The following is a 52,637-nucleotide window of genomic DNA, read 5'->3' on the forward strand; positions in this document are numbered from 1 at the left end:
TTCGTCATGATCGCCTGGGGTGCCTGGCGCGGCCTGGTCATGGGCGACACCATGACCGCGCCCACCGCCCACCTGGAGATCAAGGCCGAGCACCAGGGGCTCGCCGGCTTCGCGCTGGTCTTCCTGCTGCTGCGCGCCTTCTCCTCCGGCTGTGCCGCCCTGACCGGCGTCGAGGCCATCAGCAACGGCGTGCCGGCCTTCCGCAAGCCCAAGAGCAAGAACGCCGCCACCACCCTCGCCCTGATGGGCGGCCTCGCCGTCACCATGTTCTGCGGGATCATCGGCCTGGCCATGGCCACCGACGTGCGCATGGCCGAGTCCCCGGCCACCAACCTGCTGGACAACGGCGTCCCCGTCGGCGCGGACTTCGTCCAGCACCCGGTGATCTCCCAGGTCGCCGAGGCCGTCTTCGGGGCCGGCAGCCTCCCGTTCGTCATCCTGGCGACGGCCACCGCCCTCGTCCTCTTCCTGGCCGCCAACACCGCGTACAACGGCTTCCCGCTGCTCGGCTCGATCCTCGCCCAGGACCGCTACCTGCCGCGCCAGCTGCACACCCGCGGCGACCGGCTCGCCTTCTCCAACGGCATCGTGCTGCTCGCGGGCGCCGCCATGCTGCTGGTGTGGATCTACGACGCCGACTCCACCAAGCTGATCCAGCTCTACATCGTCGGCGTGTTCGTCTCCTTCACGCTCAGCCAGATCGGCATGGTCCGGCACTGGAACCGCCACCTGGCGACCGAGCGCGACCAGGCCGCCCGCCGCCGGATGCACCGCTCCCGGGCCATCAACACCTTCGGCGGCATCTTCACCGGGCTCGTGCTGGTCGTCGTCCTGGCGACCAAGTTCACCCACGGCGCCTGGGTCGCCCTGCTGGGCATGCTGATCTTCTACGGCACCATGACCGCCATCCGCAAGCACTACGACCGGGTGGCCACCGAGATCGCCGCGGACGAGGGCCCCACCGACGACAGCGTGCGCCCCTCCCGGGTCCACTCCATCGTCCTGGTCTCCAAGGTCCACAAGCCCACCCTGCGCGCCCTGGCCTTCGCCAAGCTGACCCGCTCGGACACCCTGGAGGCGCTCAGCATCAGCGTCGACCCGGCCGAGACGAAGGCGCTCAAGGACGAGTGGGACCGGCGCGGGATCAACGTCCCGCTGAAGATCCTCGACTCGCCCTACCGCGAGATCACCCGCCCGGTGGTCGAGTACGTCAAGGGGCTGCGCAGCGAGAACCCGCGCGACGCGGTCAGCGTCTACATCCCCGAGTACGTCGTCGGCCGCTGGTACGAGCACCTGCTGCACAACCAGAGCGCCCTGCGGCTCAAGGGCCGGCTGCTCTTCACCCCCGGCGTGATGGTCACCTCGGTGCCCTACCAGCTGGAGTCCTCGGAGCTCGCCCGCCGGCGGGCCCGCAAGCGCCAGGAGTGGAACGCCCCGGGCGCGGTGCGCCGCGGCCCCGTCGACACCCCGCGCCAGCGTCCGAAGGACCCCGCGGCGAAGTAGGCGCCGACCGTGGCGAACGGCCGGACGCGATCCACGTAGACTGGTGGGTCGGCCGTCCGGCCGTTCTTTCTTTCTTTGATCCTTGATCCTTGGAGCCTCCCCACCATGACCGAGCAGAACGAGAAGCAGTCACTGGTCGGGGAGGAGTACGAGGTCGAGGTCGGCCCCGTCGCGCACGGCGGCCACTGCATCGCGCGGACCTCCGACGGCCGCGTCCTCTTCGTCCGCCACACCCTGCCGGGCGAGAAGGTCGTCGCCCGTGTGACGGAGGGCGAGACGGACTCCCGCTTCCTGCGCGCCGACGCCGTCACGATCCTGACGCCCTCCAAGGACCGGGTCGAGGCCCCCTGCCCGTTCGCCGGCCCCGGCAAGTGCGGCGGCTGCGACTGGCAGCACGCCAAGCCGGGCGCCCAGCGCCGGCTCAAGGGCGAGGTCGTCGCCGAGCAGCTGAAGCGGCTCGCCGGCCTCACCCCGGAGGAGGCCGGCTGGGACGGCACCGTGGCCCCCGCCGAGGGCGACAAGCTGCCGGCCGGCGAGGTCCCGCAGTGGCGCACCCGCGTCCAGTACGCCATCGACGAGGACGGCCGCGTCGGCCTGCGCAAGCACCGCTCGCACGACATCGAGCCCGTCGACCACTGCATGATCGCCGCGCAGGGCGTCACCGAGCTCGGCATCGAGAAGCGCACGTGGCCCGCCATGGCCTCGGTCGAGGCGATCGCCGCCTCCGGCTCGAACGACCGCCAGGTCGTCCTCACCCCCCGCCCCGGCGGCCGCCTCCCGCTGGTCGAGCTCGACAAGCCGGTCTCCGTCCTGCGCGTGGAGGAGAAGGACGGCGGGGTGCACCGCGTCCACGGCCGCCCCTTCGTCCGCGAGCGCGCCGACGGCCGCACCTACCGCGTCGGCATGGGCGGCTTCTGGCAGGTCCACCCGCAGGCCGCCGACACCCTGATCAAGGCCGTCATGCAGGGCCTGATGCCGCGCAAGGGCGAGATGGCCCTCGACCTCTACTGCGGCGTCGGCATCTTCGCGGGCGCCCTCGCCGAGCGCCTCGGCGAGACCGGGGCCGTCCTCGGCATCGAGTCGGGCAAGCGCGCGGTGGAGGACGCCCGCCACAACCTGGCCGACTTCCCCCGGGTCCGCATCGAACAGGGCAAGGTCGACACCGCCCTCCCGCGCACCGGCATCACCGAGTGCGACCTGATCGTCCTGGACCCCCCGCGCGCGGGCGCCGGCAAGCAGACGGTCCGCCACATCGCGAGCCTCTCGGCCCGCCGCATCGCCTACGTCGCCTGCGACCCGGCAGCCCTGGCCCGCGACCTCGGCTACTTCAAGGACGCCGGCTACCGCGTCCGCACCCTCCGCGTCTTCGACCTCTTCCCGATGACGCACCACGTGGAGTGCGTGGCGATCCTGGAGCCGATCCGCGACGACGCCTGATCCGCGGTCCGGACGAGGTGGACGAAGGGGCGTCACGCGCGGTGCGTGACGCCCCTTCGGCGCACGCGCGGCCCGCATCGCGGCGTGGGCCTCGGCGTGTTCCCCGCCCGTGCTCGTGGGGGGTGTCCCCGCTGGTCGGACCCGGCCAGGACCGATGGGAATCGGCCAAGTACCGGCGTCCTCGCCGATCACCGGCGGCATTCCGGGAGGATGGCGGGCAATGGACATGATTTCTCCGCAGGCGGAGGGCCCGCCCGACGGGTACGGGCCCTTCGCCCACCTCACCGCTCCGAACGTGCTGCTCTACCGGGCGGTGATGCGGGTCTTCCTCGTCGCCAAGGAGCGGTTCGCCGTGCACCTGCGGCCCGAGGACGTGCACACGGGGCTGGCACCCGGAGCCCGGCCGGCCGAGCTCGACGCCGTGGTCAAGGCGCTCGACAGCCTCGTGGTGTGGGGGAACCTGCGGGCGGATCCGGACACCGGACGGGTCACGGCCGTCGAGGACTTCTACCGCAAGCGGTTCATCTACCAGCTCACGCGGGAGGGCGAGGCGGCGGAGCAGGCCCTGTCCGCGTACGACGAGGCGCTCGGGCGGCGGGGCGCGCTGCAGGCGGTCGCGCTGCACGACATCGTGACGCAGCTGCGCGCCCTGCTCGTGCTGGCGGCCGAGGAGGAGCCCGATCCGGCCAAGACCCATCTGGCGCTGGACGGGCTCGCGAGCCGCTTCGGCGCGCTCGCCGACAACGCGCGGGCGTTCATGGGCTCCCTCCAGCGGACCATCGACCTCCACGACGTGGGGGAGGAGGTCTTCCTCGCCTACAAGGACCAGCTCATCCAGTACCTGGAGCGGTTCATCCAGGATCTGATCACCCTCGGCGGGCGCATCGCCCGGCTGATCCTCTCCCTGGAGGAGGGCGGGAGCATCGAGCTCCTGCTGCGTGCCGCGGCCGCCCGCGAGGCGGCGGACGCCACCCCGCAGGAGGCGGCGTACGCGGGGCGGGCCGCGTACGAGCGGTGGGCCGGCCGGTGGGCGGGGCTGGCGGCCTGGTTCCTCAGCCGGGACGGCCGGGAGTCGCAGGCCCGGCTGCTGCGCGGCCGCGCGCTGGGCGCGATCCCGCAGCTGCTGGCCGTCGTACGGTCGCTGAACGAGCGCAGGGCCGGGCGCTCGGACCGCTCCGCCGACTTCCGCACCCTCGCGCGCTGGTTCGCCGAAGCGCCCGACGACGAGGCCCGGCACCGGCTGTGGCGCACCGCGTTCGGACTGTACCCGGCCCGGCACCTCACCGTGGACCCCGAGACGCTGGCCGCCCGCCACGCCCGCCCCGAGCCGGCGGGCACGCCCTGGGCCGACGCCGCTCCGCTGCGGATCAGCCCGCAGCTGCGCCGCACGGGGAGCTACGAGCGACGCGGCAAACCGCGCAAGGTCGAAGACCGGCAGGAGGCACGCAGACTGCTCGCCGAGACGGCCGCCAAGCAGGCCGCGGAGACGGCCGCCGCCCGGGCCCGGCTCGTCACCCACGGCGTCACCCGACTGTCCGGACTCGGCGAGCTGGACCCCCTCAGCTTCCGGCTCTTCCTCCAGCTCCTCGGCGACGCCCTGGCCACCTGGCGGCCCGGCATGACGCACACGGCGGCCACCAGCGCCGACGGCTCCATGGAGATCCGGCTCACGGCACCGGACGACGGGTCGACGGCCGAGGTCCGCACACCGGACGGGACCTTCCGCGGCCCGGACCACATCATCGAGATCGTCGACCTCACCGAAGGCGAAGGCGAAGGAAGAGGAGGGAAGGGAGCGTGACGACCACGCCGCTCGCGGAAGTACTCGACGGGCAGCACGCCGCCGAGCGGCGCAAGGCCGCCCGCGCCCTGCTGAAGCAGCCCCTGCTGCTCGCGCACGGCCCGTACGCCGACGAGTTCCGCCTCGTCCGGCGGCACGCCTCCGAGCTGCGCGACTGGTTCGACCGCAACACCGGCTGGTCCCTCCAGGTCGACGCCGAGACCGCCCGGCTGGGCAAGATCCCCGCGGTGCCAGACGATGCCACGCATCCGGCGCGCGAGGTCACCCGGAGCGCCGCCCCCTTCAGCCGCCGCCGGTACGTCCTGCTCTGCCTCGCCCTCGCCGCCCTGGAACGCGGAGAGGCACAGATCGCGCTGGGCCGCCTCGCCGACCAGATCGTGCTCGACGCCAAGGACCCCCGGCTGGCCGCGACCGGCATCGAGTTCACCCTGGACCGCCGTGACGAGCGGCTCGACCTGGCCGCCGTCGTACGGCTCCTGCTCCACCTCGGCGTGCTGCGGCGCGTCGCCGGCGACGAGGACGCCTACGTCAGCGGAGCCGGCGACGTCCTGTACGACGTCGAACGGCGGGTGCTCGCAGGCCTTCTCGCCACCCGCCGGGGACCGTCCACCGTCCGGGCCGAAACGCTGGAGGCGCGGCTCGCCGAGCTCGCCGCGGAAACGGCCCTCGACAGCGACGAACTGCGCTTCCGCGCCATGCGCCGCTCGCTGACCCGGCGGCTGCTCGACGACCCCGTCCTCTACTACGACGAGCTGACCGACGCCGAACTCGGCTATCTGACGCGCCAGCGCGGCTTCCTCACGGCCCGCATCAACGAACTGACCGGCCTGGTCGCCGAAGTGCGCGCCGAAGGCATCGCCATGGTCGACCCGGAAGACGACCTCACCGATGTCCGCATGCCCGAATCGGGTACCCGCGGCCACGTCACCCTCCTGCTCGCCGAGTACCTCACGGCGGCCGCGGGACCGGTCGTCCCCCTGGCCGACCTCGAACGCCGCGTGGTCGAACTGGCCGCCGAGCACGGCGGTTTCTGGTCCAAGTCGGCCCGTGAACCGGGGGCCGAGAGCGACCTGGCCGAACAGGCCGTCGCCCGGCTGGCCGCCCTCGGCCTGGTCACCCGTACCGCCGGCGGAGTCGTGCCGCGCCCGGCGCTCGCCCGCTACGCGGTCGGCGAGACCGTCGTGCTCGAACCCCGTACCGCCGGCACCGTGCAGGTGCCCGCCCAGCGAAAGGCGCACCGGCCGTGACCCCCCGTCCCCCTCTCCCCGCCCCCGCGCGCCCCCGCTGGCAGCCCCTGCGGATCGGGCTCGTCGACCTCTTCCACTACGACGTGGAGGAGTTCCACTTCCGCGACGGCCGACTGCTGCTCCGGGGGAACAACGGCACCGGGAAGTCCAAGGTGCTGGCCCTGACCCTGCCCTTCCTGCTCGACGGGGACCTCAGCGCCCGCCGAGTGGAACCGGACGGGGACCCGGGCAAGCGGATGGAGTGGAACCTCCTGCTCGGCGGCGAGCACCCGCACTCCGAACGCCTCGGCTACACCTGGGTGGAGTTCGGCCGCCGTGACGCGGTGAGCGGCGAGGAGCAGTTCTGCACGCTCCTGTGCGGGCTCAAGGCCGTCAGCGGGCGCGGTATCGCCCGGCACTGGTGGGCGGTGACCGCGCAGCGGATCGACCACGGCCCGGCCGACGCGCGCGCGGCCGGGACCCTGAGCCTGCTCGACGCCACCGGTACCGTCCTGTCGCGGGAGCGCCTCATCGAGGCGGTCGCCGGGCACGGCCTGGTCCACGACCAGGCCAAGGCCTACCGCCGGGCCGTCGACGAGGCCCTGTTCGGCCTCGGAGAACAACGCTACGCGGCCCTCGTGGACCTGCTCATCCAGCTGCGCCAGCCCCAGCTGTCCAAGCGCCCCAACGAGGCCGCCCTCTCCCGCGCCCTCACCGAGGCCCTTCCGCCGATGGACCAGGCCGTCATCGCGGACTTGGCCGAAGCCTTCCGCTCCCTGGACGAGGAGAAGGAGGAGCTGCGGGCGGCCGGAGCCGCCCAACGGGCCGCCTCCGTGTTCCTCGACCACTACCGGCGCTACGCCCGCGCGGCCTCCCGCCGTCGCGCCCGCCTCCCGCGCAGCGAACACTCGAAGTACGAGCAGCTGCTGCGCGACCTCGCCGAGGCACAGGCCCAGAAGACCGCGGCGGAGGGGGACCGGACGGCCGCGGAGGAGCGCATCGCCGCCCTCACCGAGACCCGGGCGAGGCTGGAGGCGGCCGACGCGGCCCTGCGCGAGGGTCCCGAGATGCGCAGCGCCCACGAACTGGAGCGGGCCGCACGGGCGCTGGAGCGGGCGGAGACGGACTGCGCCCGCGCGCGCGACGACGGGCAGGAGGCCTCGGGCCGGCACACCAAGGCGCTCGCCCGCCTCGCCGCCGCGCAGAACCGGCTCGGGGCCGCCCGGAAGCTGGCGCAGGACACGCTGCTCCGGGCCCGGGAGACGGCTGCGACAGCCCGGCTGGACCTTCCCGGCGACGAAGGACGGACGGTCGCCGAACTGCGCGACGCGGCCGCCGGAGCGACCGACCGCAGGCACCGCACCCTCACGCACGTGGAGGCCCTCGCCGGCCGGGCCGAAGCGGTGAAGGCCGGGTGCCGGGCCGCCGTACTGCGGCTCGACGAGGCGGAGACCGAGCTGGCGCACGCCGCCGAGGCGCTGGACACGGCCGAGGACACGGCGCGGGCCGTCGGAGGGGCCCTGGTCGACGCCGTACGGGAGCATGCGGGCCGGTGCGGGGAGCTGGCCTACGCCGATCCCGCCGGCCTCCTGGACGAGCTCCAGGAGTGGACCCGGCACCAGGACGGCCCCTACCCCGCGCGCCGCCGTGCCTCGGAAGCCCACAGCGCCACCGCGGCGGTCCTCGCCGACCGGGCGGCGGAATCGGCGCAGCACCGGGCCGGCCTGGCCGCCCGTACCGGCGCGGCGGAGCGGGAACTCGCCGGGCTGGAGTCCGGCGGCCGACGCGGGCCGCAGGCGCCGTACACCCGCAGTCCCGGCGTCCGGGACCGGGCGCCCGGTGCCCCTCTGTGGCGGCTCATCGACTTCCGCGACGAGGTCGCGGACCGCGACCGCGCCGGCCTGGAGGCCGCCCTGGAGGCGTCCGGGCTGCTGGACGCGTGGGTGCGCCCCGACGGCGCGGCCCTCGCCGCGGACGGCCATGACGTGCTCCTCGCCCCGGACGCCGGACCGGTCGGGGGGCCGTCGCTCGCCGACGTCCTGCGCCCTGCCGTGGACCACGGCGACGCGCAGGCGGCACGGGTCGGCGTGGAGTCGGTGGCCCGGCTGCTGGAGGCGATCGGCCTCGGCGGGGCTCCCGGGGAGGCGGCACCGTCCGGCGGCGTACCGCACGCCGGCCCTGCCGGCACCGGGACCGCGGGCGGCACCTGGGTCGCACCGGACGGACGCCACCGCGTCGGCGCCCTCACGGGCCGGTGGGCCAAACCCGCCGCCGAGTACATCGGAGAGGGCGCCCGGGAGGCCGCGAGGCGGACCCGGATCGCAGCCCTGCGGGCCGAACTCTTCCTCCTGCGCCAGGAGTCGGCCGAAGCCGACGCGCAGCTGCAGGCGGTGGCGGGCCGCCGGAGCACGCTCGACGCCGAGCTGGGAGCCGTACCCGACGACGCCCCCCTGATCAGGGCGCACGCCGACGCCGCGGCTGCCGCGGACACCGTGCGCCGGGCCCGGGCACGGCGCGACGAGCGGGCCGCCGAGGCGACGGCCGCCGCCGAGCGGGCCGAGGCGGCGACCGCCGAACTGGAGGAGACCGCAGCCGACCTGGGACTGCCCCCGGACCGGCCCGCGCTGGCTGCCGTACGGCAGGCCCTCGCCGAACTCGACGTCGTCCTGGCCGGCCTGTGGCCCGTACTCCGTGAACGGAGCGAGGCGTCCCGGCAGGCGGACGAGGAACGCGAGGAGGCGGTCCGGGCGGGGGAGCGGACCGCCGAACTCGCCCTGCGTACGGAGGCGGCCGTCCGTGAGGCGGCCGCCGCGGACGAGCGGCTCGCCACCCTGCGTGCGACCGTCGGCGCCGCCGTCGCGGAGCTGGAGCGGCTGCTCGCCGAGGCCGCGCAAGCCCTGCGCGGCTGCGCCGCCGACGAGCAGCGCGCCCGGGAGCGGCACAAGGACGCGGACCGACGGGCCAGCCGGGCCGAGGGGCGCATCGAACAGCTGGAGAAGGACGTCGCCGAAGCCGCCGCGGCGCGCTCCGAGGCCATCGCCGCACTCCAGCGCTTCACGGCCACGGGGCTGATCACGGTCGCGCTCCCCGAACTCGCCGTACCTGCCGCGGACGACGGCCCGTGGGCGCCCACCCCGGCCATCGCCCTGGCCCGCGCCCTCGAATCGGAGCTGTCCGCGACGGACGACTCGGACGGTGCCTGGGAACGGGTGCAGCGCCGTCTCAGCGAGGAGTTCAAAATCCTCCAGGACGCACTGTCGCGGCACGGCAACACCGCCTCGGCGCGCATGGTCGAGGACGGCATGATCGTCGACATCGTCTACCAGGGCCGTGAGCGCACCGTCCCCGCACTCGCCGAGGCGCTCGCGGTCGAGGTCGGCGAACTCACCCGCATCCTCTCCGCACACGAGCGCGAGATCCTCGAGACCCACCTCATCACGGAGGTGGCCGGCACGCTCCAGGAGCTGATCGCGGCGGCCGAGCGGCAGGTACTGGCCATGAACGCCGAGCTGGAGGAACGGCCCACCTCCACCGGCATGAGGCTGCGCCTGGTGTGGCGGCCTTCCCGCAAGGCCCCGGCCGGCCTCGCCCAGGCCCGCGGCCGACTGCTGCAGACGGCCGATGCCTGGACGGCCGGGGACCGGGCCGCGGTCGGCGAGTTCCTGCAGACGCAGATCGCCCGCCAGCAGACCGAGGACGCGGCCGGCAGCTGGCTGGAGCACCTCACCGCGGCCCTCGACTACCGCTCCTGGCACGAGTTCGCCGTCGAGCGCCAGCAGCACGGCCGCTGGGTACCCGCCACGGGACCCGCCTCCGGAGGCGAACGCGTCCTGGCCGTCTCCGTCCCCCTGTTCGCCGCCGCCTCCTCGCACTACGCGAGCGCGGGCAGCCCGTACGCGCCGCGCCTGGTGACCCTGGACGAGGCGTTCGCGGGGGTGGACGACGACTCTCGCGCCAAGTGCCTCGGGCTCCTGTACGCCTTCGATCTGGACGTGGTCATGACCAGCGAGCGGGAGTGGGCCTGCTATCCGCAGGTGCCGGGCATCGCCATCGCCCAGCTCGCCCGCGTCGACGAGGTGGCCGCGGTCCTGGTCACCCGCTGGGAGTGGGACGGCACGGCCCGCACGCGCCGTGAGGACCCGGTGCGAACGGCCGAGCAGGAGACCCTGTGGGCATGAGCGGTCCTCCGGTGGACGAAGCCCGCCTGCGCCGCCTCCTCGGCGGCGAGGACCTGGCCTGGCTGGTGGAGCGGGTACGCCGACGCCTGGAACGCGGGCAGCCCCTCACCGGGTCGGTCTCGCTGGCGGCCCCGAACCCGGCCGAACGGGCGGCGGCCGAGAGGCTGCTGGGCCGGGCACCGGGCGCCGGCAGGGCGCTGACGGTCCGGCTCGACGCCGTCGAGGCCGTGCTGGTCAGATCGGGCATCAGCCCGGAGGGCCTGGAGACGGCCGTGACGGTGCTCACCGGGCGGGTCGTCCCGCTCCAGGAGGTCCGCCGCAGCGAGGACCGGGCCTGGGGGGAGGCGTACGCGCCGCTGACCCTGCTGGCCGAGGAGCTTCCGGCGTACGCCGCCTGGGCCGTCCGCGTGCGTGAGGACGGCGTCGTGCGCCGGCTCGCCCGCACTCCCGCCGCCGCCCGTCTGCTGGTGGAGCAGACCGTCCGCGTCCTGCGGGAGCTGCCCGTCGCACCGGCGCGGTCGTTGCCGGTGTTCGCCGCGGAGGTCCTGGGGAGCGCCCACGCGCTCGACGACGGGACGCCGGGAGCCGCCCTCGCGCTCTCCGGCGCCCGCGCTCTGACCGGCCATCCCGACGGTGCGGGAGCGGCCTGGCGGCGAGCCGCATGGGCTTCGGCCGGCCTGCTGCGGGACGACGTGTCCTCGACGGTACTCACCCTCAACCTCCGCGGGACCCGGGCCCTGGACTGGATGGCCGACGCGGGCGAGCCGTGCGTCCTCACGCTCCGTCAGCTCTCCCGCCGTCCGCCGCGGACGGCCCCGCCCGTGGTCCACGTCTGCGAGAACCCCGCGGTCCTCTCGGCCGCGGCGGACCACCACGGGCCGGGCGCCCGACCGCTGATATGCGTCCAGGGCCAGCCGTCGGCCGCCGCGCTGACCCTCCTCGCCTCCCTGCACGAGCTCGGTGCCGCCTTCCGCTACCACGGCGACTTCGACTGGGGAGGCCTGCGCATCGCCACGACGCTGTCGGGGCACGTGCCGTGGCGGCCCTGGCGCTACTCCGCCGACGACTACCGTGCAGCCGTGGCGGCCGCCGGACCGGACCTGCGCCCGCTGGACGGGAAACCGGCGCCGTCGCCGTGGGACCCCGGCCTGGCGCTCGCCCTCGCCGAGCACGCCCTGCGCGTCGAGGAGGAGGCCGTGGTGGACGTGCTGCTGACGGACCTCGCGGGGTGAAGCCCCCGCGGGCGGGCCTCAGACCGGCAGGCCCGTGGGTTCCTTGATGCGCTTCATGATGATCTGGGAGTTGACCTCCGTGACCCCCGAGAGGGCCGTCAGGCGCTCGATCCACAGGCGTTCGTACGCGCGGAGGTCGTTGACGGCGATGCGCAGCAGGCAGCCGGGGCTGCCGAAGAGCCGGTAGGCCTCGATCACGTCGGGGATGTCCTGGAGGGCCGCCTCGAAGGCCTCGACCGCCTCGCGGTCGCGGCGGACCTCCACCGACACCAGGACCTCGAAGCCGCGGCCGACCGCCTCGGGGTCGATCACGGCGCGGTAGCCCTGGATCACCCCGTCCTGCTCCAGCTGCCGCACCCGGCGCATGCAGGGGGAGGGGGTCAGGCCGACCCGCTGGGCCAGCTCCTGGTTGCTGAGCCGGCCGTCGCGCTGGAGCTCACGCAAGATTTCACGGTCAATGGCGTCCATCGCGCAATTATCCCCCAGGGTTTGTCACGGGATGCTGACAACGCGCAATCGCATTGCGCGTAGATCTCACTATCATTGCCCCTTCTAGGAACTTTGTGCGAACCCCGCCTCCGGGGTCCAGACGTCAGGGAAGGGTGGCCATGGGGCGCATCGTCGTCATCAGCACCGGCGGGACGATAGCCAGCCGGTGGACGGGCTCGGGCTTCGCCGCCGAGGCGGACGGCCGCGAGGTCATGGCCACCGCGCCACTGCCCGAGGGCATCGCCGTCGAGGTCGTCGACCTGTTCAGCGTGAACAGCCCCCGCCTCACCACCGCCCACCAGCTCACCCTGCTGCGCACCGTCCACGAGGTCCTCGCCGACCCCGCCGTCGACGGCATCGTCGTCACCCACGGCACGGACACCCTGGAGGAGTCCGCCTTCCTGGTGGACCTGCACCACCACGACGCCCGCAGCGTCGTCTTCACCGGCTCGCAGCTGCCCATGGGCTCCACCGAGGGCGACGGTCCCGGCAACCTCTACGACGCCCTGCTGACCGCCGCCACCACGCGCGGGCTCGGCGTCCTGATCGCCTTCGCCGGCCGTGTGCACGCCGCCCGCGGCACCATGAAGACCCAGGCCGTGGCCCTGGACGCGTTCGCGGACCCCTCCCGCGAGCTCCTCGGCAAGGTCGGCTTCGGCAAGGTCACCGTCCTGCGGCAGCCGCAGCGCCCGCAGGCCCTGGCCCTGCCCGCGATGCCGGAGCTCCCGCCGCGCGTGGACATGGTCATGCACCACGCCGACGGCGACCCGGTGCTCCTGAACGCCGCCGTCGCGGCAGGCGCCCGGGGCATCGTCCTCGTCGGCACCGGCGCGGGCAACGCCACCCCGGAGATCGTCGAGGCGGTCCGGGAGGCCGTGTCCCGCGGTGTCCTCGTCGCCCTGACCACCCGTGTCCCGGCCGGCCCGGTCACCGAGATCTACACGCACGGCGGCGCGGTCGACCTGGTCGCCGCCGGCGCCGTCCCCACCGGCACCCTGCGCGCCGGCCAGGCCCGCATCGCGGTCCTCTCCGCGCTGCTGTCCTCCGACAGCCCGGTCGAACAGGCCCGCGTCCTGCGCGCGTCCCTGTCCGAGGAGGACCCGGTCCTCGTCGACGCGTAGCCTTTCCGGCCCGCCCGCGTCCCGGGCGCCATAGGATTCCCCCGCAACGATCACGACGTCGCGGGGGGACGCGCAGATGGAGCCCGGGATCATCGGCAGCCGCCTGGCCTCTGCGGCCATCGGCCCGCTCGTCAGGAAGCTCTTCGTCACGGAGGGCCCCGGCGCGGGCCTCGTCGACAAGCCGGTCCGGATCTCCGGCTACGTCTCGTTCCGCGGGGAGAAGCGCTCCCTGACCGAGTCCGACCTGCGCTCCCTGGCCGGGAAGCTGGTCCGCCAGGCCCTGCGTACGGGCGAACGCCCCGTCGCCGCCGACGAGCAGCAGGCGGTGGCCGACGCCCTCGCCGCCACCCTGCACGCGCTGGGCGACCTGACGATGTCCGACGTCGACGCCGTCCGCCTCGGCGCCACGGCCTTCGCCCGTGCGCTGCGCGGTGCGGCCGACCGACCCGAACGCGAACTGACCGCGGACGGGACGTACTTCTACGAGCGGCTGCTCGAAGCCGCCTGCCTGCACATCCTCCATTTCTTCACCCAGCGCTCGACCTTCGTCGCCCACGCCCTGGTGGAGCAGACCCGGGGGATCGCGGAGCTGACGGCCAAGGTGGACGAACTGATCCGCCGCGACCCGCTCCCGGGCGCGCAGGACGCGGCGTTCGAGGCGGAGTACCTGCCGTACGTCGCCCGCAGGCACGCGAAGCTGACCATCTACGGCATCGACCTCGGCAGTTCGCCGACGCGGTGGCCGCTGGACGCGGCGTACCTGAGCCTGGAGGCGACCGGGCTGCCCGGCGTGACGGAGGTCCCGGCCAGGTGGCTCGACGCGGAGGCCCCGTACGACCACCCCTCGGGCGTGTTCCAGGTGGAAGGGGCCGTCGACGTCGACAGGGCCGAACAGGTCCTCCAAGCCCTCGCCCACGCTCCCAGGGCACAGCCCGCCGACCAGGCACTGGCCGGTTCCCATCGGGTCCTGCTGCGCGGAGAGGCCGGGTCCGGCAAGACCACCCTGGTGCAGTGGCTGGCCGTCTCCGCGGCCCGGCAGGACCTCCCGCCGCGGATGGCGTACCTGGAGGACCGCATCCCCTTCGTCCTGCCCCTGCGCACCCTGACCCGCCACGGCGAACGGCTCCCCGCGCCGCGGGACTTCCTCACCGCCGCCGGCTGCCCGCTCGGCGGGAGCCAGCCCGACGGATGGGCGCACCGGGTGCTCTCGGCGGGGCGGGGCCTGGTCCTCGTCGACGGCATCGACGAGGTGCCCGACGCCGAGCGCGCACGGACGCGCACCTGGCTGCGGGACCTGATGGACCTGTACGACGGCGACAACCGCTGGCTGGTCACCTCCCGGCCCTCCGCCGTGGGCGTGGACTGGCTCGCCGAGGACGGGTTCACCGAGCTGACCCTGTCCGCGATGGGGCCCGCCGAGGTCGCCGCCTTCATCAGGCGCTGGCACGCGGCGGCCCGCCAGGGCGCGGAGGAGGACGGGGAACTGGAGTCGTACGAGGCCCAGCTGCTCGCCTCCGTGCGTCTCAAGCCCGACCTCGGGCGGCTCGCCACCAACCCCCTGATGTGCGGACTGATCTGCGCCCTCCACCGGGACCGGCGCGGCTACCTCCCGCACGGTCGCAAGGACCTCTACGAGGCCGCCCTGTCCATGCTGCTCAGCCGCCGCGACCGCGAGCGCGACATGCGCCTCCCCGACCTCCGGGAGGAACCGCAGCTCGCCCTGCTCCAACGGCTCGCGTACTGGCTGATCAAGAACGGCCGGACGGAAATGGACCGCTCACGGGCCGAGGACATCATCTCCCGGGCCCTCCCCTCCGTCCCCGAGGCCGCCGCCCTGGGCGGGGCGCCCGTGGTCTTCGAGCACTTCCTCCAGCGCAGCGGCCTGCTCCGCGAACCGGCCCCCGGCACGGTGGACTTCGTCCACCGCACCTTCCAGGACTTCCTCGGCGCCCGCGCGGCCGTGGAGGACGGCGACTTCGGGCTGCTCACCGCCCACGCCGGCGACGACCAGTGGGAGGACGTCATCCGCATGGCGGTCGCCCTCGCCCGGCCGGCCGAACGAGTCGCGATCTTCCGCGACCTGCTGGCCCTGGGGGACGACTCGGCCGACCTGCGCACGCAGGCGCGCGTCTACCTGCTGGCGGCCGCCTGTCTGGAACAGGCGACGACCCTCGCACCCGAGATGCGCCACGAGGTGGAGACGCGTACCGCGTCGCTCATTCCGCCGGGGAGCGAGGACGGGGCTCGGGCCCTGGCCGACCTCGGCCCGTTGGTCCTGGGGCTCCTCCCCGGCCCGGAGGAGCTCTCCGACACGGGCGCCTACCACGTGGTCATCGCGGCCTCGCACGTGGCGTCGGAGGCTGCGGTCCCCTTCCTCGCCCAGTTCGCCAGGCATCCCTCCACCTCTGTTCGTTCCCAGCTCATGTGGTCCTGGGCACGCTTCGACTGCTCCGACTACGCGGACGAGGTGATCACCCGGCTGGACGCGACCGATCTGCTGTACACCATCCGGACAGACGAACAGCTGCAGCAGCTGGCACGCCTGACGGTCCGTCCGGAACACTTGGACATCCGGCACGGGGTCTCCGCCGCGGCCCTGGCGAGGTTCCTGGTCCCGTACCGCCCCGCCTACCTCGGGCTCCAGGGCGTCGCGATGTCCGATCTGGCCTTCCTCACACCGGCGTCCGCTCCGGTGACTCTCTGCCTCGCCGATTGCCTGGAGTTGACGGACATCTCGGCGCTCGACGGCATGCCGATCGAACGTCTCGCCGTCTTCGGTTCCAGGCCGGACCTCGATCTGCGGCCGATCTCGGGGATGCGGCAGCTGAAGAGCCTGGAGATCGAGAACACTTCCGGTGCGAGCTGGTCGGTGCGGGACCTGCCCGTGGAGGCACCGCTCCGCACGCTCCAGCTCTCGGGGCACGTGCGTCCGGTGGACGGGCTCAAGGGACTCTCGGCATCGTCCGGGCTCGTGGAGCTGGTGCTCGACGACGTCTCCAGCCCGGTCTCCTCCGAGGACTGGCAGGAGCTCGTGGCCCTGCCCCTGAAGTCCCTCAGGGTGTCCACCGCGGCACTGCGCTCCGTACCCGCGAACGCCGTTCTTCCCCGTGTCACCGACCTGGGGCTCTTCGGAGACGGGCAGGTGCCCCTCCAGGGCACCATCCACCGGCTGGCGAAGCTCTTTCCCGGGCTGCAGGGCTGCCGGATCGTCGATGACGCCGACGGGGACGAGGCCGTGGACCTCGCCCCGCTGGCGGTGCTGGCCGGGTTGAAGGAGCTGTACATCGCCGTGGACGGGGACCGGGTCCGTGGGGCCGACCTCCTGCGCGGTGTCTCGGTGAAGTGGCGTGGGCGGCAGGACGGATGACCCCGGCGCGGGCCCGGAACCCGGGCCGCGCCCTCCCCGTCACCCCCCGAACGCCGACAGGATCCGGTCCGCCGCCGATGTGGCCGTGACCGTGCCCGCGCGGACGGCCGCCTCCAGGGCCGGGGCCAGTTCCCGTACCGCGGGGTCCGCCTTCAGGCGTTCCAGCAGTGCGTCGCGGACCATCGACCAGGTCCACTCCACCTGCTGCGCCGCCCGCTTGGCGGCCAGCCGGCCGCCCGTCTCCAGGACCGTCCGGTGCTGTTCCAGGCGGTTCCAGAGCTCGTCCAAACCCGTCGACTCCCGCGCGCTGCACGTCAGGACCGGCGGGGTCCACGCCGCGTCCGCCGGGTGCATCAGGCGCAGCGCGCCCGAAAGCTCCCGGGCGGCGGCCTTCGCGTCGCGTTCGTGCGGGCCGTCCGCCTTGTTCACCGCGAGGACGTCCGCCAGTTCCAGGACGCCCTTCTTGATGCCCTGGAGCTGGTCGCCCGTACGGGCCAGGGAGAGGAGGAGGAAGGTGTCCACCATGCCCGCCACCGTGGTCTCCGACTGGCCCACGCCGACCGTTTCGACGAGGACCACGTCGTAGCCCGCCGCCTCCATCACGATCATCGACTCCCGGGTGGCCTTCGCGACCCCGCCCAGGGTCCCCGCCGAGGGCGAGGGGCGCACGAAGGCCGCCGGGTCCACCGACAGGCGCTCCATCCGGGTCTTGTCGCCCAGGATGGAGCCGCCCGTCCGCGTGGACGAGGGGTCGACCGCGAGGACGGCCACCCGGTGCCCGAGGCCCGTCAGCATCGTGCCGAACGCGTCGATGAAGGTGGACTTGCCCACCCCCGGCACCCCGCTGATGCCGATCCGGCGCGCCTTCCCCGAGTGGGGCAGGAGCTCGGTCAGCAGCCGCTGGGCCAGGGCCCGGTGGTCGGCCCGGGTGGACTCGACGAGGGTGATGGCGCGCGCGATGTGCGCGCGCTTCCCGTCGAGCACTCCCTTCACGTACACGTCGATGTCGATCTTCGGGGGCATCCCGCGTCCGCCTACAGCTCGTGGCCCAGGTCCGCGGCGAGCCGCGTCACCAGGTCGTGGGCCGCGTCCGGGATGACCGTGCCGGGCGGGAACACCGCCGCGGCGCCCATCTCCAGCAGCGTGGGGACGTCGGCCGGCGGGATGACACCGCCCACCACGATCATGATGTCCTCACGGCCCTCTTCCGCCAGCTGCTCGCGCAGCGCCGGTACGAGGGTCAGGTGGCCGGCCGCCAGCGACGAGACGCCCACCACGTGGACGTCCGCCTCGACGGCCTGGCGGGCCACCTCCGCCGGGGTCTGGAACAGCGGGCCCACGTCCACGTCGAAGCCCAGGTCGGCGAAGGCCGTCGCGATCACCTTCTGGCCGCGGTCGTGGCCGTCCTGGCCCATCTTCGCGACCAGGATGCGCGGACGGCGGCCCTCCGCCTCCTCGAACCGGTCGACGAGCGCACGGGTGCGCTCCAGGGACGGGGACTCGCCTGCTTCGGTGCGGTACACACCCGAGATCGTACGGATCTGGCTCGCGTGCCGCCCGTACACCTTCTCCAGGGCGTCCGAGATCTCACCGACCGTGGCCTTGGCCCGGGCCGCGTCCACCGCCAGGGCGAGCAGGTTGCCCTCCAGGCCCTGGCCGGCCCCGCGCTCGGCGGCGTTCGTCAGCGCCCGCAGCGCGTCCTGGGTGCGCGCCTCGTCGCGCTCCTCGCGCAGCCGCCGCAGCTTCGCGATCTGCTGCGCGCGCACCGAGGAGTTGTCGACCACGAGGACGTCGATCTGCTCGTCGTTCTCCACGCGGTACTTGTTGACGCCGATCACCGGCTGGCGGCCCGAGTCGATCCGCGCCTGGGTACGGGCCGCGGCCTCCTCCACGCGCAGCTTCGGGATGCCGGCGTCGATGGCCTGCGCCATGCCGCCGGCCGCCTCGACCTCCTGGATGTGCTGCCAGGCCCGGCGCGCCAGGTCGTACGTCAGCTTCTCCACGTACGCGCTGCCGCCCCACGGGTCGATCGACCGGCAGGTCCCCGACTCCTGCTGGAGCAGCAGCTGGGTGTTGCGGGCGATGCGCGCCGAGAAGTCCGTCGGCAGGGCCAGGGCCTCGTCGAGGGCGTTGGTGTGCAGCGACTGGGTGTGGCCCTGGGTCGCGGCCATCGCCTCGATACAGGTCCGCGTCACGTTGTTGAACACGTCCTGCGCGGTCAGCGACCAGCCCGAGGTCTGCGAATGCGTGCGCAGGGAGAGGGACTTGGCGTTCTTCGGGTCGAACTGCTTGACGAGCTTCGCCCACAGCAGGCGCGCCGCGCGCAGCTTGGCGACCTCCATGAAGAAGTTCATGCCGATCGCCCAGAAGAACGACAGGCGCGGCGCGAACGCGTCCACGTCCAGCCCGGCGCCCTGACCGGCCCGCAGGTACTCCACGCCGTCGGCGAGGGTGTAGGCCAGCTCCAGGTCGGCCGTGGCCCCCGCCTCCTGGATGTGGTAGCCGGAGATCGAGATGGAGTTGTACCGCGGCATCTTCTGCGAGGTGAAGGAGAAGATGTCCGAGATGATCCGCATCGAGGGCTTCGGCGGATAGATGTAGGTGTTGCGGACCATGAACTCCTTGAGGATGTCGTTCTGGATGGTCCCGGCGAGCTTGTCGGGGGAGACGCCCTGCTCCTCCGCCGCCACGATGTACAGGGCGAGGACCGGCAGCACCGCGCCGTTCATCGTCATCGACACCGACATCTTGTCCAGCGGGATGCCGTCGAACAGCTGCCGCATGTCGTAGATCGAGTCGATCGCCACGCCCGCCATGCCGACGTCGCCCGTCACGCGCGGGTGGTCGCTGTCGTAGCCGCGGTGCGTCGGCAGGTCGAAGGCCACCGACAGGCCCTTCTGGCCGGCCGCGAGGTTGCGCCGGTAGAAGGCGTTGGACTCCTCGGCCGTGGAGAACCCGGCGTACTGGCGGATCGTCCAGGGCTGGTTCACGTACATCGTCGGGTACGGGCCGCGCAGGTACGGGGCCACGCCCGGGTACGTGCCCAGGAAGTCCAGGCCCTCCAGGTCCCGCCCGGTGTACAGCGGCTGGACGCCGATGCCCTCGGGGGTCTCCCACACCAGGTCGCCCGTGGCGGCCCCGGTGGACTCCTTCACCGCCGCGCGCCACTGGTCCTCGGTGGCGGCCGGAACCGTCCCGCCGAGGGCGAGCCCGGAGAAATCGGGGATGCTGCTCATGCCGCTCACAGCGCGACTCCCATCCGGTCGAGTACGGAGGACAGCACGGCGACCGCGTCGCAGCCGGCGAAGACGTACGCGTCCACGGCGCCGGCCGAGGTGCCGGGCCTGCCCGCGAGGAACACCGTCGACGCGCCGGCCGCGCGCAGCGCCGCCGCCACCGCCCCGGCCTGCTCCTCGTACAGCGCGTCGCTGGAGCACAGGACCGCCACGCCGTCCGCGCCGCTCGCCGCGTACGCCTCGGCGGCGGTCGCCGCGTCCACCGACACCGGGTCGTGCACGGGCTCGATGCCGCCCGCCTGGAACAGGTTCGAGGCGAAGGTGGCCCGCGCGGTGTGCGCGGCGGCCGGGCCCAGGGCGGCGAGGAACACCCTCGGGCGGGAGCCCGTCGACTCCAGGTGCGCGTCGCTGCGGGCGCGCAGCGCCTCGTACGCCTCGTCCCGGCGCACCCGGGGCAGGCCCCCGCCCGGGGCCGCGGGCGCGGCCTCGCGCACGACCGGCTTCTCCGACAGCAGCGGGAACTCGCTGACACCGGTGATCGGTTCGCGGCGGGTGGCCAGCTTCTTCGAACGCGCGGCCCAGGTGGCGGCGAGGCGCTCCGCGACCAGCCCGGAGCGGAGCGCGGCGGGCAGGCCGCCGGCCCGCTCGACGGTCTGGAAGAACTCCCAGGCGGCGTGCGCCAGTTCGTCCGTGAGCTGCTCCACGTAGTAGGAGCCGCCGGCGGGGTCGATCACCCGGGCCAGGTGCGACTCCTCCAGGAGGATGGTGGAGGTGTTGCGGGCGATGCGCCGGGCGAAGGCGTCCGGCAGGCCCAGTTCGCTGTCGAACGGGAGCACGGTGACGGAGTCCGCGCCGCCCACGCCGGCCGCCATGGAGGCGACGGTGGTCCGCAGCATGTTCACCCACGGGTCGCGGCGGGTCATCATCACCGGCGAGGTGACGGCGTGCTGCCGCTGGGCGCCGGCCTCCGGGACCCCGCAGGCCTCGGCGACCCGGGCCCACAGGCGGCGGGCGGCGCGCAGCTTGGCGATGGTGAGGAACTGGTCGGCGGTCGCGGCGTAGCGGAATTCCAGCTGCCCGAAGGCGGCTTCGGCGGAGAGTCCGCCCTCGGTGAGGGCGCGCAGGTACGCGACGCCGGTGGCCAGGGAGAGCCCGAGCTCCTCGGCGGCCGAGCCGCCGGCCTCGTGGTACGGCAGGGCGTCCACGGCCAGGGCGCGCACGCCCGGCCAGGAGGCGGCCGCGTCGCGGGCCAGCTCGACCGCGGGGGCGGTGTCCAGGGCCTCGCCGGTACGGGCCTCGTGGCCCAGCGGGTCGATGCCGAGCGCGGCGACGGCGGCCTCCGGGGCCACCCCGCGCTCCGCGTACAGGGCGAGCAACGCGCGGGCGGCTTCGGCGGATTCGGCGCCGGCGTCGAGGGCGACGGGTGCCAGGTCGAGGTAGACCCCGTCCAGGGCGCGGGCGAGTCCGGCGACGGGGATGCCGGCGCGGCCGACGGTCAGCCAGAGGGAGGTGGTGCCGTTCTCCAGGTCGGCCAGTGCCGCCTCGTTGACGCGTACGGGGTCGCTGCCCGCGATCCGCTGGCGCACGTCCCAGCCGGAGGTGCCGGTGCCGTCCGGGGTGCCGCCGCGGACGAAGGGCGCGAAGCCGGGGAACCCGGTGCTGCGGGCCTTGGCGTCCGCGCCCGAGGGCGCCGTGTACAGCGGGCGGGTGGTGAGCCCGTCCTCGAGCGTCGTGGACAGTGCTGCTTCCGCTGCCTCGCCGGAGACTTCCTTGCCCGACTTGCGCAGTACGCCTTCGACGAGGCGTTGCCACTGCTCATGTGTCGCGTCAGGAAACTCGGCGGCCAGGGAGAGCCCGTCGTCAGGCAGGACCGTCATGGCCCGAACTCTAGGGGGGCTTGCTGAAGCCAGACCAGAACCATCGGATGTGATCTCCCCCTCTCAGATGAGCCCCGAGCCCACCCGGAACACGGCCCCCACCTGCACCGCAGCCAACGCGCTGACCGGACGGGAGGGCGGGCGCGGCGACGCGGCCCGGCCGGATCCGGCCTCGCCGGCGTCCGGTGTGCGGAGCCCCGGGGAGGGCGGGCGGTGGGGACCCCGCTCCGCGCGGCCGTACGCGCACCCGCGGGGCGGCGGACGGGGCCCGGTGCCGCCGCGTGCGGGGGCCGGCGAGACGGACGCGTGGCGGACGCGTTGCGGGGCCGTGAAATCCAGCCATGGGTTTTCGGCCGTTCGGAATGAGGAAACCGCAGGTCAGCGTGGGTGTGGGCAGTTGTAGTGAGGGGGTCGGCCGGGGGTTGACCCCGGTCGGCGGCGCTGACAGGCTCCGAGCCATGACCGCGAACGAGCACCTCGCCCCGCGGCTCCACACCCCCGGCCCCTGTACCGCGCCGGGCGCGTGTCCGGGCCGCTGTCCGGCCCCCCTCGGGGCCTGACCCCCGGACCCGCCGCCGCGGCGGCGTCCGCCCCGCCCGGCCGGATCCCGGCCCGCGGGGCCGGCACTCCGTAGCCCGCCGCTGTCCGAAACCCGACGGCTCCGCAGCCCCGCCGCCACCCGTACGTCCCACGGCACCCGGCGGGCCGACCGCACCCGTATGTCCCACCGGACCCGGCGGGCCGACCGTACCCGTACGTCCCACGGGCACCCGGCGGGCCAGTCGCCACTCGTACGTCCCACCACACCCGAACGGCCCACCGCACCCGGCGGGCCGACCGTACCCGTATGTCCCACCGGACCCGGCGGGCCGACCGTACCCGTATGTCCCACCGGACCCGGCGGGCCGACTGCACCCGTACGTCCCACGGGCACCCGGCGGGCCGGCCGCCACCCTTACGTCCCACCGCACCCGGCGGGCCGACCGCGCCTGAACGGCCCGCCGAATCCGGTGGGCGTACCACGCACGAACGTCCCACCGCACCCGGACGGACCCGTCGCCCCGGCGGCCGCCGTCCGGCATGGCCTCCCGCGCCGCCGGGCCGTCCGGCCCGTCCCGGCGGGCCGGTGCGCCCGACCGCGCACGGCCGCCCCGCACACCCACCCGTCAGAGGAGTCCCCCATGACCACCGTCGCCTCCACCACCGTCATCACCCGCCTCGGCGGCCGCATCGGCGCCGAGATCGGCGGTGTCCGCCTCGGCGGCGAGCTCGACGCCGCCACGGTCGCCGAGATCCGCGCCGCCCTCCTCACCCACAAGGTCGTCTTCTTCCGCGGCCAGGAGCACCTCGACGAGGCCGGCCACGAGGCCTTCGCCCGGCTCCTCGGGACGCCCGTCGCCCACCCCACCGTCCCGTCCGCCGACGGCCGCTACGCCCTCGGCATCGACTCCCACCACGGCGCCCGCGCCAACCAGTGGCACACCGACGTCACCTTCGTCCCCGCCTACCCCGCCTTCTCCGTCCTCCGCGCCGTCACCGTGCCCCCGTACGGCGGCAACACCCTCTGGGCCAACACCGCCACCGCCTACGCCCACCTGCCCGCTCCGCTCCGCGCCCTCGCCGACGGCCTGCGCGCCGTCCACTCGAACGAGTACGACTACGCCGCCCTCAAGCCGGACGCGCTCCCCGAGGCCCTCGTCCAGTACCGCGAGGTGTTCACCTCGACCACCTTCCTCACCGAGCACCCCGTGGTCCGCGTCCACCCCGAGACCGGCGAACGCACCCTGCTGCTCGGCAACTTCGTCCAGCGCATCGCCGGGCTGACCGGACGGGACTCGCGCGCCCTCGTCGACCTCTTCCAGGCGCACGTCGAGAGCCCCGAGAACACCGTCCGCTGGCAGTGGCGTGCCGGTGACGTCGCGATCTGGGACAACCGGGCCACCCAGCACTACGGCGTCGACGACTCCGACGACCACGAGCGCACCCTGCGCCGCGTCACCGTCGACGGCGACGTCCCCGTGGGCCCCGACGGGGTGCCCTCCCGCCTGATCAGCCCCGAGACCGTCCCGGACCCCGCGTTCGGCATCGCCTCCGGAGCCTCGACCTCCGCCTCCGCCTCCGCCTCCGCCTGACCCGGACACCCGAGGAGCCCCCGTGCCCAAGCTGCTCGCCCTCACCGGCAGCCCCTCCGCCCACTCCCGCACCGTCGTCGTCGCCGAGCACGTGCTGCGCCGCCTCGACCACGCCGGCTTCGAGACCTCCCACCTCGACGTACGCCTGCTCCCCGCCGCGGACCTCCTGTCGGCCCGCCGCGGCGAGCCGGAGATCCGCCGCGCGCTGGAGGCCGTCGCCGCGGCCGACGGCCTGGTGATCGCGACCCCGGTCTACAAGGCCTCGTACACCGGGCTGCTCAAGGCCTTCCTGGACCTGCTCCCGCAGGACGGGCTGGCCGGAAAAACGATCCTGCCCCTGGCCGCCGGCGGGAGCCTGGCCCACGTCCTGACCATCGACTACGCCCTGCGCCCGGTCCTCGCCGCCCTCGGTGCCCGGCACGTCACCGCCGGCCGGTTCGTCCTGGACTCCTCCGTCGAGCGCGGCGCGGGGCCGGACCGGCTGCGCCCCGAGGCGGAGCTGGACCTCTACCAGGCCGTCGACGAGTTCGCCGACGCCGTGCGCTCCGCGACGGCCACCCTCGCCGCCACCCCGTAACCCGCACCGACAAGGACCCGTCATGCCCGCAGCACCCGTCAGCCCGACCACCCGCTCCCGGCGCCAGTTCCTCACCCTGCTCGGCATCTCGGCGGCCGCGGTGAGCTGCGGCACCGCCACCGCCACCGGCGGGTCCGCCCGTCCGGGCGGCGGCCAGGTCACCACGCTCAAGTACCAGGGCAGCGTCGGCGCGGTCACCCTGCCCGAACTGGCCGCCGACCTCGGCTTCCTCGGCGGCCTCACCCTGGAGTGGGTCGGCAACACCATCAGCGGCCCGCAGGACATCCAGTCCGCCGCCACCGGCCAGATCCACTTCGGCGGCGCCTTCAACGGGGCGATCGTCAAACTCGCCGCCGGCAAGGTCCCGATCAAGGCGGTCATCTCGTACTACGGAGTCGACCAGGACGCCTACAGCGGCTACTACGTCCTGGCGGACAGCCCGATCCGCTCCGCCCGCCACCTGCTCGGCAAGAAGGTCGGCATGAACACCCTGGGTGCGCACTCCCAGGCGGTCCTCGACATCTACCTGGGCCGCAACGGCATCGCCAAGGCCGAGTCGGCCGAGGTGGAGGCCCTGGTCGTGCCGCCCGTCAACACCGAGCAGACGCTGCGCCAGAGACAGATCGACGTGGGCGTGCTGGGCGGGGTCCTGCGCGACAAGGCCGTCGCCGCCGGCGGCATACGCCCGCTGTTCAGCGACTTCGACCTGCTCGGCAGGTTCAGCGCCGGGTCCTACGTGATGACCCAGCGCTTCATCAAGGAGAACCCGGACACCGTCCGCACCTTCACCACCGGCGTCGCCAAGGCCATCGAGTGGTCGCGCACGACCCCGCGCGAGGAGGTCGTCGCCCGGATGGAGTCGGTCATCAGGAAGCGCGGCCGCAACGAGGACACCGCGACGCTGAAGTACTGGCGCTCCTACGGGGTCGCCGAGACGGGCGGCCGCATCGAGGACAAGGAGTTCGCCCTCTGGCTGGACTGGCTCGCCGAGCGCGGCGAGATCAAGGCCGGGCAGCTCAAGCCGTCCGACCTCTACACGAACGAGTTCAACGGGTACGGGAAGGGCTGACCGGCCATGGCGAAGATCGAGTTCCAGTCGGTGGTGAAGACCTTCCCGGTGAAGGGAAGGAGCAGGGAGGAGTTCACCGCCCTCGACGGCATCGACCTGGAGATCGGCACGGGGGAGTTCCTCGTCGTCGTCGGCCCGAGCGGCTGCGGCAAGTCCACCCTCCTGGACCTCCTCGGCGGGCTCACCCGCCCCACCTCCGGACGGATCCTCCTGGACGGCCGGCCCGTCACCGGTCCCGGCCCGGACCGGGGCATCGTCTTCCAGCAGTACGCCCTCCTGCCCTGGCGCACCGCACTCGGCAACGTCGAGTTCGGCCTGGAGGCGACCGGCGTCCCCCGCAGACGACGGGCGGCCAGGGCCCGGGAGTTCCTGGAACTGGTGGGACTCGCCGGCTTCGAGGACCGGCACCCGCACGAGCTCTCCGGCGGGATGCGCCAGCGGGTCGCGATCGCCCGCTCGCTGGCCTACGACCCGGACGTGCTGCTCATGGACGAACCCTTCGCCGCCCTCGACGCGCAGACCCGCGAGTCCCTCCAGGACGAGCTGCGGCGCATCTGGCAGACCACCGGCAAGACGGTCGTCTTCATCACGCACGGCATCGAGGAGGCCGTGTACCTGGGGCAGAAGGTGGCCGTGATCACCTCCCGCCCGGGCCGGGTCAAGGAGGTCGTCCCGGTCTCCTTCGGGGACCGGTCCACCGGGGCGACGGGCGAGGACCTGCGCTCGAGCCCGGAGTTCTCCCGCCACCGCCACGAGATCTGGACGCTGCTCCACGACGAGGTGGCCCGTGCCCGGCAACTGGAGAAGGAAGAGGCCGCCGTATGAGCACCGAGACCCCCGCATCCGTCGCCGTATCCCCACCCGTCTCCGCCCCGCCGGGCGCCGTGAAGGAGCCGTCCGCCGCCGCTGCCGCGTCCGCCGATGCTGCGTCCGTCCGGGCTGCGTCCGTCCCTGCTCCGTCTGTCTCTGCTCCGTCCGTCGGAGCACCGTCCGCCCCGGCTCCGCGCGTCCCCGGCGCCCGCGGCACCGGGACCGCCGCCCGGGGAGCGTCCCCCGCGCCGGACCCCGGGGGAGCGTCCCCCGCGGGGGCCGCCGGGCGGCCGGAAGGGGCCGGCGCCGCGGCCGGCCGGCCCGTGAAGGCCGCGGCCGCCGGCGGCCGGGGCCGGGCCGTGGCGGCGGCCGTGCTGCGCCGGCTGCGGGCCGGGCTGCTGCGGTCGGCGGCGGTGCTCGCGCTGCTGGCGCTGTGGGAGGCCGCGCCCCGGTTCGGGCTGGTCGACGCCACCTTCCTGCCGCCGTTCAGCGAGGTGGCCCGGGCCTGGTGGGGGCTGCTCGCGGACGGACAGCTCGCCGAGCACACCCGGGCCAGCCTCACCCGCTCCTTCGGCGGCTTCGCCCTCGCCGTGCTCGTCGCCGTCCCGCTCGGCCTGCTGATCGGCTGGTACCGGCCCGTCGCGGCCTTCCTCGGCCCGCTGCTGGAGCTGTTCCGCAACACGGCGGCCCTCGCGCTGCTGCCCGTCTTCGTCCTGCTCCTCGGCATCGGGGAGACCTCGAAGGTGTCGATCGTCGTCTACGCCTGCGTCTGGCCGATCCTGCTCAACACCATCAGCGCCGTCGGGAACGCCGACCCCACCCTGGTCCGGCTGGCCCGCTCGATGGACCTGTCCACCCCCAGGCTCTTCCAGAAGGTGATCCTGCCGGCCTCCGTCCCGGCCGTCTTCACCGGGATCCGGCTGGCGGGCGCGGTCTCGATCCTGGTCCTCGTGGCCGCCGAGATGATCGGCGCCAAGGCGGGCCTGGGCTACCTGATCAACGCCTCGCAGTTCAACTTCGCCATCCCCCAGATGTACGCGGGGATCGTCACGATCTCCGCCATCGGGGTGGCCTTCAACCAGCTCCTGGTCGCGGTGGAACGCCGCCTCAGCCTCTGGCGCGTCCCCGCCTGACCCGCCCCCGCCACACCCCGAGGGAACCGACATGCCCGCACCCCGCACGCTCCACCTCAACGCCTTCCTGATGAACGCCGGCCACCACGACGCCGCCTGGCGCCACCCCGCCGCCAGCCCCGAGCGCGTCACCGACGTCACCTACTTCCAGGAGCTGGCCCGCACCGCCGAACGCGGACGCCTGGACTCCGTCTTCTTCGCCGACGGCCTCGCCCTGTGGGGCAAGGCCCGCCACAACGCCCTCGGCGGGTTCGAGCCGCTGACCCTGCTGTCCGCGATCGCGGCCGTCACCACGCACGTCGGGCTCATCGCGACCGTCTCCACCACCTTCAACGAGCCCTTCCACACCGCCCGCAAGTTCGCCTCCCTCGACCACATCAGCGGCGGCCGGGCCGGCTGGAACATCGTCACCTCCGGCACCGTCGAAGAGGCCCGCAACTTCAACCGCGACGAGCACCCGGAGCACGGCCTGCGCTACGAGCGGGCCCGCGAGTTCCTCGACGTGGCCACCAAGCTCTGGGACAGCTGGGAGGACGACGCGGTCGTCCTCGACAAGGAGCGCGGTATCTACGCCGACACCGACCGGCTCCACCCCGCCGCCCACCGGGGCGAGCACTTCTCCGTCGCGGGCCCGCTCAACGTGCCCCGCTCGCCGCAGGGCCATCCGCTGCTCGTCCAGGCGGGCTCCTCCGAGGACGGCAAGGAGTTCGCCGCGCAGTACGCGGAGGCCGTCTTCACCGCCCAGCAGACCCTCGCCGACGGCCAGACCTTCTACAAGGACCTCAAGTCCCGGCTCGCCAAGTACGGCCGCGCAGAGGAGGACCTCCTCGTGCTGCCCGGCATCGCCCCCGTCATCGGCTCCACCGAGGCCGAGGCGAAGGCCCTGGAGCAGGAGCTCACCGAGCTCCAGATCCCCGAGTACGGGCTCGCCCAGCTCTCGGGGATGCTCGGCACCGACCTGACCGGCCTGCCGCTCGACGGCCCCCTCCCCGAACTGCCCGAGGAGCGGGACATCAACGGCAACAAGAGCCGTTTCACGCTCGTCGCCGAGCTCGCCCGCCGCGACGGTCTCACGCTGCGCGAGCTGATCGCCCGCCTCGGCGCGGGCCGCGGCCACCGCGTCCACGCCGGCACCCCGGAGCAGATCGCCGACCAACTGGAGGAGTGGTTCACCCGGGGGGCCGCCGACGGCTTCAACATCATGGCGCCCGTCCTGCCCACCGGCCTGACCGACTTCGTCGACCACGTCGTGCCGGTGCTCCAGCGCCGCGGCCTCTTCCGCACCGAGTACACCGGCACCACCCTGCGCGACCACTACGGCCTGCCGCGTCCCGCGGGCCGGCACGCCCGGCCGAGCGCCTGACCGATCCCGTTCGCACGTCCCCCGGGGGCGGGTGGAGTTCCGTGCGGGGAACTCCACCCGCCCCCGGGGCGTTCACACGGTGAGGACGATCTTGCCGCGGGCCTGCCCGGTCGCGCTCAGCTCCCAGGCCCGGCCGGCCTCGGCGAGCGGGAGGACGTGGCCCACCTTGACGGCGAGCCTGCCGGTGTCGGCGAGCTCCGCGAGGGCGGTGAGGTCGGCGGTCGAGGAGCGCGCCCAGATGTGCTTCGCGCCCTTGTCACCCGCGTCGTTGTCGGCGACGGAGATCACCGGGCCGCCCGGGCGGACCACGGACCGGAGCAGCTCGACGCCGCCCTCGCCGTAGAAGTCGAGCCCGGCGTCGACGCCCCCCGGCGCCAGGGCGGCGATCCGCTCGGCCACACCGTCCCCGTACAGCACCGGTTCGGCGCCCAGCGAGCGCAGGTAGTCGTGGTTGCGGGCGCTGGCCGTGCCGATGACCCGGGCGCCGAGGGAGACCGCGACCTGCACGCCGAGCGAGCCGACCCCGCCGGCGGCGGAGTGGATGACGACGGTCTGGCCGGCGGTGACCCCGGCGCGGGTGACGGCCTGGTAGGAGGTGAGCCCGGCCAGGGGGAGGCCCGCGGCCTCCTCGAAGGTGAGCGTCGCGGGCTTGCGGGCGAGGGTGCGCACGGGGGCCGAGACCAGCTCCGCGTACGTGCCCAGCTGGACCCATTCCTTGCGGACGTACCCGTAGACCTCGTCGCCCACGGCGTAGTCGTCGGTGTCGGGACCGACGGCCTCGACCACGCCGGCCACGTCCCACCCGGGGATCACCGGGTGCCGGACCTCCAGGACGTGCCCGAGGAAGCCGGCGGCGAGCTTCCAGTCGACCGGGTTGACCCCGGCGGCTCTGACGCGGATCAGCACCTCGCCGGGACCGACCTTGGGCTCGGGTACCTCAACGAGTTCCAGGGAGGTGGGAGTTCCGTAGCTGCGGTAGGTGATGGCCTTCATGTACGGGGCAACGAACCCGGCGGCCGGGGGTGTTCCGCCCGGTTCCCGGATTCGAGCGGTCCTCGTGCGGTCCTCCGCCGGTCCTCAGGCGGGCAGGGTGTTGGGGTGCGAGCGCCGCCGGGCCGCGCTGAGCAGGGCCTGGATCTGCACGCCCGACTGCTCGACGTCGTCCAGCGGGGAGGGGAAGGCCAGCCGGACGTCCTGGTGACCGGTGCGCTCCTCCAGGCGCAGGGCGATCCCGTACCGGTCCAGGGCGAGCGGCAGCGCGCGGACCACGGCGGCGGTGGGGCGCGGCCTCACCAGCCGCAGCAGCAGGGTGACCAGTTCGGGGTGCTCGTCGAGGAGGTGGGTGAGCATGCCCGCCTCGTAGGGGGCGAGCGGGTCGGGGCGGGCGCCGTCCAGCTCCTCCAGGCCGAGGTACGAGGTCCCCTCCGCGGTCTGGAGGACCGCGTGGCCGTAGGCCACGCAGGTGGTGGCGTCGGGGCCGGCGTCCTCGCCGGTGTACGGGGTCAGCAGGCGGCCCAGCAGGGTGACGCGGGCGCGGACCCGGTCGCGCACGGGGGTCGGGGCGACGTCGGTGAACTCCAGGCGGATGGAGGGACGCGCGTCGCCGAGGAGGGGGGCGGGGTGTCCGGCGGCGGGTTCCGCCGGGTGCAGATGGAGGCGGCCGAGGGGATCGCCGTCGTCGAGGTGGCGGACCTCGTGGCGCACCCCGTCGACGACCACCGTCATGGAGTGGGCGGCGGCCAGGACGGAGCGGACCCGCTCGGCGTCGGTGGGCCGGGCGGCGGCGGGCGTGGCGGCGGGGGCACCGGGCAGGCGCATGCGGATCTCTCCCTCGTCCGGAAGGTCGTCCAGAAGGTTAGGTATGCCTAACCTAACTCATTCGTGGTTCGGGGAGTACCCCGCGGGCCAGCCGCCCGAGGGTCTCGGCGATCCGTTCGGGCGCGAAGCCGAGGGTGTGCCGCTGGAACTGGTAGACCTCCGGGGCGAGCGGGCTCAGCAGCGCGTCCACGCTGACGTCGGGATCGGGGGCGCCGGCCTCCACCAGCAGGGACCGGACGTGCGCGCGCCAGTGCCGGTAGGCGCCCGCGGAGAACCGGGCCGGGCCCGGCCGGATGCCCAGGGTCAGCGGGAGGTGCCGCTCCAGGTGGTCCAGGGCGGCGGCGTAGAAGGCCGCCAGGCGCTGCGCCGGGGGAGCGCCGGGACCCAGCGGGGGCGGGCCGAAGGCCAGGCGGCCCTGGAGGATGCGCTCGTGCTCGTCGAGGAGGGCCGCGGCGACGGCCGGCGGATCGGGGAAGCGTCGGTAGAGGGTGGCCCGCCCCACCCCGGCGGCCTTGGCTATCTGGTCCATCGTCACACTGCGGGGGTCGCGCTCCGTGAACAACTGCTCGGCCGCCGCGAGGATTTGGACGTGGTTGCGGATCGCGTCCTCGCGCTGCCGGGGGCGCGGGGGCGGCGCCGCGGCGGTCCCGGGCGCGGCGCGCCGGACGGGGCCGTCACCCGCGATGTCGCGTAACGTGCGGACCTCGTCGCCAGTGGTCATGGCGGCGACCCTACGTGCTTCGTGTCGGTGTTGGGCCGAACGGGTGAAACGCGAGAGGATGGGGGGATGCACATGAAGCGCACGGCCGAGGCGGCCCGGTGAGCAGGTACGACGTCACCGACGAGCAGTGGGAGGGACTCGCGCAGGTGGTGCCGCTGCGCAGTCGCAACGAATGGCCCTCCCGGGTGGACCACCGCACGATCCCCAAGGCCCCCGGGTCGTCCGCGGCGGAACAGCGGCGCTTCGTGGTGATCCGGGTCCAGATCTTCGCCGACGCGCGGGAGGTGGCGGAGTACCTGATCGCGCAGATCCCGGTGCTCCTGGACCTCACGGGCGCGGACAGCGAAGTGGCCAAGCGGATCCTCGACTTCAGCAGCGGGGTCGTCTTCGGACTGGGCAGCGGGATGCACCGGGTCGACCGGAACGTCTTCCTGCTGGCGCCCGTCGGCACCGAGGTCGAGGGGATCGCGGCCGCGGCCGTCCCCCGATCGTAGGAAGGTCGCGGCGGTGGAACGGTTCGCCGGGCCCGGAAGGGGCCCCGCGGACCGTACCGTCCGGCCATGGACGCCACACTGCGCGCGGCCGGGCCGGGAGCCCCCGTCGCTTCATCCGCCGCGGCCGGCCGGGGCGCGGCTCACGGGGCGCTGCCCGGGGAGCACCACCGGCCCGCCGTCACCGAGTTGCGGCTGTCCGCCTTCGGGCCGCACCGGGCGGCGGTGTTCCCGCTCGGGCCGCTGACCCTGTTCGCCGGGCCCAGCGGCAGCGGCAAGTCCCAGGCGCTGGACGCCTACGGGGCCCTGTCCCGGCTCGCCTCCGGGGCCGTGCTGGAGGAGGTCTTCCCGGATGCGGCGGCCCGGGTGCCGGAGGCGGTACGGCCCGACGCCGACGGCCGGCGCGGCTTCCGGATCGGGTGCACCGTCGACGGTCCGGCCGGTCCCGTCCGCCTCGACCTCGCCGTACAGGTCGTGCCCTCGCTGCGGATCGCCGGGGAGCGGCTCTCCCAGGACGGGGACGTGCTCCTCGGCACCGCCCTGCGCGACCCGCGCCGCCGCTCCGTCCAGGCCGCCTGGCTGACCGGCGGCTCCGCCGGGATGACCCGCGCCCCACTGCCCGACGACCGGCTCGGCACCGCCCTGCTGCCCCTGCGCGTCGCCGGCGCCACGGCCGGGCAGCGGCGGGTGCTGGCCGCCGCCGAGCAGGTGGTGGTGGCGCTGCGGTCGGTGTTCCCCTGCGACCCCCGGCCCGGCCGGATGCGGGCGCCCGTACCGCCCGGGGAGGGGCGGTTGCGGAGCGACTGCGGGAACCTGGCCGACGTCCTGCGCCGGACCCGCCACGAATGCGGCACCCGGCACGCCCTGTTGACCCGGGCGGCGCAGACCGGGTGCGCGGGACCGGTGGCCGCGCTCGGGGTGCGCGGTGACGGCCCGGGCGCGGCCGCCTCCCGCGGCGGGGACGCCGGCGGGCTGGTGGCGGCCGTGCTGGAGCGCGGCTCCGGGCGCCCGGCCACGGAGTTCGCCCGGCTCGGCGACGGTGAACTCCGCTTCCTGGCCCTGGCCCTCGTCCTGCTCACCGGTCCCGGGGTGCTGGCCGTGGACCCGGCCGCCGAGCTCCTCTCGGCCCGGCAGGCGCTGACCGTGCTCGCCGACGGCCTCGACCGCGGCCTGGACCGGCGCCAGTGCGGCGAGCTGCTGCGCCTGGCCCTGCTCTCCGGGGCGCGCGGCCACGTCCGGCTGGTGGGGGCGGTCGGCGAGGACGCGGCGGGAACCGCCCGCGGGATCCCCGGCGTCTCGGTGGTAGACCTGTCCCCATGAGTGCTGCACCCATGGACGACGGGCCCCGGCCGCCGCGCGACGAGCGGCTGTACCGACTCCAGCGACGGCTGGCCGAGTTCGCGGCCGCCCGGGACTGGGCCCCGTACCACACGCCCAAGAACCTGGCCGTCGCGCTGAGCGTGGAGGCCGCCGAACTGGTCGAGATCTTCCAGTGGCTGACACCGGAACAGTCAGCGGCGATCATGGAAAAGCCGGAGAGCGCACACCGGGTGACCGACGAGGTGGCCGACGTGCTGGCGTATCTGCTGCAGTTCTGTGAGGTTCTCGGGGTGGATGTGCTGGATGCGCTCGCCGCGAAGATCGAGAGGAACGAGCGGCGTTTCCCGGCGACCGGGACATCGACACCAGATTGTCACTCTTCGGAGTGATGGTGTCGTCCACAACCTTGATTCTGTCCACAGATTTCCGAATACCCCTGGCTTTACTGGCTCGTTGCCTTCACTCTGGGTAGTGGAGATGGACAGGATGTCGTGCGGACGGGGGACGGCATATGGATGCGGTACGGCTCATCGCGGCCGGCCGGCACGCGCTGGCACGGAGCGCGGCTGCGTGGGACATCGTGGGCGAGGCCTGGCAGGCCCAGGCGCTCGCCCAGGGGCTGGGGAGCTGGCTGGCGGTCACCGGGCCGCCGGAGCTGAGGGCGGAGGCGCGGGGACTGGGGGAAGCGGGGGGAAGGGGCTGCGGGGCCGTCGACCGGACGGCCCTGGCCGGCGGTGAGGGCGTCGCGCCCGAACAGCCGCCGCGCGCGGCGCAGCTGACGGCGGTGGCGGACGTGCGGCAGGCGCTGCTCGGACTGCAGGCGCTGCTCGGCGAGGTCGGGATAGCGCTCGTCGGAGTGGCCTGCGCGACGGACGACGAGGGCCTGTACTGGCAGTGCATAGAGTCGATCGACGCGGCGGACGAGTCGAGCGACCGGGTGAGGGCCCTGCTGCGCAGGATGGCGGTCCGGGAGCGGGGGTCGGCCTCGGGCGTGATCTGAGGCCGGCCGAGCGGCGGACGGCCGGGTCGCGGGTCCGGTGCGTCGTGCGGAGGGGTCCCGCCGCGGGCGACGGGACCCCCGCGGGCGACGGGACCCCCGCGGGGTCAGAAGGACCGGTCGGAGCCGCGCCCGCCCTCGTACGCGTGCCGGCCCGGGCCGCCCGCCGCGGCGGGGGAGGTGCGGTCCGCGGAGTGCTGGAGGTCGGCGTCGAGCCGGGACAGGTCGGCGTTGAGCGCCGCCATCAGCTCCTCCATCTGCTGGAGCAGGCTCTTCGGCGCGCCGCCCGGGGCGGGCACCGCCGGCTCCCCGTGCACGTGGTCGTGTGCTGCCTGTCCGGTCTGTCCGGGGTGCTCGGGCGCGGACTCGTGGGACATGGCGGCCTCCTCGGCCCTGGCCCCTCCGGTGCGGAAGGGGGCGGCGGTCGTACCGGCGGGAGCCCGCCGGCGCGCGGGCCGGGCGGTCCGGCTCCGTCCGGGCCAACGATCTCCATCCGTGCTGGTCACTGACGCGCGGGGGCGCGTCCCGCCCGGTTGACGCAGATTCACCCGGCAGAGGAGCGGGAAGGGCAGGATGGAGTCATGGACCTCCGCATCTTCACCGAGCCCCAGCAGGGCGCCGACTACGACACCCTCCTGACCGTCGCCAAGGCCACCGAGGAACTCGGCTTCGACGCCTTCTTCCGCTCCGACCACTACGTGCGGATGGGGTCGGTCGACGGCCTGCCCGGTCCCACCGACGCCTGGATCACCCTCGCCGGCCTGGCCCGCGAGACCCGGCGGATCCGGCTGGGCACGCTGATGACCGCCGGCACCTTCCGGCTGCCCGGCGTCCTCGCGATCCAGGTGGCGCAGGTCGACCGGATGTCCGGCGGCCGGGTCGAACTCGGGCTGGGCGCGGGCTGGTTCGAGGAGGAGCACAAGGCCTACGGGATCCCCTTCCCGGCGGAGCGGATGGCCCGGCTGGAGGAGCAGCTGGCCATCGTCACCGGCCTGTGGGCCACCGAGCCCGGCGCGACCTTCGACTTCCACGGCACCCACTACCGGCTGGAGAACTCCCCGGCCCTGCCCAAGCCGGCCCAGGCCAAGGTCCCCGTCCTCGTCGGAGGGCACGGGGCGCGCCGCACCCCCCGCCTCGCCGCCCGGTACGCGGACGAGTTCAACATGCCGTTCGCCTCGGTCGAGGACAGCCGCCGGCAGTTCGCCCGGGTCCGGGAGGCCGCCACCGAGGCCGGGCGCAAGGCGGAGGAGATCGTGTACTCGAACGCCCTGGTGGTGTGCGTGGGCAAGGACGACGCCGAGGTCGCCCGGCGCGCTGCCGCCATCGGCCGCGAGGTCGACGAGCTCAAGGCCAACGGCCTGGCGGGCTCCCCGGCCGAGGTCGTCGAGAAGCTCGGCACCTACGAGGCCATCGGCGCCTCCCGCGCCTACCTCCAGGTCCTCGACCTCGGCGACCTGGACCACCTGGAGCTGATCGCCGGACAGGTCATGTCCCAGCTCGGCTGATCCGCCCGGCGCGACCCGACGCGACCCGACCCGACCCCGACCCCACCACCGGACGGAGGACCCGCCGATGCCCCGCGCGACCGGCCCGCTCGCCGAAGCCCTGGCCCGCGGGCCCGTGCTCCTGGACGGCGGGCTGAGCAACCAGCTCGCCGACCAGGGCTGCGACCTGTCCGGCGACCTCTGGACCGGCCGGGTGCTCACCGAGCGCCCGGACCAGGTGGAGGCCGCCCACACGGCCTACGCCCGGGCCGGCGCCGAGGTGCTGATCACCGCGAGCTACCAGGTCGGCGACGACCCCGGTCTGCTGGAGCGCGCCGTCCTGGTGGCCGACGGCGCGGCCCGCGCCGCCGGGCACGGCGTGTGGGTGGCCGCCTCGGTGGGGCCCTACGGCGCGGTCCTCGCCGACGGCTCCGAATACCGGGGCCGGTACGGGCTCACCCGGGACGCGCTGGCCGCCTTCCACCGCCCCCGGATCGAGGCGCTGCTGGCGGCGGGGCCGGACGTCCTGGCGCTGGAGACCGTCCCGGACGCCGAGGAGGCGGAGGCCCTGCTGCGGGTACTGGCCGGCACAGGTGCGCGGGCCTGGCTGAGCTACACCGTCGCCGACGGCCGCACCCGGGCCGGCCAGCCCCTGGCGGAGGCCTTCGCGCTGGCCGCCGACGTACCCGAGGTGATCGCGGTCGGCGTCAACTGCTGCGATCCGGCGGACGTGCTGCCCGCCCTGGAGGCCGCCGCCTCCGTCACGGCCAAGCCGCTGCTGGCCTATCCCAACGACGGCTCCGTCTGGGACGCCGGGACCCGCACCTGGCACGCCCCCGCGCACCCCGCCCCCTGGCCCACCGCCGCCTGGCAGGAAGCCGGGGCCCGGCTCATCGGCGGCTGCTGCCGCATCGGGCCGCCCTGGATCACCGGCCTGCGCGCCGCTCTCCACCGTTCGCCACCGGCAGGAAAACCAGTGGGCCGCGGGGGAGCCCCGGCACATACTGAAGCGCATGTTCCTGACGATCAGCACGACCGGCACCACGGAGAAACCTGCCACTGACCTGGGATTCCTGCTGCACAAGCATCCCGGGAGGACGCAGGCCTTCGCCACCTCCCACGGCACCGCCCACGTCTTCTACCCCGAGGCGACCGACCAGCGCTGCACCGCCGCGCTGCTCCTCGAGGTGGACCCCGTCGCGCTCGTGCGGCGCGGCCAGGGCAAGGGCCGGGGCGGGGCGCCCGACGCCGCGCTCGCGCAGTACGTCAACGACCGTCCGTACGCGGCCTCCTCGCTGCTCGCCGTCGCGCTGAGCGGGGTCTTCCGCACCGCCCTCAAGGGCCGGTGCGGGGCCCGGCCCGAACTCCCGGGCCGGGCGCGCCCGCTGCGGATCGAGATACCGGTACTGCCCGCCCGGGGCGGCGCCGACCTGGTGCGCCGCCTGTTCGCGCCCCTGGGCTGGGACTGCGTGGAGACCACCCCGATCGCCCTGGACGAGCACTTCCCCGCCTGGGGCGACAGCCGCTACCTGCGGCTGGTGCTGGAGGGCGAGCTCCGGCTGGAGGACGCCCTGCGCCAGCTGTACGTGCTGCTGCCCGTACTCGACGACTCCAAGCACTACTGGGTCGCCCCCGACGAGGTGGACAAGCTGCTGCGCGCCGGAGACGGCTGGCTGGCGGCCCACCCCGAGCACGCGCTCATCACCGCCCGCTACCTGGCCCGCCACAAGCGGCTCACCCAGAGCGCCATGGAACGCCTGGAACTGGCGCGCCTCGCCGAGGCCGACGGCAGCGAGGCCGAGGAGCTCGACAACGCCGTGGGCGAGGCGGCCGGACCGGACGGCGGGCAGCGGGAGCGCTCCGTGCCCCTCGCGGTACGCCGCCGCGACGCGGTCCTCGCCGTGCTGCGCGAGGCCGGAGCGGCCCGGGTCCTCGACCTGGGCTGTGGTGAGGGGCAGCTCGTCCAGGCGCTCCTGCGGGACACCGCGTTCACCGAGATCGTCGGCGTGGACGTCTCCGTGCGGGCCCTGACCACCGCCTCCCGCCGACTGAGGCCGGAGCGGATGGGCGAACGGCAGAGCTCCCGGGTCCGGCTGCTCCAGGGTTCCCTGGCCTACACCGACAAGCGGCTGGCCGGCTACGACGCGGCCGTGCTCAGCGAGGTCATCGAGCACCTGGACCTGCCGAGGCTGCCCGCCCTGGAGTACGCCGTCTTCGGCTCGGCCCGCCCCCGCACGGTCCTCGTGACCACCCCGAACGTCGAGTACAACGTCCGCTGGGAGTCCCTGCCCGCCGGACGGCTCCGCCACCGCGACCACCGTTTCGAGTGGACCCGCGGGGAGTTCCGCGCCTGGGCCGACCGGGTCGCCACCCGGCACGGCTACGCCGTCGCGTACCGGCCCGTGGGCGACGAGGACCCCGAGGTCGGCCCGCCGACCCAGATGGCCGTCTTCACCCGCGCCGACGAGCCCGCCGCGGCCGGCACCACAGCGGCCGGCACCACAGCGGCCGACACCACCGACACCGCCGACATCCCGAAGGAGGGAGAGGCAGCATGACCACCCCCACCGCCCACCGCGTGCTCCCCGTCACCGACCTGTCCCTCGTCGTCCTCGTCGGGGCCACCGGATCGGGCAAGTCCACCTTCGCCCGCAAGCACTTCAGACCCACCGAGATCCTGTCCTCCGACTCCTGCCGCGGCCTGGTCGCCGACGACGAGAACGACCAGAGCGCCAGCAAGGACGCCTTCGAGGTCCTCCACTACATCGCCGGGAAGCGGCTGGCCGCCGGACGCCTCACGGTCGTCGACGCCACCAGCGTCCAGAAGGAGCCCCGCCGCGAGCTTGTCCGCCTGGCCCGCGAGCACGACGTCCTGCCCATCGCCATCGTCCTCGACATGCCCGAGTCGGTCTGCGCCGAACGCAACGCGGCCCGCCCCGACCGTGCCGGCCTGCCGCGCCGCGTCATCCAGCGCCACCGCTCGGAACTGCGCCGCTCGCTGCGCGGACTGGAGCGCGAGGGCTTCCGCAAGGTACACGTCCTGCGCACCGTGGAAGAGGCCGAATCCGCCGAGGTGGTGCGGGAGAAGCGCTTCAACGACCTCACCCACCTCACCGGCCCCTTCGACATCATCGGTGACGTCCACGGCTGCTCCTCCGAGCTGGAGACCCTGCTCGGCAAGCTCGGCTACGAGGACGGCGTCCACCCGGCGGGCCGCACCGCCGTCTTCGTCGGCGACCTCGTCGACCGCGGCCCCGACAGCCCCGGCGTGCTGCGCCGGGTGATGGGCATGGTCAGGTCCGGCAACGCGCTGTGCGTGCCGGGGAACCACGAGAACAAGCTCGGCCGTTACCTCAAGGGGTCCACGGTCCGGCAGACCCACGGCCTCGCCGAAACGGTCGAACAGCTCTCCCGCGAGAGCGAGGAGTTCGCGAAGGAGGTCAGGGAGTTCATCTCCGGCCTGGTCAGCCACTACGTCCTCGACGGCGGCCGGCTGGTGGTCTGCCACGCCGGGCTGCCCGAGAAGTACCACGGGCGCACCTCCGGCCGGGTCCGCTCGCACGCCCTCTACGGGGAGACCACCGGCGAGACCGACGAGTTCGGCCTGCCCGTGCGCTACCCGTGGGCCGAGGACTACCGGGGCAGGGCGGCCGTGGTCTACGGACACACCCCCGTCCCGGACACCACCTGGATCAACAACACCATCTGCCTCGACACCGGCGCCGTCTTCGGCGGCCGGATGACCGCCCTGCGCTGGCCCGAGCGCGAACTGGTCGACGTACCCGCGGAGAAGGTCTGGTACGAGCCCGTCAAGCCGCTGGCAGCCGAGGCGCCCGGAGGGCTCGACGGCCGCCCGCTCGACCTGGCCGACGTGCAGGGCCGCCGTGTCGTGGAGACCCGCCACCTGGGCAACGTGGGCGTCCGCGAGGAGAACGCGGCCGCCGCCCTGGAGGTCATGAGCCGCTTCGCGGTCGACCCCCGCCTGGTGCCGTACCTGCCGCCGACCATGGCGCCGACGGCCACCTCCCGGGAGGACGGCTGGCTGGAGCACCCCGTCGAGGCCTTCGCCCAGTACCGGGCCGACGGCATCGGGCGGGTCGTGTGCGAGGAGAAGCACATGGGCTCCCGCGCCACCGTGCTGCTGTGCCGGGACGCCGCCACCGCCCGGACGCGCTTCGGCGTCGAGGGCGGCCCCACCGGCTCCCTCTACACCCGCACCGGGCGCCCGTTCTTCCAGGAGCCGGAGCTCACCGAGGAGTTCCTCGCCCGGCTGCGCGCGGCCGTGGACGGCGCCGGACTGTGGGAGGAGCTCGGCACGGACTGGCTGCTGCTGGACGGGGAACTCCTGCCCTGGTCACTGAAGTCCACCGGCCTGCTGCGCAACCAGTACGCGGCCGTCGGCGCGGCCTCCCGTACCGTCCTGCCGGAGGCCGTGGCCGCCCTGGCCGCCGCCGAGGCCCGGGGCGTGGACACGGGCGGACTGCTGGAGCGCCAGCGCGGACGGTCCGCCGACGCCGAGGCCTTCACCGAGGCCTACCGGCGCTACTGCTGGACCACCGAGGGGCTGGAGGGCGTACGGTTCGCGCCGTTCCAGCTGCTCGCCGCGGCCGGGCGGTCCCTGGCGGCCGTACCGCACGACGAGCAGCTCGCCTGGCTGGACCGCCTCGCCGACGCCGACGAGCGCTCCGCCGACCCGCTGCTGCGCCGCACCCGCCGGGTGTACGTGGACACCGCCGACGAGGACTCGGTCCGCGCGGGCACCGACTGGTGGCTGGAGCTGACCGGGGCGGGCGGTGAGGGCATGGTCGTCAAACCGCTCCAGGCCTACGCCCGGGACGGGAAGGGGCGGCTGGTCCAGCCGGGGCTGAAGGTGCGCGGGCGCGAGTACCTGCGGATCATCTACGGCCCGGAGTACACCCGCCCCGACCGGCTGGAGCGGCTGCGCGAGAGGTTCCTCGGGCACAAGCGCTCGCTCGCCCTGCGCGAGTACGCGCTGGGCCTGGAGGCGCTGGACCGGCTGGCGGTGGACGAGCCGCTGTGGCGGGTCCACGAGGCGGTGTTCGCCGTCCTCGCCCTGGAGTCGGAGCCGGTCGACCCCCGACTGTGAAACGGAAGACCGCGTAAAGCGGCGGCCCCCGTACGGCCTCGAATTAGGTCGTATGGGGGAACTTTCGCGGAGAAGGCCGGGAAAACCGCCGGCGGGATCGTTCATCCAGGGCAGCGGAGTGTCCGCGACCCTGGAAGGACGGAACGTCACCTATGAAGATGACCGCGCGCGGAAGCATTGCGGCGCTCATGACCTGTATGGCCGCGGCCGCCGCGACCTCCCCGGCCCTGGCCGACTCGGTTCCGGTGGGGGTCCCGCTGGAGGCCGTGGAGACCACGCTGGGCGTGCCCGCCCCGCAGGTGGCCACCGCCGTCCCGATGCCGGTCGTCGGAGCCCCCGAGGCGCCCGTCCACCACAAGGGCGACCTGCTGCCGACCCCACTGCTCCCGGCCGTCCCGGTCGCCACCGACCTCGGGCTCACCAAGGTCGCCTCACCGGTGCCCAACCTGCTGGGCTCCAAGGAGACGGACGGCGAGGGCACCCTGGAGTCCCCGGCGACCACCGTGGTCACCCGCACCCCCGGCGCGGTCCTGGGCGCCCCGCTGACCATGCCCGACGGCAGCAACTACGGGATCCCGAACCTGACCGCCCCCAAGCTGGGCGTGGTCGCCCCGGACCTCGTCGGCTCCCCGTCGGCGCTTCTCGGCCTGCGCTGATCCGCGCGACCGACCTCTGGTCGGAAAGCCGTTCGGTCTGGGTACGTGTACGGCATGGGATTCCATGTCGACTCCGAGACCGGGCGGCTTCGCCGCGTCATCCTCCACCGCCCCGACCTGGAGCTGAAGCGGCTCACGCCGAGCAACAAGGACGCGCTGCTCTTCGACGACGTGCTGTGGGTGCGCCGCGCCCGCCAGGAGCACGACGGCTTCGCCGACGTGCTGCGCGACCGGGGCGTCGCCGTCCACCTCTTCGGCGACCTGCTCCGCGAGGCCCTCGACATCACCGAGGCGCGCCACCTCGTACTGGAGCGGGTCTTCGACGAGAAGGAGTACGGGCCGCTCGCCACCGCCCACCTGCGCTCGGTCTTCGACGGGCTGCCCTCGGCCGAGCTCGCGGACGCGCTGGTCGGCGGCATGACGAAGCGTGAGTTCCTGGAGCGGCACAGCGAGCCGGTGTCGGTGCGCTTCCACGCGCTGGACATGGACGGCTTCCTGCTGGGGCCGCTGCCCAACCACCTCTTCACCCGCGACACCTCCGCCTGGATCTACGACGGGGTGTCCATCAACGCCATGCGCTGGCCGGCCCGGCAGCGCGAGACCGTGCACTTCGAGGCGATCTACCGGCACCACCCCCTCTTCACCGGCTCGGGCCCCTTCCACTACTGGTCGCAGGGGCAGTCGGACTACCCCTCGACCATCGAGGGCGGGGACGTCCTGGTCATCGGCAACGGCGCCGTCCTGATCGGGATGAGCGAGCGGACCACCCCGCAGGCGGTGGAGATGCTCGCCCGGGGGCTGTTCGCGGCCGGGTCGGCGTCGGTCATCGTGGCGCTCGACATGCCCAAGCGGCGGGCGTTCATGCACCTGGACACGGTGATGACGATGGTCGACGCGGAAACGTTCACCCAGTACGCGGGCCTCGGCATGCTGCGCTCCTACACCATCCGGCCGGGGCGGGGGGCGAGCGAACTCCAGGTGAGCGACCACCCGCCGGAGCACATGCACCGGGCGATCGCATCCGCGCTGGGCCTGGACCGGGTGCGGGTGCTGACCGCGGGGCAGGACGTGCACTCGGCCGAGCGCGAGCAGTGGGACGACGGGTGCAACGTGCTGGCGGTGGAGCCGGGGGTGGTCGTCGCGTACGAGCGGAACGTCACCACCAACACGCACCTGCGCAAGGAGGGCATCGAGGTGATCGAGATCCCCGGCAGCGAGCTGGGACGGGGCCGCGGCGGCCCGCGCTGCATGAGCTGCCCGGTGGAACGGGACGCCGGGTGAGGGCAGGCTGAGGGGTACGGGCTGGTGATCACGGGTGCGGCCACCGCACATGTGATCCATCCGACTGAATATGAATGCAGGGGATCGTATAGACTTCCACAATCCCCTGTCAGCGTCCCCCTGGAGTCCCGATGGCCACCGACCTCTTCGGCCGCAGTTTCCTCAAGGAGCTCGACTTCACCGCCGCCGAGTTCCGCGGTCTGGTCGAGCTCGCCGCCGAACTCAAGGCGGCCAAGAAGGCGGGCGTCGAGGAGCGCCGTCTCCAGGGGAAGAACATCGCCCTGATCTTCGAGAAGACCTCCACGCGCACCCGCTGCGCCTTCGAGGTCGCCGCCGCCGACCAGGGGGCCCACACCACCTACCTCGACCCCTCCGGCTCCCAGATGGGGCACAAGGAGACCGTCCGCGACACCGCGCGGGTGCTCGGCCGGATGTTCGACGGCATCGAGTACCGGGGCGACAGCCAGCAGGCGGTCGAGGAGCTCGCCGCGCACTCCGGCGTGCCCGTCTTCAACGGCCTCACCGACGACTGGCACCCCACCCAGATGCTGGCCGACGTGCTCACCATGACCGAGCACTGCGCCAAGCCGCTGGAGCGGACCGCCTTCGCCTACCTGGGGGACGCCCGCTTCAACATGGGCAACTCCTACCTGGTGACCGGCGCCCTCCTGGGCATGGACGTACGGATCGTCGCGCCCAAGGAGTACTGGCCGGCCGAGGCGGTCGTGGCGCGGGCCCGCGAGCTGGCCGCGTCCAGCGGGGCGCGGATCACCCTGACGGAGGAGGTGGCCGAGGGCGTGGCGCAGGCCGACTTCGTGGCCACCGACGTGTGGGTCTCGATGGGCGAGCCCAAGGAGGTCTGGGACGAACGGATCGCGGCCCTGGCCCCGTACGCCGTCACCATGGACGTCCTGCGCGCGACCGGGAACCCGGACGTGCGGTTCCTGCACTGCCTGCCCGCCTACCACGACCTCGGCACCGGGGTGGCCCGGGAGGTCCACGAGCGGCACGGGCTGGAATGGCTGGAGGTCTCGGACGAGGTGTTCGAGTCGGCGCACTCCGTCGTCTTCGACGAGGCGGAGAACCGGCTGCACACCATCAAGGCCGTGCTCGTCGCGACGCTGGCGAAGCCCGCCGCATAGTCATGCGGGCCGCTCGGGCCGGCCGCCGCGGGGCCGGACCGCGGCCGCGGCGGCCGGCAGGGTGAACCAGACGGCCTTGCCGCGTTCGGTGGGGCGGTGGCCGCAGGCGGAGCTCAGCGCCCGGAGCAGCACCAGGCCGCGGCCGTGCTCCTGCCAGGGGTCGGGGTGCTCCTCGTGCGGGAGGGCGGTGAGCTCGCCGGGCGGCCGCGGATCGCCGTCGTGGACCTCCACCTGGCAGCCGTCCGCCCGCGTCTCCACGACCAGCTCGATCGGCGCCCCCGCGGTGGTGTGCTCCACGGCGTTGGCGACCAGCTCGGCGGTCAGCAGCTCGGCGGTGTCGCGGTCGGCGTGCGGTCCCGTGTCCGTGAGGGCCGTACGGACCAGGGCGCGGGCCATGGGCACCGCGGCGGCCGTGTGCGGCAGCGTGAGCCGCCAGGCGCAGGCGTCGGGCACGGCTGGTCCTTCCGTTCCATCGGGGTGGCGGACAGGGGAAGAGGAACTCCCGCTTTCAACCTAACGGAGCGGCCGGCGCGCCCCGCAGGGCACCCCGGCCCCGGGTCCCCGGGCCGCCCCCTCCCTCGGATGTCGCGTTTCCGTGACGGCAGTCACAAGTCAGTGATAGCGTCGTACGCGTGAGCCCCTTCACCGGTTCCACACCAGCGACCGGACAGTGGCGCCACCTGCGGGTCACCCGCAAGGACGGCATCGCCACCGTCACCCTCGACCGCCCCGAGAAGCTGAACGCGCTCACCTTCGGCGCCTACGCCGACCTGCGCGATCTGCTCGCCGAACTCTCCCGGACCCGTTCCGTGCGCGCCCTCGTACTGGCCGGCGAGGGCCGCGGCTTCTGCTCCGGCGGGGACGTGGACGAGATCATCGGCGCCACCCTCGCCATGGACACCGCCGAACTCCTCGACTTCAACCGGATGACCGGCCAGGTCGTCCGCGCCGTCCGCGAATGCCCCTTCCCGGTGATCGCCGCCGTCCACGGCGTGGCCGCCGGGGCCGGGGCCGTACTGGCCCTCGCCGCCGACTTCCGCATCGCCGACCCCACCGCCCGCTTCGCCTTCCTCTTCACCCGCGTCGGGCTCTCCGGCGGCGACATGGGCGCCGCCTACCTGCTGCCCCGGGTCGTCGGCCTCGGCCACGCCACCCGGATCCTGATGCTCGGGGAGCCCGTACGCGCCCCCGAGGCGGAGCGCATCGGGCTGCTCAGCGAGCTCGTCGACGAGGGCGAGGCCGACGCCCGGGCCGCCGAACTCGCCGCCCGCCTCGCCGCCGGGCCCGCCCTCGCCCACGCCCAGACCAAGGCCCTGCTCACCGCCGAGCTCGACATGCCGCTGGCCGCCTCCGTGGAGCTGGACGCCAGCACCCAGGCCCTGCTGATGCACGGCCGGGACTACGCCGAGTTCCACGCCGCCTTCACCGGGAAGCGGCCGCCGCAGTGGAAGGGCAGGTAGCCCCATGTCCGTCTCCGTCACCGGGTCCGCGCCCGTCCGGCGGGTGGCCGTCGTCGGCGGGGGACCGGGCGGGCTCTACGCCGCCGCACTGCTGGCCCGGCAGGGGCACGCCGTCGACCTGTGGGAGCGCGGCGCCCCCGACGACACCTTCGGCTTCGGCGTCGTCCTCTCCGACGAGACCCTCGGCGGCATCGAACGGGCCGACACGGTCGTCCACGCCGCCCTCGCCGCCGAGTTCGTCCGCTGGGACGACGTGGACGTCGTCCACCGGGGCCGGCTGCTGACCTCCGGCGGCCACGGCTTCGCCGCCCTCGGCCGGCGCCGGCTCCTGGAGATCCTGCACGCCCGCTGCGAAGCCCTCGGAGTCCGCCTCCGCTTCCGCGCCGAGGCCCCCGACGCCCGGTCCCTGGCCCGCTCCCACGACCTGGTCGTCGCGGCCGACGGGGTGCACAGCGCCACCCGCGAGAGCGGCGCCGCCCACTTCCGGCCCACCGTGACCCCCGGCCGCTGCCGCTACGTCTGGCTCGCCGCCGACTTCGCCTTCGACGCCTTCCGCTTCGAGATCGCGGAGACCGAGCACGGCATCATGCAGCTGCACGCCTACCCGTACTCCGCCGACTCCTCCACCGCCATCGTCGAGATGCGCGAGGAGGTGTGGCGGGCGGCCGGCCTCGACCTCTGCGACGAAGCGGAGTCCGCCGCCCGCTGCTCCAAGATCTTCGCCGAGGCGCTGCGGGGCAGGCCGCTGCGCGGCAACCGCTCCGCCTGGACCCGGTTCCGCACCGTCGTCAACGAGCGCTGGTCGCACGGGAACGTGGTCCTCCTCGGCGACGCCGCCCACACGGCCCACTTCTCCATCGGCTCCGGCACCAAACTCGCCGTCGAGGACGCCCTCGCGCTCGCCGGGGCGCTGGCCGCGCACCCCGGGATCCCCGACGCCCTGGCCGCGTACGAGGCCGAGCGCAGGCCCGCCGTGGCCAGCACGCAGCGGGCGGCCGCCGCCAGCATGCGCTGGTTCGAGGAGATCGGCGGCTACGTCGGCCAGCCCGCCCGGCAGTTCGCCTTCAACCTGCTCACCCGCAGCCGCCGGGTCACCCACGACAACCTGCGGCTGCGCGACGCCCGGTTCACCCGCGCGGTGGAGGCCGACTTCGGCTGCCCGCCGCAGGGGCCCGACGGGGCGGCGACCCCGCCCATGTTCACCCCGTTCACCCTGCGCGGGCTGACCCTGCGCAACCGGGTCGTCGTCTCGCCGATGGACATGTACTCCGCCGAGGAGGGGGTGCCCGGCGACTTCCACCTGGTGCACCTGGGCGGGCGGGCCCTCGGCGGGGCCGGGCTGGTCATGACGGAGATGGTCTGCGTCAGCGCCGAAGGCCGGATCACCCCCGGCTGCGCCGGCCTGTGGACCGCCGAGCAGGCGGCCGCCTGGAAGCGGATCGCCGACTTCGTCCACACCTCCGCGCCCGGCACCGCCCTCGGCGTCCAGCTCGGCCACTCCGGCCGCAAGGGCTCGACACGCCTCATGTGGGAGGGCATGGACGAGCCGCTCCCCGAGGGCAACTGGCCGCTGGTCGCCGCCTCCGCCCTGCCCTACAGGCCCGGCGTCTCCGCCGTCCCGCGCGCCCTGGGGGCGGCCGGCCTCGCGGCCGTCCGCTCCGACTTCGCGGCGGCCGCCGCACGGGCCGCCGACTGCGGGTTCGACCTGCTCGAACTGCACTGTGCGCACGGCTACCTGCTGTCCGGCTTCCTCTCCCCGCTCACCAACCACCGCGACGACGCCTACGGCGGCCCCCTGGAGAACCGGCTGCGCTTCCCCCTGGAGGTCTTCGACGCCGTCCGCGAGGTCTGGCCCGAGGAGCGCCCGATGACGGTCCGGCTGTCGGCGACCGACTGGGCCCCCGGCGGCACCACCCCGGAGGAGGCGGAGCGGATCGCCGCCGCCTTCGCCGCGCACGGCGCGGACGCCGTCGACGTGTCCACCGGACAGGTGGTCGCGGACGAGGCCCCGGAGTACGGGCGCTCGTACCAGACCCCGTACGCCGACCGGATCCGCAACGCCCTGGGCGTGCCCGTCATCGCCGTCGGGGCGATCTCCTCCTGGGACGACGTCAACTCCCTGCTGCTGGCCGGCCGCGCCGACCTGTGCGCCCTGGGCCGGCCGCACCTGTACGACCCGCACTGGACCCTGCACGCGGCCGCCGACCAGGGGTACGCGGGCCCGGGCGCCCCCTGGCCGGCCCCGTACCGGGCGGGCAGCCGCAAGCCGCCCACCGGGAAGGGGTGAGGGGGCTCCCGGGGGCCGGGCCGCAGGGGTTCAGGCGCGGACCAGCTCGACGCGGTCCTCGACGGGCGTGAAGCCGAGGCGCCGGTAGACGCCGTTGCTGGTGGGGTTGGCCAGGTCGGCGAAGAGCAGCACCTCGCCCGCCCCGGCCCCGTACGCCGCCCCGCTCACCGCGTGCGTCACCCCGGCGGCGTAGCCGCGGCGGCGCTCGGCGGGCGGGGTGTAGACGGGTCCGATGCGCGAGGCGGAGCCGATCGGCCGGAAGAAGGCCGCCAGGGACACCGGCCGGCCGTCCCGCTCCCAGACGAGGAACCCGCCGTACGAGATCCGGTCGCGCAGGGAGGCCTCGGAGGGGGCGCCGGGGATGCCGCACTCCCGGTTGAACTCCGCGCACCACCGCGCCAGCAGCGGCAGGTCCGCCTCGGTGGCGCGCCGGGCCCGTCCTGCGGGGGCCGGGTCGGGGGCCGTCAGGGTGCCCAGCCGGTACAGGCGGAGCTCCTCGGCGACGCGGGTCGGGACGGCCCAGGCGTCGGCCAGCGTCCGGGCGTCGGTGCGGCGGAGGGTCAGGCTGCGCACGCGCGCGAGCAGGGGCTCCGACGAGAGGGCGCCGCCCAGGGCCCGGACCGCCTCGGCGGGCAGGACGCCGAGCAGCAGCGGGAACGGCGGGGTGTGCAGTACGACCCCGCCGGCCCTTCCGTCGGCTCCGGTCCACCAGCCGAAGACGGGTTCGGCGTCGCCGTAGGCCCGCGGGCCGCGCCGCTCCAGGGCGTCGATGACGCCCAGCAGGGTGGTGTTGACGACGGGGTGCGCTGCGACGGTCCGGCGCGCGGCGGCCGGACAGGCCGCCGGATCGGTGCTGAAGGTCCAGGCCATGCCCCATCGTGACGGGCGCGGGAGGAGGACCGCACCGGGTTTTTCCGGGGGGGCGCGCGGGGCCGCGGGAGCGCTCCCCCGGGCGGGGGAGGCGATCCCCCCCGCGTGGGGGAGGAGCCGGGGCCGCGCCGCTGGGATCTTGGGAGTGCGAGCAGGACACCGGCCCCGCCGACCCGCGGCGGGCCCTGGGACGAGGAGGAACCGTGAATGCGCACGAAGAGGCCGGCCGGACGACGCGCACCGCCCCGCTACGGCTGTACGAAGCGGGCACCCGTGTCGCGCAGCCGGGCGTGCAGCTCGGTGAAGACCGCCGCGGCCCGGTCGCCCGGCCAGTCGGCCGGGAGCAGCTCCCGCGGCAGCCCCGGGTCCGCGTAGGGCAGTCGCCGCCAGGTGTCCAGGGCGGGCAGGTAGGCCCGGTAGGCCGCCTCGGGGGTGGGCTCGGGGCCCGAGTGGAGGGCCCGCAGGACGGGTTCGTGCAGGTCGAGGAACTCCTCGTGCTGCTTGGCCAGGGCGGCCAGGTCCCACCAGCGGGCCACCGCCTCGGCCGTCGGGGCGAAGCCGAGGTGGGCGCCGCGGAAGAGCTCCACGTACCCGGTCAGGTGCAGCCGCTCCAGGGTGTGTTCCGTCTCCTCGGCCAGCTGGGCCGGTGCGATCCACACCCCCGGGGCCACCGACCCGAAGCCCAGCCGGGCCAGGCGCGAGCGCAGCAGGTGCCGCTTGTGGCGCTCCTGCTCCGGGACGGAGAAGACGGCGACCAGCCACTCCGGCGAGACCGGCACGGCCCCGTAGATCCGCCGGTCGCCGTCCTCCAGCAGCAGCCGGGCCTCCTCGGAGGGCTCGTAGCCGGCGGAGCCGTCGGCGGCCTTCGCGGGCACCAGGAAGCCCCGCCGCTTGAGCCGGGACACCGAGGAGCGGACGGAGGGCGCGTCGACGCCGGCCGCGCCCAGCAGGCGGACCAGGGCGGACACCGGGACGGCGCCGTCGAAGGAGCGTCCGTAGGCGCCGAAGAAGGTGACGATCAGGGATCGCGGAGTGTGCTGCTCGACCACGGGTTCACTCTAGATCGCGCAGCCGGAAGCGCTGAAGCTTCCCGGTGGGGGTGCGGGGCAGCGCCGGCAGGAAGACGAAGGAGCGGGGGCACTTGTGGGGGGCCAGCTCCCCCTTCATGAAGGTCCTCAGCCCCTCCTCCGTGAGCACGGCCCCCTCGCGCGGCACGGTGTAGGCCACCACGACCTGCCCGCGCCGCTCGTCCGGGCGGCCCACCACCGCGACCTCCACCACGTCGGGATGGCGCAGCAGCGCCTCCTCCACCTCCGGGCCCGCGATGTTGTAGCCCGAGGAGATGATCATGTCGTCGGCGCGGGCGACGTAGCGGAAGTAGCCGTCGGGGTCGCGGACGTAGGTGTCGCCGGTCAGGTTCCAGCCGTCCCGTACGTATTCGCCCTGACGGGGGTCGGCCAGGTAGCGGCAGCCGACCGGGCCGCGCACGGCCAGCAGCCCGGGCTCGTTGTCCGGTACCGGCCGGCCGGAGGGGTCCACCACGCGGGCCTGCCAGCCGGGGACGGCCCGGCCGGTGGTGCCGGGGCGGATGTCCTCGTCGGCGGCGGAGATGAAGATGTGCAGCAGCTCGGTGGCCCCGATGCCGTTGATGATCCGCAGCCCGGTGCGCTCGTACCAGGCCTGCCAGGTGGCGGCGGGCAGGTTCTCGCCCGCGGAGACGCAGCGGCGCAGCGCGGACAGGTCGTACGCGCCGGTGTCGTAGGGGCCGAGGGTGTCCAGCATCGAGCGGTAGGCGGTGGGCGCCGTGAACAGGACGGTGACCCGGTGTTCGGCGAGGGCGGGCAGCAGACGGCGGGGTGCGGCCTCCTCCAGCAGCAGGGCGCAGGCCCCGGCCCGCAGCGGGAAGACGACGAGTCCGCCGAGGCCGAAGGTGAACCCGAGGGGAGGACTGCCGGCGAACACGTCGTCGGGGCGGGGTCTCAGGACGGTGCGGGAGAAGGTGTCGGCGACGGCGAGGAGGTCGCGGTGGAAGTGCATGCAGCCCTTGGGGCGGCCGGTGGTACCGGAGGTGAAGGCGATGAGGGCCACGTCGTCGGCGGAGGTCTCGACGGCGGGGTAGGGCGCGCGGTGGGCCCCGGCCAGCCGCAGGAGGTCGTCGGGGGAGTCCCCGCCGTAGGGGGTGATCCGCAGCCCGGGCACCTCGGCCCTGGCCAGGTCGTCGAGGGCGTCGGCGTGGCAGACGGCGTGCCGGACCCTGGCCATGGCGCACACCGTCGCCAGCTCCTGGGCGCGCTGCTGGGCCAGTACGGTGACGGCCACCGCGCCCGCCTTCATCACGGCCAGCCAGCAGGCGGCGAGCCAGGGCCCGGTGGGGCCGCGCAGCAGCACCCGGTTGCCGGGGACGACGCCGAGATCGACAGTGAGGGCATGGGCGAGGCGGTCGACGCGCTCGCGCAGCTCCCCGTACGACCACACCTCGCCCGAGCCGCTGCGGAAGGCGGGCCGGTCCGGCCCGAACCGGCCGATGGTGGCGTCGAGCAGTTCGGCGCCGCAGTTGAGCCGGTCGGGGTAGGCCAGTTCGGGCAGCTCGAAGAGGAGCTGCGGCCAGGCGTGGGCCGGCGGCAGGCTGTCGCGCGCGAAGGTGTCGGTGTGGGCGGAAGGCTTGAGCTCCAAGGCGGGTTCGCCCCCTTGCGACGTCCGGATTGGGGTGGAGCCGGCCGTGCTGATCTGTCCAGAGCGTATCGTGATGGTGACGGCAGTCAACAGGACGCGATAGAGGAACTCGACGGGACTTGGGGGCCTTCGGATGGCCGGATTCGCGCTCGGTGGGGAAGAAGAGGAGTGGTGCGCGCAGTTGCGCGACCTGTCGGAGCGGAGGCTGAGGCCGCTCGCCGAGAAGGGCGAGCCCGGCCGGGTGAACCGGCCGCTGCTGGCGGAGCTGGGGGAGGCGGGCCTGCTGGAGCGGGTCTTCGGCTCCGGCGCCCTGGAGCTGTGCCTGCTGCGGGAGTCCCTGGCCTACGGGTGCACCGAGGCGGAGACGGCCCTGGCCCTCCAGGGTCTCGGAGGCCATCCGGTGCTGCGGTCGGGCAGCGCGGCCCAGCGGGAGCGGTGGCTGCCGGGGGTCCGGGCGGGGCGGCTGGTGGCGGCGTTCGCGCTGAGCGAGCCGGGCGCCGGTTCCGACGCGGCGGCCCTGGCGCTGGCGGCCGCGCCGGACGGGGCGGGCTGGCGGCTGGAGGGGGCCAAGTGCTGGATCTCCAACGCTCCCGAGGCCGACTTCTACACCGTCTTCGCCCGCACGGGTGAGGCGCCGGGCGCCAAGGGCATCACCGCGTTCCTGGTCCCGGCGGACCGGCCGGGGCTGACCGGGGAGGCGCTCGACATGCTCTCACCGCACCCGATCGGCTCGCTCTCCTTCGCCGGGGTGCCCGTCGGCCGGGAGGACGTGCTGGGGGAGCCGGGGCAGGGGTTCCGGGTCGCGATGGAGACCCTGAACCTCTTCCGGCCGAGCGTGGGGGCCTTCGCGGTCGGCATGGCGCGGGCCGCGCTGGACGCCACGCTGGCGCACACCGCCGGCCGTACCGCCTTCGGCGGGGTGCTGGCCGACCTCCAGGCGGTCGCGCACCGGGTGGCGGAGATGGCCACGCGCACCGAGGCGGCCCGGCTGCTCGTGTACGCGGCGGCCGGCGCCTACGACAGCGGCTCCCCGGACGTGCCCCGCCGGGCGGCGATGGCCAAGCTCCTCGCGACGGAGACGGCCCAGTACGTGGTCGACCACGCCGTCCAGCTGCACGGGGCGGCCGCCCTGCGCCGGGGCCACCTGCTGGAGCACCTGTACCGGGAGGTGCGGGCCCCCAGGATCTACGAGGGGGCCAGCGAGGTGCAGCGCGGCATCATCGCCAAGGAGCTGTACCGGGGGGTGGCGGCCCGATGAGCGCAGGCCGTCCGGGCCCCCACCGGATCAATCCGCCGGAGCTGTCCCCGGCGACGGGCTTCTCCCACGCCGTCACCGCCACCGGCGGCCGGCTGGTGTTCCTGGCCGGCCAGACCGCCCTCGACGGATCGGGCACGGTGGTGGGGCGGACCCTGCCGGAGCAGTTCGAGCGCGCCCTGGCCAACCTGCTGACGGCCCTCGCGGCGGCGGGCGGCGTCCCCTCGGACCTGGCCCGGGTGACGGTGTACGCCGTGGACGTGGAGGACTACCGCGCCCACGCCCCCGAACTGGGGCGGATCTGGCACCGGCTGGCGGGCCGCGACTATCCGGCGATGGCCGTCGTCGGAGTGGTCCGCCTCTGGGACACCGAGGCCCTGCTGGAACTGGACGGGACCGCGGTGCTCCCGTAGAGGCGGCCTAGGTGTGCTGTCCAGGGAGGTTGTGGACGGGTGATGCAGGTCTCGGTTGAGGGATCTTGAAATGGGTGAGGGCCTTCTGGCCTGGTGTGGATTGCGACATCT

Annotated in this window: 41 protein-coding genes (1 of these 41 cut by a window edge); 29 read left to right on the top strand and 12 right to left on the bottom strand. The window is 74.3% G+C overall.

Annotated elements, in window-relative coordinates; genetic code table 11:
* The 6 genes from AB0469_RS11590 to AB0469_RS11615 form a co-directional block, all read left to right on the top strand.
* Positions 1-1,503 carry the 3' portion of an APC family permease gene (locus tag AB0469_RS11590; protein WP_366451136.1) on the top strand. 552 nt of this gene lie to the left of the window's left edge, so 1,503 of the gene's 2,055 nt are visible here — the last part of the coding sequence; the start codon falls outside the window, past its left edge; its stop codon occupies positions 1,501-1,503.
* Between the two features lie 105 nt (positions 1,504-1,608).
* Positions 1,609-2,940 carry a TRAM domain-containing protein gene (locus AB0469_RS11595; protein WP_366451137.1) on the top strand — a complete coding sequence of 444 codons (1,332 nt, stop codon included), beginning with the start codon at positions 1,609-1,611 and terminating at the stop codon, positions 2,938-2,940.
* A gap of 220 nt (positions 2,941-3,160) precedes the next feature.
* The gene (locus tag AB0469_RS11600) at positions 3,161-4,741 is read left to right on the top strand and encodes a TIGR02677 family protein (protein WP_366451138.1); all 1,581 of its coding nucleotides are present in this window, start codon (positions 3,161-3,163) and stop codon (positions 4,739-4,741) included.
* Positions 4,738-5,988, top strand: coding sequence for a TIGR02678 family protein (locus AB0469_RS11605; RefSeq protein WP_366451139.1), 1,251 nt, complete (start codon positions 4,738-4,740; stop codon positions 5,986-5,988). Before AB0469_RS11600 ends, AB0469_RS11605 begins: the two co-directional genes overlap by 4 nt.
* Complete coding sequence (locus tag AB0469_RS11610) at positions 5,985-10,145, top strand: TIGR02680 family protein (protein WP_366451140.1); 4,161 nt, start codon at positions 5,985-5,987, stop codon at positions 10,143-10,145. The genes AB0469_RS11605 and AB0469_RS11610 overlap by 4 nt, the downstream gene beginning before the upstream one ends.
* Positions 10,142-11,377, top strand: coding sequence for a TIGR02679 family protein (locus AB0469_RS11615; protein WP_366451141.1), 1,236 nt, complete (start codon positions 10,142-10,144; stop codon positions 11,375-11,377). The genes AB0469_RS11610 and AB0469_RS11615 overlap by 4 nt, the downstream gene beginning before the upstream one ends.
* 18 nt (positions 11,378-11,395) lie before the next feature.
* Here the strand turns inward: AB0469_RS11615 and AB0469_RS11620 are convergent, their stop codons facing one another.
* Positions 11,396-11,845, bottom strand: a complete 450-nt coding sequence (locus tag AB0469_RS11620) for an Lrp/AsnC family transcriptional regulator (RefSeq protein ID WP_358812219.1) — start codon at positions 11,843-11,845, stop codon at positions 11,396-11,398.
* A gap of 140 nt (positions 11,846-11,985) precedes the next feature.
* Between AB0469_RS11620 and AB0469_RS11625 the strand changes: the two genes are divergently transcribed.
* Both AB0469_RS11625 and AB0469_RS11630 read left to right on the top strand, forming a co-directional pair.
* Positions 11,986-12,987, top strand: a complete 1,002-nt coding sequence (locus AB0469_RS11625; protein ID WP_366451142.1) for an asparaginase — start codon at positions 11,986-11,988, stop codon at positions 12,985-12,987.
* Positions 12,988-13,063: 76 nt separating this feature from the next.
* On the top strand, positions 13,064-16,354 hold the full coding sequence (locus AB0469_RS11630) for an NACHT domain-containing protein (protein WP_366451143.1): 3,291 nt from the start codon (positions 13,064-13,066) through the stop codon (positions 16,352-16,354).
* 39 nt (positions 16,355-16,393) lie between these two features.
* Here AB0469_RS11630 and meaB read toward each other — a convergent pair whose 3' ends face one another.
* The 3 genes from meaB to AB0469_RS11645 are packed head-to-tail and all read right to left on the bottom strand — an operon-like array spanning position 16,394 to position 21,467.
* Entirely contained in the window at positions 16,394-17,377 is a 984-nt protein-coding gene (meaB, locus tag AB0469_RS11635) for a methylmalonyl Co-A mutase-associated GTPase MeaB (RefSeq protein WP_366451144.1), read from the bottom strand.
* Between the two features lie 11 nt (positions 17,378-17,388).
* Positions 17,389-19,590: a methylmalonyl-CoA mutase gene (gene scpA, locus AB0469_RS11640; RefSeq protein WP_366451145.1), complete on the bottom strand. Its 2,202-nt coding sequence runs from the start codon at positions 19,588-19,590 to the stop codon at positions 17,389-17,391.
* 5 nt (positions 19,591-19,595) lie between these two features.
* Entirely contained in the window at positions 19,596-21,467 is a 1,872-nt protein-coding gene (locus tag AB0469_RS11645) for a methylmalonyl-CoA mutase family protein (protein ID WP_366451146.1), read from the bottom strand.
* 1,181 nt (positions 21,468-22,648) lie between these two features.
* Between AB0469_RS11645 and AB0469_RS11650 the strand changes: the two genes are divergently transcribed.
* From AB0469_RS11650 to AB0469_RS11675, 6 genes are all read left to right on the top strand, one after another.
* Complete coding sequence (locus AB0469_RS11650) at positions 22,649-23,599, top strand: TauD/TfdA family dioxygenase (protein WP_366451147.1); 951 nt, start codon at positions 22,649-22,651, stop codon at positions 23,597-23,599.
* Positions 23,600-23,621: 22 nt separating this feature from the next.
* Positions 23,622-24,176 carry an NADPH-dependent FMN reductase gene (ssuE, locus tag AB0469_RS11655; protein WP_366451148.1) on the top strand — a complete coding sequence of 185 codons (555 nt, stop codon included), beginning with the start codon at positions 23,622-23,624 and terminating at the stop codon, positions 24,174-24,176.
* Between the two features lie 22 nt (positions 24,177-24,198).
* Positions 24,199-25,245 (top strand): ABC transporter substrate-binding protein, encoded by a 1,047-nt coding sequence (locus AB0469_RS11660; protein ID WP_366451149.1) that lies wholly within the window; start codon positions 24,199-24,201, stop codon positions 25,243-25,245.
* Between the two features lie 6 nt (positions 25,246-25,251).
* Positions 25,252-26,070, top strand: coding sequence for an ABC transporter ATP-binding protein (locus AB0469_RS11665; RefSeq protein ID WP_366451150.1), 819 nt, complete (start codon positions 25,252-25,254; stop codon positions 26,068-26,070).
* 344 nt (positions 26,071-26,414) lie between these two features.
* Positions 26,415-27,188 (top strand): ABC transporter permease, encoded by a 774-nt coding sequence (locus AB0469_RS11670; protein WP_366451179.1) that lies wholly within the window; start codon positions 26,415-26,417, stop codon positions 27,186-27,188.
* Positions 27,189-27,219: 31 nt separating this feature from the next.
* Positions 27,220-28,551, top strand: coding sequence for an LLM class flavin-dependent oxidoreductase (locus tag AB0469_RS11675; RefSeq protein ID WP_366451151.1), 1,332 nt, complete (start codon positions 27,220-27,222; stop codon positions 28,549-28,551).
* A gap of 72 nt (positions 28,552-28,623) precedes the next feature.
* Here the strand turns inward: AB0469_RS11675 and AB0469_RS11680 are convergent, their stop codons facing one another.
* The 3 genes from AB0469_RS11680 to AB0469_RS11690 all read right to left on the bottom strand — a co-directional run bounded on the left by AB0469_RS11680 (position 28,624) and on the right by AB0469_RS11690 (position 31,090).
* The gene (locus AB0469_RS11680) at positions 28,624-29,544 is read right to left on the bottom strand and encodes an NADP-dependent oxidoreductase (RefSeq protein WP_366451152.1); all 921 of its coding nucleotides are present in this window, start codon (positions 29,542-29,544) and stop codon (positions 28,624-28,626) included.
* 84 nt (positions 29,545-29,628) lie between these two features.
* Positions 29,629-30,369, bottom strand: coding sequence for a DUF2470 domain-containing protein (locus tag AB0469_RS11685; protein WP_366451153.1), 741 nt, complete (start codon positions 30,367-30,369; stop codon positions 29,629-29,631).
* A gap of 52 nt (positions 30,370-30,421) precedes the next feature.
* Positions 30,422-31,090 (bottom strand): helix-turn-helix domain-containing protein, encoded by a 669-nt coding sequence (locus AB0469_RS11690; RefSeq protein WP_366451154.1) that lies wholly within the window; start codon positions 31,088-31,090, stop codon positions 30,422-30,424.
* 98 nt (positions 31,091-31,188) lie between these two features.
* Here AB0469_RS11690 and AB0469_RS11695 point away from each other — a divergent pair, with 98 nt between their 5' ends.
* From AB0469_RS11695 to AB0469_RS11710, 4 genes are all read left to right on the top strand, one after another.
* Positions 31,189-31,584: a cell division protein SepF gene (locus AB0469_RS11695; protein ID WP_042812951.1), complete on the top strand. Its 396-nt coding sequence runs from the start codon at positions 31,189-31,191 to the stop codon at positions 31,582-31,584.
* A 66-nt stretch (positions 31,585-31,650) separates the two neighbouring features.
* Positions 31,651-32,901: an ATP-binding protein gene (locus AB0469_RS11700; RefSeq protein ID WP_366451155.1), complete on the top strand. Its 1,251-nt coding sequence runs from the start codon at positions 31,651-31,653 to the stop codon at positions 32,899-32,901.
* On the top strand, positions 32,898-33,290 hold the full coding sequence (locus tag AB0469_RS11705; RefSeq protein WP_366451156.1) for a nucleotide pyrophosphohydrolase: 393 nt from the start codon (positions 32,898-32,900) through the stop codon (positions 33,288-33,290). Before AB0469_RS11700 ends, AB0469_RS11705 begins: the two co-directional genes overlap by 4 nt.
* Before the next feature lie 122 nt (positions 33,291-33,412).
* Positions 33,413-33,901, top strand: coding sequence for a DUF6099 family protein (locus tag AB0469_RS11710; RefSeq protein WP_366451157.1), 489 nt, complete (start codon positions 33,413-33,415; stop codon positions 33,899-33,901).
* Between the two features lie 104 nt (positions 33,902-34,005).
* Here AB0469_RS11710 and AB0469_RS11715 read toward each other — a convergent pair whose 3' ends face one another.
* Entirely contained in the window at positions 34,006-34,215 is a 210-nt protein-coding gene (locus tag AB0469_RS11715) for a hypothetical protein (RefSeq protein ID WP_366451180.1), read from the bottom strand.
* Positions 34,216-34,479: 264 nt separating this feature from the next.
* On the opposite strand from AB0469_RS11715, the gene AB0469_RS11720 reads away from it, so the two are divergent.
* From AB0469_RS11720 to argF, 7 genes are all read left to right on the top strand, one after another.
* Positions 34,480-35,403, top strand: coding sequence for an LLM class F420-dependent oxidoreductase (locus AB0469_RS11720; RefSeq protein WP_366451158.1), 924 nt, complete (start codon positions 34,480-34,482; stop codon positions 35,401-35,403).
* A 67-nt stretch (positions 35,404-35,470) separates the two neighbouring features.
* Positions 35,471-36,445: a homocysteine S-methyltransferase gene (gene mmuM / locus AB0469_RS11725; RefSeq protein WP_366451159.1), complete on the top strand. Its 975-nt coding sequence runs from the start codon at positions 35,471-35,473 to the stop codon at positions 36,443-36,445.
* Positions 36,396-37,940 carry a 3' terminal RNA ribose 2'-O-methyltransferase Hen1 gene (locus tag AB0469_RS11730; RefSeq protein ID WP_366451160.1) on the top strand — a complete coding sequence of 515 codons (1,545 nt, stop codon included), beginning with the start codon at positions 36,396-36,398 and terminating at the stop codon, positions 37,938-37,940. The genes mmuM and AB0469_RS11730 overlap by 50 nt, the downstream gene beginning before the upstream one ends.
* Positions 37,937-40,489, top strand: coding sequence for a polynucleotide kinase-phosphatase (locus AB0469_RS11735; RefSeq protein WP_366451161.1), 2,553 nt, complete (start codon positions 37,937-37,939; stop codon positions 40,487-40,489). Before AB0469_RS11730 ends, AB0469_RS11735 begins: the two co-directional genes overlap by 4 nt.
* A gap of 158 nt (positions 40,490-40,647) precedes the next feature.
* Positions 40,648-41,145, top strand: a complete 498-nt coding sequence (locus AB0469_RS11740; RefSeq protein WP_366451162.1) for a hypothetical protein — start codon at positions 40,648-40,650, stop codon at positions 41,143-41,145.
* Between the two features lie 54 nt (positions 41,146-41,199).
* The gene (locus AB0469_RS11745; RefSeq protein WP_366451163.1) at positions 41,200-42,426 is read left to right on the top strand and encodes an arginine deiminase; all 1,227 of its coding nucleotides are present in this window, start codon (positions 41,200-41,202) and stop codon (positions 42,424-42,426) included.
* 131 nt (positions 42,427-42,557) lie between these two features.
* A complete protein-coding gene (gene argF, locus AB0469_RS11750) occupies positions 42,558-43,568 on the top strand; it encodes an ornithine carbamoyltransferase (protein WP_366451164.1) in 1,011 nt (336 codons plus the stop codon).
* Here argF and AB0469_RS11755 read toward each other — a convergent pair whose 3' ends face one another.
* A complete protein-coding gene (locus tag AB0469_RS11755) occupies positions 43,569-44,021 on the bottom strand; it encodes an ATP-binding protein (RefSeq protein ID WP_366451165.1) in 453 nt (150 codons plus the stop codon). It lies immediately after the preceding gene.
* 179 nt (positions 44,022-44,200) lie between these two features.
* Here AB0469_RS11755 and AB0469_RS11760 point away from each other — a divergent pair, with 179 nt between their 5' ends.
* Positions 44,201-45,028: an enoyl-CoA hydratase family protein gene (locus AB0469_RS11760; protein ID WP_366451166.1), complete on the top strand. Its 828-nt coding sequence runs from the start codon at positions 44,201-44,203 to the stop codon at positions 45,026-45,028.
* Between the two features lie 4 nt (positions 45,029-45,032).
* On the top strand, positions 45,033-47,315 hold the full coding sequence (locus AB0469_RS11765) for a bifunctional salicylyl-CoA 5-hydroxylase/oxidoreductase (RefSeq protein ID WP_366451167.1): 2,283 nt from the start codon (positions 45,033-45,035) through the stop codon (positions 47,313-47,315).
* A 30-nt stretch (positions 47,316-47,345) separates the two neighbouring features.
* On the opposite strand, the gene AB0469_RS11770 is transcribed toward AB0469_RS11765, so the two are convergent.
* From AB0469_RS11770 to AB0469_RS11780, 3 genes are all read right to left on the bottom strand, one after another.
* The gene (locus AB0469_RS11770) at positions 47,346-48,185 is read right to left on the bottom strand and encodes a GNAT family N-acetyltransferase (RefSeq protein ID WP_366451168.1); all 840 of its coding nucleotides are present in this window, start codon (positions 48,183-48,185) and stop codon (positions 47,346-47,348) included.
* A gap of 248 nt (positions 48,186-48,433) precedes the next feature.
* On the bottom strand, positions 48,434-49,234 hold the full coding sequence (locus tag AB0469_RS11775; RefSeq protein WP_366451169.1) for a PaaX family transcriptional regulator C-terminal domain-containing protein: 801 nt from the start codon (positions 49,232-49,234) through the stop codon (positions 48,434-48,436).
* A 4-nt stretch (positions 49,235-49,238) separates the two neighbouring features.
* Positions 49,239-50,858: an AMP-binding protein gene (locus tag AB0469_RS11780; protein ID WP_366451170.1), complete on the bottom strand. Its 1,620-nt coding sequence runs from the start codon at positions 50,856-50,858 to the stop codon at positions 49,239-49,241.
* 133 nt (positions 50,859-50,991) lie between these two features.
* Here AB0469_RS11780 and AB0469_RS11785 point away from each other — a divergent pair, with 133 nt between their 5' ends.
* Both AB0469_RS11785 and AB0469_RS11790 read left to right on the top strand, forming a co-directional pair.
* Positions 50,992-52,116 (top strand): acyl-CoA dehydrogenase family protein, encoded by a 1,125-nt coding sequence (locus AB0469_RS11785; RefSeq protein ID WP_366451171.1) that lies wholly within the window; start codon positions 50,992-50,994, stop codon positions 52,114-52,116.
* Positions 52,113-52,526, top strand: coding sequence for a RidA family protein (locus AB0469_RS11790; RefSeq protein ID WP_042813284.1), 414 nt, complete (start codon positions 52,113-52,115; stop codon positions 52,524-52,526). The genes AB0469_RS11785 and AB0469_RS11790 overlap by 4 nt, the downstream gene beginning before the upstream one ends.
* The last annotated feature ends 111 nt before the right edge of the window (positions 52,527-52,637 follow it).

Source organism: Streptomyces sp. NPDC093801 (assembly GCF_040701585.1).
GTDB lineage: Bacteria > Actinomycetota > Actinomycetes > Streptomycetales > Streptomycetaceae > Streptomyces.

Coding starts and splice junctions, on each gene's coding strand:
- AB0469_RS11625 (WP_366451142.1), top strand. CDS start 11,986: ATGGGGCGCATCGTCGTCATCAGCACCGGCGGGACGATAGCCAGCCGG.
- AB0469_RS11730 (WP_366451160.1), top strand. CDS start 36,396: ATGTTCCTGACGATCAGCACGACCGGCACCACGGAGAAACCTGCCACT.
- AB0469_RS11735 (WP_366451161.1), top strand. CDS start 37,937: ATGACCACCCCCACCGCCCACCGCGTGCTCCCCGTCACCGACCTGTCC.
- scpA (WP_366451145.1), bottom strand. CDS start 19,590: ATGAGCAGCATCCCCGATTTCTCCGGGCTCGCCCTCGGCGGGACGGTT.
- AB0469_RS11790 (WP_042813284.1), top strand. CDS start 52,113: ATGAGCGCAGGCCGTCCGGGCCCCCACCGGATCAATCCGCCGGAGCTG.
- AB0469_RS11720 (WP_366451158.1), top strand. CDS start 34,480: ATGGACCTCCGCATCTTCACCGAGCCCCAGCAGGGCGCCGACTACGAC.
- AB0469_RS11595 (WP_366451137.1), top strand. CDS start 1,609: ATGACCGAGCAGAACGAGAAGCAGTCACTGGTCGGGGAGGAGTACGAG.
- AB0469_RS11770 (WP_366451168.1), bottom strand. CDS start 48,185: ATGGCCTGGACCTTCAGCACCGATCCGGCGGCCTGTCCGGCCGCCGCG.
- AB0469_RS11785 (WP_366451171.1), top strand. CDS start 50,992: ATGGCCGGATTCGCGCTCGGTGGGGAAGAAGAGGAGTGGTGCGCGCAG.
- AB0469_RS11620 (WP_358812219.1), bottom strand. CDS start 11,845: ATGGACGCCATTGACCGTGAAATCTTGCGTGAGCTCCAGCGCGACGGC.
- AB0469_RS11705 (WP_366451156.1), top strand. CDS start 32,898: ATGAGTGCTGCACCCATGGACGACGGGCCCCGGCCGCCGCGCGACGAG.
- AB0469_RS11710 (WP_366451157.1), top strand. CDS start 33,413: ATGGATGCGGTACGGCTCATCGCGGCCGGCCGGCACGCGCTGGCACGG.
- AB0469_RS11765 (WP_366451167.1), top strand. CDS start 45,033: ATGTCCGTCTCCGTCACCGGGTCCGCGCCCGTCCGGCGGGTGGCCGTC.
- AB0469_RS11630 (WP_366451143.1), top strand. CDS start 13,064: ATGGAGCCCGGGATCATCGGCAGCCGCCTGGCCTCTGCGGCCATCGGC.
- meaB (WP_366451144.1), bottom strand. CDS start 17,377: ATGCCCCCGAAGATCGACATCGACGTGTACGTGAAGGGAGTGCTCGAC.
- AB0469_RS11675 (WP_366451151.1), top strand. CDS start 27,220: ATGCCCGCACCCCGCACGCTCCACCTCAACGCCTTCCTGATGAACGCC.
- AB0469_RS11615 (WP_366451141.1), top strand. CDS start 10,142: ATGAGCGGTCCTCCGGTGGACGAAGCCCGCCTGCGCCGCCTCCTCGGC.
- AB0469_RS11700 (WP_366451155.1), top strand. CDS start 31,651: ATGGACGCCACACTGCGCGCGGCCGGGCCGGGAGCCCCCGTCGCTTCA.
- AB0469_RS11600 (WP_366451138.1), top strand. CDS start 3,161: ATGGACATGATTTCTCCGCAGGCGGAGGGCCCGCCCGACGGGTACGGG.
- AB0469_RS11685 (WP_366451153.1), bottom strand. CDS start 30,369: ATGCGCCTGCCCGGTGCCCCCGCCGCCACGCCCGCCGCCGCCCGGCCC.
- AB0469_RS11660 (WP_366451149.1), top strand. CDS start 24,199: ATGCCCGCAGCACCCGTCAGCCCGACCACCCGCTCCCGGCGCCAGTTC.
- AB0469_RS11650 (WP_366451147.1), top strand. CDS start 22,649: ATGACCACCGTCGCCTCCACCACCGTCATCACCCGCCTCGGCGGCCGC.
- mmuM (WP_366451159.1), top strand. CDS start 35,471: ATGCCCCGCGCGACCGGCCCGCTCGCCGAAGCCCTGGCCCGCGGGCCC.
- AB0469_RS11665 (WP_366451150.1), top strand. CDS start 25,252: ATGGCGAAGATCGAGTTCCAGTCGGTGGTGAAGACCTTCCCGGTGAAG.
- AB0469_RS11645 (WP_366451146.1), bottom strand. CDS start 21,467: ATGACGGTCCTGCCTGACGACGGGCTCTCCCTGGCCGCCGAGTTTCCT.
- AB0469_RS11740 (WP_366451162.1), top strand. CDS start 40,648: ATGACCGCGCGCGGAAGCATTGCGGCGCTCATGACCTGTATGGCCGCG.
- AB0469_RS11680 (WP_366451152.1), bottom strand. CDS start 29,544: ATGAAGGCCATCACCTACCGCAGCTACGGAACTCCCACCTCCCTGGAA.
- AB0469_RS11745 (WP_366451163.1), top strand. CDS start 41,200: ATGGGATTCCATGTCGACTCCGAGACCGGGCGGCTTCGCCGCGTCATC.
- AB0469_RS11690 (WP_366451154.1), bottom strand. CDS start 31,090: ATGACCACTGGCGACGAGGTCCGCACGTTACGCGACATCGCGGGTGAC.
- argF (WP_366451164.1), top strand. CDS start 42,558: ATGGCCACCGACCTCTTCGGCCGCAGTTTCCTCAAGGAGCTCGACTTC.